This window comes from Streptomyces sp. NPDC041970 (assembly GCF_055588985.1).
The window spans coordinates 1-55,145 of the sequence record NZ_JBVJCD010000020.1 but is presented as its reverse complement, the minus strand read 5'-3'; the positions used below and the strand labels follow the sequence as shown (position 1 = coordinate 55,145).

Genomic DNA, 55,145 nt, shown 5'->3' with positions numbered 1-55,145 from the left:
AGCACGTCGGCCCCCGCCGCCCGGGCCCCCGCCGCGATGCGGTCGGGGAGCCGGCCGGGCGCGATGACGTACGGGGCCACCGCCACCCGCCGCACCCCCTCGGCCCGCAGGGCCCGTACCGCGTCCTCGGCGGAGGGGAAGCCGCCGGCATGAGCGGCGGAGGCGAACGCGGGCCGCACGGCGCACCAACCGGTGTGCCGCAGCTTCCGCGCGATGCCGGCGATCACCGCGATCGCCTCCGGGTCGGACGATCCCGCCGAGGCCAGCACGAGTCCGGTCCGGGCGAGGTCGCCGGAGCGGACCCCGGCCTCCCGCAGCCGCCGCCCCACGGCGGCGTCGAGCAGCGGGGACGGACCGAGCACACCGGCCTGCCGGACGCGCAGTCCCGGCAGCCGCGCGCGGGCCTCGCGCAGGACCGCGGGGATGTCGGTCTTGGCGTGGAAGGCCCGCGTGAGCAGCAGCGGCAGGGCGACGACCCCGTCCGCGCCCTCCGCGGCCAGGCGCTCCAACACGCGGACCACGGAGGGGGCGTTGAACTCCAAGAACGCCGTCACCACCCGCACGCCGGGCCGTTGGGACCGGACCCGCTCGGTGAGCGCGTGCACCGTCGCGGCGTGCCGCGGGTCGCGGCTGCCGTGGGCGATGACGAGGAGGACGGGGTGCGCCATGGAGGGGAACTCAGTTCTTGACGAGGAGACCGCGGCTGCGCAGGACCCACCGCTCCAGCGGACTGAAGATGAGCAGGTCGATCGCGATGCCGACGAACAGGATGAGCAGGATGGAGAGGAAGATGCCGGGCATGTCGAAGTTGCTGCGGCCGTTCTCCAGCAACTGGCCCAGCCCCAGGCCCAGTTCGGGCGACGAGGCGATGATCTCGGCGGCCATCAGCGACCGCCAGGAGAACGCCCAGCCCTGCTTGAGCCCCGACAGGTAGCCGGGCAGCGCCGCCGGGAGCACGATGTGCCACGTTCCGCGCAGCCCGGTCGCGCCGAGGGTGCGGCCCGCGCGCAGGAACAGCGGCGGCACCTGGTCCACGCCGGAGACCAGGCCGTTGGCGATGGAGGGCACCGCGCCCAGCAGGATCACCGCGAACATCATCCGGTCGTTCAGCCCGAGCCAGATCACCGCCGGGGCCACCCACGCCACCGAGGGCAGCGACTGGAGGCCGGACAGGATGGGCCCGATCGCGGCCCGGACCAGCTTGACCCGTGCGACCAGCAGGCCCAGCGGCGTGCCCAGGGCCACCGCCATCAGGAAGCCGAGCAGACCGCGCGAGACGCTGGTCCAGACGACCTCCAGCAGCGTGCCCTGCAGCCACATCCGCCGGGCGCTGTCCCACACCGCGGAGGGCGGCGGCAGCTTGTAGGACTCGGTGACCTCCGCGCGGACCAGCAGCTCCCACGCCACCAGGACCAGGGCGACCGCCACGACCGGGGGCAGCGCCTTGCGCAGCAGGACCTCGCGCACCGGCGTGCGGCGGATCTGCACCGCGTCCAGGGCGTCGAGCCCGGCCTCCAGGCCCGCCAGGTCGTCGCCCCCGGCGCCGGGGGCGGCCGGGGCGTCCGGCCGCTTCGGGTCGGAGGTGATGTCAGTGCTGGCCATGTCGGCGGATCTCCCCACGCAGTTGTTCCGTGATCTCGACGGACAGCTCCGCCACCGCCTTGTCCTCGATGCGGCGCGGCTGCTCGATGTCGACCGTCCACTCGCGGGCGATCCGGCCAGGCCGGGACGACAGCAGCACGACGCGCTGGGCGAGCCGCACGGCCTCGCGCACGTTGTGCGTGACGAAGAGGACCGAGGCGTTCGTCTCGCGCCAGATCCGGGTCAGCTCGTCGTGCAGCACATCGCGGGTGATGGCGTCGAGTGCCGCGAACGGCTCGTCCATCAGCAGCAGTTGGCTGTCCTGGGCGAGCGCGCGGGCCATCGCCACCCGCTGCCGCATACCGCCGGAGAGTTCGTGCACCCGCTTGCCGTACGCGCCGCCGAGGCGGACGAGCTCGAGCAGCCGCTCCGCCTCGGCGCGCCGCTCGGTCTTGGCCACCCCGCGCAGCCGCAGGGCCAGTTCGATGTTCTTGCCCGCGGTCAGCCACGGGAAGAGGGCGTGCTCCTGGAACATCAGGGCCGGCCGGCCGCCGGGGGTCTCGATGGACCCCCTGGTGGGCCGGTCGAGGCCGGCCACCAGGTTGAGCAGCGTCGACTTGCCGCACCCGGAGGCTCCCAGGAGGGTGACGAACTCGCCCGGAGCGACATCGAGGGTGATGTCGTCCAGGACGAGCTGCCGCCCGGCGGGTCCGGCGAAGGACTTCGAGACGTGCGCGAGACGGGCGGCGTGCTCGACCGCCGTGCGGTCCTCGGCCTTGGTGAGGGTGGTGGTCGCCATGGTCGTCACCTCCTGGGAATCCTTGCGGAGTCCGATGGGTCCGGTACGGAAGGGCGGGCTACTTGACGCCGAGACCGGCGTCGGCGACCTCGGGCAGGCCCTCGGCCTTGAGGACCTTGTTGAGCGGGCCCAGGTCGTAGATGCCCCGGAGGTTCGGCTCGTCGAGCAGGCCGGCCTTCACCGCGTGCTCCGCCTGCGCGTCGAGCGTGCTGGCCAGCGGGTCGTTGGTGATCTCGATCGACTCCCACGCCGGGTCCAGGATCTCCCGCGGCAGCGGCTTGCCGTTCAGGGTCTCCAGGGCCTTGTTGGCGGACTCCTTGGCTTTCTCCGGGTTCTCGTTGATCCACTTGTTGGTGCGGACCGAACCGCTCAGCACGGCCTCGACGACGTCCGGGTGCCCGTCGAGGAACTTCTGCGACACGATGATGTTCGTGATGACGAACTTCTCGTCCGGCCACAGGGACGTCTCGTCCAACAGGACCTTCGCGCCCTGGGAGACCAGCTTGGAGGCGGTCGGCTCGGGCACCCAGGCGCCGTCCAGGTCGCCGGCCCGGTAGGCGTCGGGCGTCACCTTGTTGTCCGAGCGGACCACGGAGACGTCGCCCTTGCCGCTCTGCGCGTCGACCTTCCAGCCCTGCTCGGAGATCCAGTTGAGGAAGGCCACGTCCTGGGTGTTGCCGAGCTGCGGGGTGGCGATCCTCTTGCCCTTGACGTCGTCCACCGTCTTGATCCGGTCCGGGTTGACGACCAGCTTCACCCCGCCGGAGGCCGAACCGGAGACGATCCGCAGTCCCTTGCCCTGCGACTTGGTGTAGCCGTTGATGGAGGGGGAGGGGCCGATGAAGCCGATGTCGATCGAGCCCGCGTTCAGCGCCTCGATCTCGGAGGGACCCGCGTTGAAGGTGGTGGAGCGCACCTGGGTGCCGCCCAACTCCTTCTGGATGATGCCTTCCTGGATGCCGACCAGGGCGGTGGCGTGCGTGAGGTTCGGGAAGTAGCCGATCTTCACGGTGTCCGCGGAGAGCTTCTCGCCTTCGGCGGCGGCGTTCGCCCGGCCGCTGTCGTCGCTGCTCTGGGATCCGTAACCGCAGGCGGTGGCGGCCAGGGCGAGCAGAGGCAGGGCCGCGAGCGCGGTCAGGGAGCGGCGGACGGTGGAACGGGGGGCAGGCACGGGAGGCTTTCCTCTCGTCGGCCCGGCGCTCGCGCCCCGCTGTCGGTCAGGGGGGCGCGGCCGGGAGGTCGGCAGGTCGGGGGTGGTGCGGATGGTGCGAGTGGGCGCGCGAGCGGTGCGCGTACGTCATCGCCCACATCGCCCGACCCCGCCCTGACCGCTGCCGAGGGCGCCGCTGCCCACACGGCCGCCCTCCTTCGCGAAGGAGGAGTAGAAGTCGGCGCCCATCAGAAGTCCCATGCGGCGTCGTCGGCTCCGGTCTCGGCGGCCGCCTCGGCGACCTGGGCGAAGGAGGCGCCCGCCATGCCGGCGCTCAGCGTCGTGCCGTCCGCCGGGTCGATCAGCAGGAACGAGCCGGTGCGCCGGGAGTCGGCGTACGCGTCGAGCGCGAGGGGCTCGGCGGTGCGGACGACGACCCGGCCGATGTCGTTGGCGACGAGCCGGCCGGGCGCCGGGTGCTGGGAGAGGTCGTCCAGGGTGAGCCGGGACGGGATGTCCTTGACGATCGCCTTGACCGTGCGGGTGGTGTGCTTGAGCAGGACCCGCTGGCCCACCGTGAGCGGCTGGTCGGCCACGTGGCAGACGGTCGCCTCGACGTCCCGCGTGGTCGCCGGGGCGTCGTCGACGGGCGCGATCAGGTCCCCGCGCGAGATGTCGATGTCGTCGGCCAGCCGGAGCGTCACCGACTGCGGGGCCCAGGCGATGTCGGTGCTCTCGCCGAGCGCGTCGATGCCCGTGATGGTGGAGGTGCGGCCCGAGGGGAGCACGGAGACGGCGTCGCCGACCCGGAAGACCCCGGCGGCGATCTGGCCGGCGTACCCCCGGTAGTCGCGGTGCTCGGCGGTCTGCGGGCGGATCACGTACTGCACGGGGAAGCGGGCGTGGCAGGCGGTGAGGTCGTGGCTGACCGGCACCGTCTCCAGGTGCTCCAGCACCGTGGGGCCGCCGTACCAGTCCATGTGGGCGGACGGCTCCACCACGTTGTCCCCGGCCAGCGCGGAGATCGGGATCGCGGTGATCTCCGGGACGCCGAGGGACGCGGCGTACGCGGTGAACTCCTCGGCTATGGCGGCGAACACGGGCTCCGCGTACTCGACGAGGTCCATCTTGTTGACGGCCAGCACCACGTGCGGGACGCGCAGCAGGGCGGCCACGGCGGCGTGCCGGCGGGTCTGCTCGACGACCCCGTTGCGGGCGTCGACCAGGACGACGGCCAGCTCGGCGGTGGAGGCGCCGGTCACCATGTTGCGGGTGTACTGCACATGGCCGGGGGTGTCGGCGAGGATGAACCGCCGCCGGGGGGTGGCGAAGTAGCGGTAGGCGACGTCGATGGTGATGCCCTGCTCCCGCTCGGCCCGCAGGCCGTCGGTGAGCAGCGCGAGGTCGGGGGCGTCCTGGCCCCGGCTCAGCGACACCTGCTCGACGGCCTCCAACTGGTCGGTGAGGACCGACTTGGAGTCGTGCAGCAGGCGTCCGACCAGGGTGGACTTGCCGTCGTCGACCGATCCGGCCGTGGCGAACCGCAGCAGGGTCGTGGTCGAGGACCGCTCGGCCGCCCGGAGGTGCGTGGTCATCTTAGAAGTACCCCTCGCGCTTGCGGTCTTCCATCGCGGCCTCGGACATCTTGTCGTCGGCGCGGGTCGCTCCCCGCTCGGTGAGCCGGGAGGCGGCGATCTCGGTGATCACGGCGGCCAGCGTGGCGGCGTCGGAGTCGACGGCCCCGGTGCAGGACATGTCGCCGACCGTGCGGTAGCGCACCAGGCGGGTCTCGGTGGGCTCGTGCTCCCTGGGCCCGCCCCAGTCGCCGGCGGTCAGCCACATCCCGCCGCGGTTGAAGACCTCGCGCTCGTGGGCGAAGTAGATCTCGGGCAGCTCGATGGACTCGCGCTCGATGTACTGCCAGACGTCCAGCTCGGTCCAGTTGGAGATGGGGAAGACGCGGACGTGCTCGCCGGGGGCGTGCCGGCCGTTGTAGAGCTGCCACAGCTCGGGGCGCTGGCGGCGCGGGTCCCACTGCGAGAACTCGTCGCGCAGGCTGAACACCCGCTCCTTGGCCCGCGCCTTCTCCTCGTCGCGCCGCCCGCCGCCGAACACCGCGTCGAAGCGGTGCCGCTGGATCGCCTCGGTGAGGGGGAGCGTCTGGAGCGGGTTGCGGGTGCCGTCGGGGCGCTCGCGGAGCTTCCCGGCGTCGATGTACTCCTGCACCGAGGCGACGTGCAGCCGCAGCCCGTGCTCGGCCACCGTGCGGTCGCGGTACGCCAGGACCTCGGGGAAGTTGTGCCCGGTGTCCACGTGGAGCAGCGCGAACGGCACCGGCGCGGGCGCGAACGCCTTGAGCGCCAGGTGCAGCATCACGATGGAGTCCTTGCCGCCGGAGAACAGGATCACCGGCCGCTCGAACTCGCCCGCCACCTCACGGAAGATGTGCACCGCCTCCGACTCCAGCGAGTCCAGGTGGCTGAGCGCGTACGGGTTGACGGTGCCCTCCGGCACGGTGGTGACGGCGCTCACGCCAGACCCCTCTCGGTGAGCAGCGCGTGGAGCGCCGCCGCTGACTCCTGCACGGTCTGCTGGTGCGACTCGATCCGCAGATCGGGCGACTCGGGCGCCTCGTAGGGGTCGTCGACCCCGGTGAGCCCGCTGATCTCACCGGCCGCCTGCTTGGCGTACAGCCCCTTCACATCGCGTACGGAGCACACCTCGACGGGCGTCGCCACGTGCACCTCCAGGTAGGTGGTGGACTCCGCCGCGTGCCGCTCGCGCACGGCCTCGCGGCTGTCGGCGAACGGGGCGATGACCGGGACCAGCACCTTCACGCCGTTGGCGGCGAGCAGTTCGGCGACGAAGCCGATGCGGGCCACGTTGGTGTGCCGGTCCTCGCGGGAGAAGCCGAGGCCCGCGGAGAGGAACTCCCGGATCTCGTCGCCGTCCAGGACCTCCACCTTGTGGCCCTCGGTCCGCAGCCGGCCCGCCAGCTCGTAGGCGATGGTGGTCTTGCCCGCGCTCGGCAGACCGGTCAGCCAGATGGTGGCCCCCGCCTCCGTCACGCTCATCGAACTCTCCTGATCAGTCGTCATCAGCCGTGCAGCCCGCACTCGGTCTTGCCCCGGCCGGCCCATCGGCCGGCCCGCGCGTCCTCGCCCTCCCGCACCCGGCGGGTGCAGGGCGCGCAGCCGACGGAGGCGTAGCCGTCCATCAGCAGCGGGTTGGTGAGCACCCCGTGCTCGGCGACGTAGGCGTCCACGTCGTCCTGGGTCCAGCGGGCGATGGGGGAGACCTTCACCTTGCGGCGCTTGGCGTCCCAGCCGACGACCGGGGTGTTCGCGCGGGTCGGGGACTCGTCGCGGCGCAGCCCCGTCGCCCAGGCGGCGTACGGGGTCAGGCCGTCCTCCAGCGGCGCGACCTTGCGCAGCGCGCAGCACAGGTCGGGGTCGCGGTCGTGCAGCCTCGGGCCGTGCTCGGCGTCCTGCTCGGCGACGCTGCGGCGCGGGGTGATCGTGATGACGTTGACGTCCATCACCGCGTCCACCGCGTCACGGGTCCCGATGGTCTCGGGGAAGTGGTAGCCGGTGTCCAGGAAGACCACGTCCACGCCGGGCATCACCCGCGACGCCAGGTGGGCGACGACCGCGTCCTCCATCGAGGAGGTGACGCAGAAGCGCGGGCCGAAGGCGTCGGCGGCCCACCGCAGGATCTCGGACGCCGAGGCGTCCTCCAGCTCCCGGCCGGCCTGCTCGGCCAGCTCCCTCAGCTCCTGGTCGGTCAGCTCTCCGGTCAGTGCGGTGCCCGTCATATCCGGTCTCCTTCACCGTCGTTGCGCTGGACGCCCCGAGCCAGCAGGCCCAGGAACGTGAGCTGGAACGCACGGTTGCAGGCAGCGCATTCCCAGGCGCCACGACCGCTCTCGTGGGGGCGCAGGTCCTCGTCGCCGCAGTACGGGCAGTGGAAGGGGGCGGCGCGCTCGCTCATGACAGCGACTCCGCACCGGCGCGCGCCGCCCAGGTGGCGAAGCGCTCGCCGTCCTCGCGCTCCTCCTGGAAGCGGCCGAGCAACCGCTCGATGTAGTCGGGCAGTTCGGCGGCGGTGACCTTCAGCCCGCGCACCTTGCGGCCGAAGCCGGCCTCCAGGCCGAGCGCGCCGCCGAGGTGGACCTGGTAGCCCTCGACCTGGTTGCCGTCCGCGTCCAGCATCAACTGGCCCTTGAGTCCGATGTCGGCGACCTGGATGCGCGCGCAGGCGTTGGGGCAGCCGTTGATGTTGATGGTGATCGGGTGGTCGAACTCCGGGATGCGGCGCTCCAGTTCGTCGATGAGCGAGGCGCCGCGCGCCTTCGTCTCGACGATCGCCAGCTTGCAGAACTCGATGCCGGTGCAGGCCATCGTGCCGCGCCGGAAGGGGGAGGGGGTGACCCGCAGGTCGAGCGCCTCCAGGCCGGAGACCAGGGACTCCACCTGCTCCTCGGCGACGTCGAGCACGATCATCTTCTGCTCGGCGGTGGTGCGGACCCGTCCGGAGCCGTGGGCCTCGGCCAGTTCCGCGATCTTGGTGAGGGTGGCGCCGTCGACCCGGCCGACGCGCGGGGCGAAGCCCACGTAGAAGCGGCCGTCCCGCTGCCGGTGCACCCCGAGGTGGTCCCGCCAGGTCTGCGAGGGCTGCTCGGGCGCGGGGCCGTCGGTCAGCGCGCGGTGCAGGTACTCGTCCTCCAGCACCTGGCGGAACCTCTCCGGCCCCCAGTCCGCCACCAGGAACTTCAGCCGGGCGCGGGTGCGCAGCCGCCGGTAGCCGTAGTCGCGGAAGATGCCGATGACCCCGGCGAACACGTCGGGCACGTCGTCCAGCGGCACCCAGGCGCCGAGCCGGACCCCGAGCTTGGGGTTGGTGGACAGCCCGCCGCCCACCCAGAGGTCGAAGCCGGGGCCGTGCTCGGGGTGGCGGACGCCGACGAACGCGACGTCGTTGATCTCGTGCGCCACGTCCAGGTGCGGGGAGCCGGAGATCGCCGTCTTGAACTTGCGGGGCAGGTTGGAGAAGTCGGGGTTGCCGATGAACCGGCGCTGGATCTCGTCGATGGCGGGCGTGCCGTCGATGATCTCGTTCTCCGCGACGCCCGCGACGGGGGAGCCGAGGATCACGCGGGGGGTGTCGCCGCAGGCCTCGGTGGTGGACAGCCCCACCTCCTCCAGCCGCCGCCAGATCTCCGGCACGTCCTCGATGCGGATCCAGTGGTACTGCACGTTCTGCCGGTCGGTGAGGTCGGCGGTGCCGCGGGCGAACTCCTGGGAGATCTCCCCGATCACCCGCAGCTGCCGCGTGGTCAGCCGCCCGCCGTCGATGCGGACGCGCAGCATGAAGTAGGAGTCGTCCAGCTCCTCCGGCTCCAGCACGGCGGTCTTGCCGCCGTCGATTCCGGGCTTGCGCTGCGTGTACAGCCCCCACCAGCGCATCCGGCCGCGCAGGTCGTTCGGGTCGATGGAGTCGAAGCCGCGCCGGGAGTAGATCGTCTCAATGCGTGTCCGCACGTTGAGACCGTCGTCGTCCTTCTTGAACTGCTCGTTCCCGTTGAGGGGGGTGTGGTGGCCCACGGCCCACTGGCCCTCGCCACGGTGGCGTCCGGCCTTGCGGCGGGGCGTGGCGGGCGCAGGCTGATCCGGGGTGGCGGCCATGGCGATACGTCCTTCGGGACTGCGGGAGGGCGGCTCTGAACGGCACACTCGCGCTGAGGCGCGGCGGTGCGCAGGGGCGTCGCAGAGGTCAGAGGGGCGGGGCGGGTGCTGGGGCTCTCAGCTCGCCCGACAGATGGCGCTGGACATGCGGCCGAGATCGACGTGGCGTCGACTCACCAAGGCAATTCCAGTTCCAGGCATGGCGGAAGCGTGTCATGCGCATCTCGGGACAGTCCACCACTATCCGCCATGTGGACGAGATCGTCCCACTTCATGAGACGCCGTGGTTTGGGTCACATGGCGCGGGGGTGGCATTCGACCGCAAATCACCCAGCCAGGGGCTCGGGGACGGGCCACTGCCGGACGCGCTCCCCGGCGGGCGGGGCCTCAGGAGCCGTACGCTCCGGGCCACGGCCCCGGCGGCGCGACCACCGGCTCCACCACGGTCTTCGTGTCGAAGAGCCGGAAGCCCCGCCGCAGGTAGTTGTCCATCGCGTGCGGGCCGTCCTGGGAGCAGGTGTGCAGCCACACCCGCTCCGTCCGCGCCAGACCGGGCCGGCGCTCGGCCATGTCCCAGGCGCGCGCCGTCGCGTACGCCAGGAGGTGACCGCCGATCCGCCGCCCCCGGAAGGCCGGGACCAGCCCGAAGTAGACGATCTCGACCACGCCGCCCTCCCGCGCCTCCAACTCGGCGTACCCGGCGGGCGTCCCGTCCGCGTACGCCACCCAGGTCTCCGCGCCGGGCCGCTCCAGGACCTCCTGCCACTGGGCGTACGTCATGCCCAACCGGTCCGTCCAGCGGACGTCGCCGCCCACGGCCGTGTACAGGAAGCGGCTGAACTCCGGCAGCGGGACCTCGGAGCGGACGATGCGCACATCGCCCTCCGGCACGGCGGCCGGACGCAGGTCGTCGGGCGAGGTCTGCTCCAGCGACCAGACGGTCACGTCGACGGTCGGCGCTGCGGGCTGGGGGATGTCGCTCATGACGGCCAGAAAACCATGCCGCCCCCGCCGCCCGGACGGCGGGCCCGGCCCGCGGGCGCGGGCGGCGCTCAGCCGGACCGGGCCCTTCGCCGCGCCTCCACCACCACCGGGGCCGCCGAGTGCGGCAGCAGGTCGGCCGGGTGCTCCGGGCGCACCACCTCCACCTCCACCCCGTCCGCGAAGCGGTACGGGCGGTGGGCCAGCACCTCCGCCAGGCGCCGCCGCAGCCGGGAGACCTCCGCCCGGACCGTCACCGTCCGGGTCGCGTCCCCGAAGAGGTCGAGCGCCAGCTCGGAGGCGGTCCGCCCCTGCCGGTGCACCGCCAGCGCGTACAGCAGCTCCGCGTGGCGCGGGGAGAGCCGCTGCGCGCAGTCGCCCAGCGGCCCGACCACGTGCACGGCGAGCGACCGGGACCGGCTCAGGTCCAGCACCACCCGGCGCGGCGGCCCCTGCGCCCCGCACTCGCTCACCCGCACCAGCCAGCCGCCCGGCAGCGGCTCGATCTGGCACATCCCCAGCGAGGGCAGCCACACCGGACCCGGCCGCAGCGACTTCGGCAGCGGCAGCCGGTCCACCGGGGGCATCCCCGTCACCGCCGCCAGCCGCCCGTGCGCGTCCACCGCCAGCGCCCGCCCGCCCACCCGGCACAGGATCGGCGCGGCCACCGCGCGCAGCCGTTCGATCTCCACCAGATGGCGGGAGCGGATCTCGGCCTCCGCGAGCCGGGCCACCGAGCCGACCAGCGCCAGCGTCGTCGGATGGAACGTGGACGCCGGACCGCTGATGTCCACGATCCCGATCAGCCGCCCGTCCCGCGGGTCGCGGACCGGAGCCGCCGCGCAGGTCCAGCCGTGCAGCGCCCGGATGAAGTGCTCGGCCGAGTGGACCTGGACGGGGGCGCGCGCCGCCAGCGCCGTGCCGATCGCGTTCGTCCCGGTCGCCGCCTCGTCCCAGGCCGCGCCCTCCTGGAGGCAGATGGAGCGGGCCCGGCGGAGCACCCCGGCGTCGCCCTGGCGCCACAGCACCCGCCCCTCGGCGTCGGTGACCACCATGATCTGCCGCGCCGCGTCCGCGATCGAGGCCAGCTCGGCCCGCAGCAGCGGCGTCAGCTCCCCGAGCGCCGTGCTGCGGCGCCGGTGCTCGATCTCCTCCGCCTCCAGCAGCTCGCTCTCCGGCGACTGCTCGGGGACGACGCCGCTGCGCACCGCCCGGTCCCACGAGGCGCCGATCTCGGCGCGGGGCGCGCCACCGCCGCGCCCGCCCGCCGACCGCGCCCGGTGGAGCAGCCGCGTCGCCCGGACGTCCGCCCCCTGGCCGGTCGCCGCCCGCGCCACTCCGACAGAACCCGTCTCCGTCATGGTTCCCCCCGAACACTCCCCGCCCGCGGCCCCGGACCGGCGCCCGGCCCGAGCCCGCGGCCCCATCCTGCCGCCCGCCGGGGCCGGCCCGGTGAGCAGTCCACACAATGTTTGCAACCCTTTGCAACTCTGGCGGCGGGCTCCCAGCCGTACAACAGTGGCAGAACACCGTACGCCGGACCTGAGCCGGCTGTGCGGTGGTCGCAAGCGTGGAGGGTGGTGCCGTGTCGGCGCAGCACCACCCTCCGTCGCTCCCCCCGCCGCTCAGGCCCCCGAGGCGTCGACCGGCCGGGCCCGCTCCACGATCGACGCCAGGTCCAGGGTGTGCGGCAGCGTCCCGAACGCCGCGCCCCCGTCCCCGCCGAGCCGCGAGGCGCAGAACGCGTCCGCGACCTCCGGCGGCGCCCACCGCACCAGCAGCGAGCCCTGGAGCACCAGGGCGATGCGCTCCACCAGCCGCCGGGCCCGCGCCTCGACGCCCTCCAGGTCCGCCAGTTCGGTCAGCAGGTCGGTGATCGCCGCGTCCAGCCGGTGGTCCGCCCCGCGCGCCGCGCCGACCTCGCGCAGGTACGCGTCCAGCGCCCCCGGCTCCCTGCGCAGCGCGCGCAGCACGTCCAGCGCCTGGACGTTGCCGGAGCCCTCCCAGATCGAGTTCAGCGGGGCCTCGCGCAGCAGCCGGGGCATCCCCGACTCCTCCACGTACCCGTTGCCCCCCAGGCACTCCAGGGCCTCGCCCACCAGCGGGGTGCACCGCTTGGTGACCCAGTACTTCGCGGCCGGCACCGCGAGCCGCAGGAAGGCGCGCTCCTCCTCGGTGTCCGTGTCGTACGCCGACGCCAGCCGCATCGCCAGGACCGTCGCCGCCTCCGACTCCAGCGCCAGGTCCGCCAGGACGTTGCGCATCAGCGGCTTGTCGATCAGCGGCCCGCCGAACGCGCTGCGGTGGCCGCTGTGGTGGACCGCCTGCGCCACCGCCTGCCGCATCAGCGCCGCCGAACCGACCACGCAGTCCAGCCGGGTGGCCGCCACCATCTCGATGATGGTGCGCACCCCGCGCCCCTCCTCGCCGACCCGGCGCGCCCACGTCCCGTCGAACTCGACCTCTGCGGACGCGTTGGACCGGTTGCCCAGCTTGTCCTTGAGCCGCTGGATCGCGAACGCGTTGCGCGTGCCGTCCGGCAGCACGCGCGGCACCAGGAAGCAGCTCAGCCCGCCCGGCGCCTGCGCCAGCACCAGGAAGCCGTCCGACATGGGCGCCGAGCAGAACCACTTGTGCCCGGTGAGCAGGTACGCGTCCTCGCCGTCCAGCGGCAGCGCCCGCGTCGTGTTGGACCGGACGTCGGTTCCGCCCTGCTTCTCCGTCATCCCCATCCCGAGGAGGGCCCCGCTCTTCCCCTCCGCCGGCCGCAGCTCCTCCTCGTACGTGTGCGAGGTCAGCAGCGGCTCCCACACGGCGGCCAGCGCCGGGTCGGTCCGCAGCGCGGGCACCGCCGCGTGCGTCATCGACAGCGGGCAGCCGTGCCCCGCCTCGGCCTGCGTCCACACCAGGAACCCGGCCGCGCGCCGGACATGGCCGGAGCGACGCCCCCAGGCGTCGGTCAGCCCGGCCGACACGGCGTGGCCGAGCAGCCGGTGGTAGGAGGGATGGAACTCCACTTCGTCGATGCGGTGCCCGTAGCGGTCGTGGGTGCGCAGGACGGGCGGGTACGCGTTCGCCTGCTCGCCCCAGGCCCGTGCCTGGGCCGAGCCCGCGGACCGCCCGAGCGTTTCGAGCTCCTCCCGCGCCTCGGGCAGGACGCCCGGATCGACGTGCCGCTCCACGGCCTCGGACAGGACCCGGTCGGCGGTGAAGACGTCATAGCCGACCAGCGGCGGAACCTGATTGGTCACTGTGTGGTTGGTGGCTGCCATGCCGATACGGTAAGGAGGTGCAGGCAGCGAACGAAACACCCGAGCGGCCGCCGGGCCGGCTCCACCGGGCCCGAGTCCTCTACCGCAACGTCTCCAAGCGGCGGATGGCGTGGCACTTGCTCAAGGACACCGTCAACTCGTGCATCGAGTACCGCATCCTGGGGCTCGCGGCGGAGGCCGCGTTCTTCACCCTGCTCTCCCTGCCGCCCCTGCTGCTCGGCATGATCGGACTGCTCGGCTACGTCGACGAGTGGACGAGCACCACCACGGTCGCCTCCATCGAGCGCAACATCCTCTCCGCCTCCCACACGGTGCTGTCCGAGCGCGGGGTCAAGGACTTCGCCGAACCGCTGCTCGCCGACGTCACGACGGGGGCCCGCCCCGACGTCATCTCCATCGGCTTCGCGATCGCCCTGTGGTCCGGCTCGCGCGCCGTGAACGTCTTCATCGACACCATCACCGTGATGTACGGACTCGACGGCCACCGCGGGATCGTCAAGACCCGGCTGCTCGCCTTCCTGCTCTACGTCGTCGCCCTGCTGCTGGGTGCGGTGGTGCTGCCGCTGCTGGTCGTCGGCCCGGACCGGGTCGTCGAGTTCGTGCCCTGGGGCACCGAGGTCATAGCCGTCCTGTACTGGCCGCTCGTCATCCTGCTGACCATCGCGTTCCTCACGACGCTCTACCACGTCTCGGTGCCGGTCCGCTCACCGTGGATCGAGGACGTGCCCGGCGCGCTCATGGCGCTCGGCATGTGGGTCCTCGGCAGCTTCCTGCTGCGGATCTACCTCACCAACACGGTCGAAGGCCCCACGATCTACGGCTCCTTGGCCGCGCCCATCGCCGTCCTGCTCTGGATCGGCATCTCCGCCTTCGCCGTCCTCGTCGGCGCCGCCGTCAACGCGGCCATCGACCGCGTGTGGCCCTCCCTCGCCACCGCCGCCGCCCGCGAGGCCACCGAACGCGCCCGCGCCGCCCAGGCCGCCGAGTTCGTCGCCCGGACCCGCGCGGCCGCCCGCGACGGCGCGGACGACGACGAGGACGACGACCCGGCCTACATGCCCTCCGAGTTCCCCGAGCGCTGGTCCCGCTTCCTGCCGCCCGACGACGTGAGGTCCCGGCTGCACGCGACTCGGGAGAAGGAGCCCAGGGACGCCAAGGAGGCCAAGGCGCCGAAGGAGGGCGGAGGCGGCGCGCGGCCCCCCGAGGACGCGGGCCCGCCGCCCCCCGGCGCCGCGCGCTGAGGTCCGTATGCCCGAGCAGCACCGCCGGTCCTACCGGGAGCGGCCGTCCCGGCTGGACGGCGCCGTCGTCTGGACCTGGGACGCCCCCGACGGCCCCGAGCGGCCCGCCCGTTCCGTGCTCCCCGACGGGTGCATGGACCTCATCTGGACCGGCGGACGCCTGATCCTCGCCGGACCCGACACCCGCGCCTTCCAGGTCGACCCGCGCGACCGGGGCTCCTGCGCCGCGATCCGCCTCGCCCCCGGCGTCGCGCCCGCGCTCCTGGGCGTACCGGCGCACGAGGTGCGCGACCGGCGGGTCGAGCTGGCCGACCTCCGCACCCGGCCCGCCGCCCGCCGCCTCGCCGGGCGGATCGAGCGCGCCCCCGACCCGGCCGCCGCCCTGGAGCGGGTGGCGCTGGGACTGGCCGCCGATGCCGGGCCGCCGGACCCGCTCACCGCGGCCGTCGCCGAACTCCTGCGCCGCGGCCGGTCCGTCGCGGCGGCGGCCGCCGAAGTCGGCCTCAGCGCCCGCCAACTGCACCGCCGCTCCCTGGCCGCCTTCGGCTACGGGCCCAAGACCCTGGGCCGGGTGCTCCGGCTGCAACGCGCCCTGGCCCTCGTCCGCGCCGGCCTCCCGTACGCCGAGGCCGCCCACGCGGCGGGCTGCGCGGACCAGGCCCACCTCGCGCGGGAGATGCGCGACCTCGCCGGGACCACGCTCGGCGCCCACCTGGCCGCCACCGGCTACGACGCGGCCGCCGCGAACAGCGACACCCCGCAGCCGTCCGGGTCCAGCACGACCGCGTAGCGCTGCCCCCACACCGCGTCCCACGGCGGCAGGCGCCCGGTGTACCCCGCCCCGGTCAGCTCCGCGTACAGGGCGTCCACCTCGTCGGGCCGCTCACAGGCGAACGCGAGCCCGAGCCGCTCCCCGCCCGCCGGGCGCCTCCAGCGCGGATCGAACGAGGCGATGACCTCCTCGGTGTCCCACAGCAGACGCTGCCCGCCGGGCAGCGTCACTTCGACGTGCGGAGCCGCTTCCGCCCCCTCGGGGATGTCGAGGCCGAGCCGGCGGTAGAAGGCGAGCGAGGCCGCCAGGTCCGCCGTGATGATGCCGAACGCGTCGAGTCGTGGAGTCATGCCCCGACCGTAGGCGCACGGCCTCCCGGCGGTCTTGGACGAATCGGCCGCCCGCCCCGGCCCCCGCACGGCGCGCTCAGCCCAGGCAGTCCGCGGGCGCGGTGCCCGGATCGGTCAGCGCGAGGCCCAGCGCGGCCCGTTCGGCGAGCCAGCGCGTCGGGCGGTGGCGCGGATCGCCGGTCGCCGCGTGCAGGGCCCGCTGGAGCGCCAGCATCCGTACGGCCCCGACGCGTTCGCCCCACGCCAGCGGCCCGGCCGGATAGCCGAGCCCCGCGGTCACCGCCCCGTCGACGTCGGCGGGCACGGCGAGCGAGCGCTCCGCGATCGAGCAGCCGACCGAGACGACGGAGGACAGCAGGCGCTGCGCCACCGTGCCCGCGGTGTCCCGCACCACCGACACCGCGTACGGCTCCCCGTCGGCACCCCGCGCCAGCACCGCCCGCGCGTCACGGGCCGCCGCCGGGTCGGCCGCGGGCGTCACCGCGAGCACCCGGCGGCGTCCGGCGGCGGGCAGCACCTCGACGCCGAACGTCCGCTCACGGGGCAGCCCTTCCGCCGCGACCGCCGACGACACCGGTGAGCCCCACACCGGAACCAGAACCACCGCCCCCGCCGACGGCCCCCCGCCCCGCTCCAGACGGCACCCCGCCGCCTCCAGCGCACCGGCCAGGGCCTGTTCGTACGCGGCGGTCTCCCGCCCCCGGCCCGCCGCCAGGAACACCGGGCGCCCGCCGTCGCCGGTGACCGCGCTCTCCGGCGCGGGGCCGGACGCCCCCTCGCCGTACGCGTACCAGCCCCGGCCCGTCTTGCGGCCGTGCAATCCGGCCGCCACCCGGTTCGGGGTGAGGAAGGAGGGGCGCAGCCGGTCCTCCCCGCGGAAGCCCTCCCAGACCGCGTCGATCACCGCGGCGGTCACGTCCAGCCCGGTCAGGTCCATCAGCTCGAACGGGCCCATCCGCAGCCCCAGCACGTCCCGCGCGATCCGGTCGATCCCCGCCGGGTCCGCCACCGACTCCTCCAGCAGCGCCAGCGCCTCGGTGACCAGCCCGCGCCCGGCGTGGTTGACCAGGAAGCCGGGGGTGTCCGCCACCACGACCGCCCGGTGGCCGCACCCCTCCACCAACCCGGTCAGCAGGGCGGGGATCTCGGGGCGGGTGGCCGCCCCCGGCACCACCTCGACGATCCTCATGAGCGGCACCGGGTTGAAGAAGTGCAGCCCGGCCAGGCGCGAGGGGTCCTGGAGCGCCGCGGCGATCCGCGTCACCGACAGCGAGGAGGTGTTGGTGGCGAACACGGCGGCCGGGGGCAGCGCCCGCTCCAGCCTGCCGAACACCTCGGCCTTGGTCTCCAGGTCCTCCCGTACCGCCTCGACGGCCAACTCCACCTCCGGGCCCGGCGCCCACGGGTCGGTGAGCGGCACCAGCCGCGCCACGGCCCCGTTCCGGTCGGCGGCGGACATCCGGCCCTTGGCGACCGCCCGGTCCAGCATCGCGGCGACGAAGTCCCGCGCCTGCGCCACCGCCTCGGGCCGCACGTCGCCCAGTTCGACGGTGTGTCCGCCGCAGGCCGCCCACTGGGCGATGCCGCGGCCCATGGCCCCGGCTCCGATGATCCTGATACGCATGGCGGTGGGCTCCTTCGACGCGGGTGGACACGGTTCGATCGGACATCCTCGCGCAGGAGCCGCGGCGGCGGGCGGGTCCGCCGGCACGACCGGTCCGCGGCCGTCCGACGCGGGACGCCCCGACGTGCCGGGCCCGTTGATCGTCGGCCCCCGCCGCAATAGGGTCGTACGCCGGACGACCCGCCCGACCGGATGCGACCGGCCGCGCGTGCGGCGCGTACCGGGCGCGTCCGGCGGTGCCGGGGGTCGCCCAGCCATCGGACGCGAAGGCCGTCCGGCCGACCGATGCCCGCCCGCCGCCCCGGAGGAAGGCCCCACCGTGTCGCTCGACGTCGTCATCTGCGAACCCCTGCGCACCCCCATCGGCCGGTTCGGCGGGGCGTTCGCCCAGCAGACCCCGGCCGCCCTCGCCGCCCGCGTCGTCGCGGAGGTCGTCGCCCGCACCGGCGTCGACCCCGACCGGATCGACGAGGTGATCCTCGGCCACTCCTACCCGACCAGCGAGGCCCCCGCCATCGGCCGGGTCGCCGCGCTGGACGCCGGGCTGCCCGCCACCGTCACCGGCTCCCAGGTCGACCGCCGCTGCGGCTCCGGGCTCCAGGCGGTCCTGGACGCGGCGATGCAGATCCGGGCCGGGTTCAGCGACGTCGTCATCGCGGGCGGCGTCGACGTGATGAGCGCGGCGCCCTACTACACGCACGACGGGCGCTGGGGCATCAAGGGCCCCGGACTCCAGCTCCACGACTCCCTGGCGCGGGGCCGCGTCACCGCGGGCGGGGTCAACCACCCGGTCCCCGGCGGCATGGTCGAGACGGCGGAGAACCTGCGCCGGGAGTACGGCATCAGCCGCGCCGACCAGGACGCCCTCGCCCTGCGCTCCCAGCGGCGGGCCGCCCGTGCGGCCGCCGAGGGCCGCTACGACGCGGAGATCGTCCCCGTCACCGTGCGCGGCCGTCGGGGCGAGACGGCCGTCACCGCCGACGAGCACCCCCGCCCCGACACCACCGCCGAACAACTCGCCGCGCTCCGGCCGGTGATGGCCGGGACCGACCCGGACGCCACCGTCACCGCGGGCAACGCCAGCGGCCAGAACGACGCGGCCGCGGCCTGCCTGGTGACCAGCGCCGAGACCGCCGAACACCTCGGCCTCACCCCGCTCGTCCGCCTCGTCTCCTTCGCCCGCGCCGGGGTCCCCGCCGCGACCATGGGCATCGCCCCCGTCGCCGCGACCCGCACGGCGCTCGACCGGGCCGGCCTCACCCTCGCCGACCTGGACCTGATCGAGCTGAACGAGGCGTTCGCCGCCCAGGTGCTCGCGTGCACGAGGGAGATGGGCCTCGGCGAGGCGGACCACGAGCAGCGGATCAACGTCAACGGCTCGGGCATCTCGCTGGGCCACCCGGTCGGCGCCACCGGCGCCCGCATCCTGGCCACGCTCACCCGCGAACTCCACCGCCGCGAGGCCCGCTACGGCCTGGAGACGATGTGCGTCGGCGGCGGCCAGGGCCTCGCCGCGGTCTTCGAACGCGTCGCGGACTGAGACCCGCCGAGCCGCGACCGCCCTACGGCCGGACGGTCCGCCACCCGGCCCCCTACGGCCGGCCGACCCGCTCGTCGTCCGCGTCCGGGCCGGCCGGCGCGGACGCCTCGCGGTCCTCCTCGTACAGCAGGTAGTGCCGGGTCCCGGCCAGCACCCCCCGGAACCAGGAGTCCACCTCCCGCTGGCCCATCGCCGCCCAGTCGGGAGTCTCCTCGACCTGCGCGCGCCCCAGTCGGCGGCCCAGCTCCACCACGCGCGCCCCCGCCGCCGTGCGCTCGTCCGCGTACCGCTCCAGCGCCGCGGCAACAGTCGGCCCCTCGCGCAGCACCCGTTCCAGACACAGGGCGTCCTGGAGGGCCTTGACCGCACCGCTGGCGGTGTGCGGCCTGCTCACCCCGGCCGCGTCCCCCGCGAGCAGCAGCGGCGCGCGGGCGGCCCGCGGGACCTGCACATCGGTGACCGGGTGGCAGACCTCGGCCCGGCGCTCGCCGCACCCGACCATGTCCGCCCACGCCGCCGGGAAGTGCTGCCGGGCCAGCTCGTGCACGTACGGCCCGGCCTCGGCCCCGGCGGGCGCCCGTCCGTAGACGGCGTACGCGAGCATCCGGCCGCCGTCCCGCGCGGCCCCCGGAATCAGATAGAAGATGCCGTGCCCGCCGGTGAAGCCCAGGGTCACCCACGCTTCGCGCAGCAGCGCCAGCTCCCGGGGGTGGTGGGCCAGGGCGCCGACCGGGATCGCACCGCGCCAGACCAGGTATCCGGCGGTCTCCGGCCGCAGGCCGGGGGCGAGCAGCGGCCGGGTGGCCGACGCGTGCCCGTCCGCCCCCACCACGAGGTCGTACGCCTCCTCGCCCCGCGCGGTGGCCGCCACCGCCCGCCCGGCGGCGTCCCGGCCGACCGAGGTCACCGGCCGCCCGCGCAGGTGCCGCGCCGCGTCGGCGGCGGTCCGCAACGACCGCCACAGCAGGCCCCAGTTGCAGGGGGTCACGGGGGACGGCTGCCGGGCCAGCTCCCGAGCGTCACGGCCGCCCGGCCGCCGGGTCAGCCAGACGCGCGTGGCCACCGGCGCCGTGGGCATCGCCGCGTCCAGGTACCCCGCCCCGACCAACTCCGCGTGCAGGGGCGGCGGGATGACGATGCCGAACCCCCGGTCCTGCAGCTCGGCGGCGCTCCGCTCGTACACGGTGACCCGCGCCCCCGCGCGCAGCCCCGCGACGGCTGCCGCGCACCCCGCGATGCTGCCGCCGATGACCCCGATGCGCAACGCGGTCGCCATCGTCCCGCCCCTTCCCGTCGTCGTGCGCCGACCCGCGCGGCTCGGCGCGGTACCGCATCGTCCCGCGCCGCGGGCCGCGGGGGACGCCGTACAGCACGAAAGGTCCGGCCGGACAGTCCTCACTGTCCGACCGGACCCTCATCGCGCACCGGCGCGTCGATCAGTCCCGCGCGTTACGGGCGCGGCGCATCATCACGGCCCCGCCGAGCAGCAGCGCGGCGCTCGCGCCGGCCGCCATGCCGAGGTCGGCGGCGCCGGTCTCGGCCAACTGCGGACCGTGGGCGCTGGCGACGGTCGTGTCGGAGCCGGGGGTGTCCGAGCCGGGGACGTCCGGGGTGCCGGGGGTTCCGGGAGTGCCGGGGGTCTCCGGGGTGCCGGTCGGCGGCTTGCTCACCGGCGGCTTGTCCACCGGCGGCTTGTCCACGGGGGGCTTGTCGACCGGCGGCTTGTCGACCGGGGGCTTGTCCACGGGCGGCTTGTCCACCGGGGGCTTGTCGACCGGCGGGTGGTCGTCCTTCGGGCCGTCGGTGTTCACGCACTTGTTGCCGAAAGCCGGGTTCAGCAGAGCGATCACGTTGACGGTGTTGCCGCACACGTTGACCGGGATGTGCACCGGCACCTGAACGGTGTTGCCCGAGGCCACCCCCGGCGAACCGACGGCAGCGCCCTCGGCCGACGCGTCGGCGTGCGCGGTGCCGCCGACCGCGGCCAGGAGGCCGGACGTGGCCGCCATGACGATGATGCTTCTGTTCAAGACCTGTCGCATTTACTTGCCCTTCCTTAGGACATTCGCGAGGACATCGCGTAGGTGCTTCGCGCGGAGTGCGGGGGAGCCATCGGGCGGAGCCGCTGCACAGCCGAATCCGGCGGGAAGCCAGGGTGGGACTCGTCAAACACATATGCGCGCTGGACGACTGCCATAACGACGCAGGGCCGCGCGGGAAACTCGGAGATGCGAAGAAAACGTGCGTTCACCCGAACGGGTGGCGCATATGCCACCCGCTCTCCCCGGCCCCCCGAGTGAGAAAAACGATTCAGCCTCAACTCGCACTTTTTCGTCGCACGTTGACGGTTCACCGTGCGGCTCTGCTGTCCGGGTGACCCGTCGGACCGGTCGATCCCCGTCCATCCGTTCGGCGCACCGGCCTGACGGCGTGTCCGCAATTTCTTCACGCGCGGGCGCGAGCGGGCGTGCGCAGGCGGCGGCACGCGCCTGCCCGCACGCCCGCCGTGCGCCGGTGTGATCCTGTGCGCCGCACCTCCACGCGAGCGCCGGAGAGCAGGGCGCCCGCACCGGCGTTGCGTCATTCGAGCGGTTCCGTCGAATCCTTTTCCTCGGCAGTTTCGATTCCGCTCGGGTTTCGTTACCCATGGCAACGTCGGAGTCACGAGCGATCACCATCCGGCTCGGGCGGCACGACAGTCGTGCCGCGTCGGACTCCGCCGAGGAAAGGGACGAAGAGTGAAGTACACCAAGATTGCCGCCGTCGCCGCCGGTACCCTCATGGCGGTGGGCACCGCCGCACCGGCCATGGCCGACTCGGGCGCCCAGGCTGTCGCCGCCCACTCGCCGGGCGTGCTCTCCGGGAACATCCTGCAGCTCCCGATCCACATCCCGCTCAACATCTGCGGCAACACCGTCAACGTGATCGGTGTGCTGAACCCGGCCTTCGGCAACACCTGCGTCAACAAGTGAGCATCTGACCGGCAGGGCACGCGCCCGGACCGGTCCGGCCCCGGACGGCGATCGCCGTCCGGGGCCTTTCACGTGTCACGCCGGACGGGCGGTGCGCGGGGGCGCGCCCGGCGCACCGCCCGCCCCCGCGTTGGGCCGGATGCCCCACAACCGGCTGACGATGCGGGCCCGCGGGGGTAAAGGCCCCGCATGAACCCGTACGACAGTCAGCCTCCGCAGGACGGGGAGCAGCCTCCATCGGGCGGCACCCCCATCTACGACCGGCTCGTCGCCGAGTGGCGGGCGGCGGCCGCCCGCGCCCCCCTGCCCGCCTCCCCCCGCCGCGCCGGCGGGCTCGTCCCGGCGGCCCGCACCTCCGCCGAGGCGGCCGGCGGCTGAGCGCCCGCACGGGCCCCCGGCCGTGAGCCCCCACACCATCGGGTGACGCGGCTCGGCCGGACGGGTGGCGCCGGCCGGCGGGCCGTGCCGCCGACGCGGCCGGTGCCCCAGGATCGACGCCGCCGCCTCCGGCGGCAGGTGCGTCGACCGCGTCGGTGCCGTGCGAACGGCACGACCACGGCTGTTCGAGGAGACCCCTCCCATGCGTTCACGCTTCATCGCCGTCCTGGCCGCCACGACCGCCGCCGCAGCGGCACTCGTCCAACCCGCCCACGCCGCCCCGATCGCCGACGGGGTCTACCGGTTCGCTTCCCTCCGCGACGGCCAGTGCCTGGTCTGGCCCACCCCGGCCGGAAGCGTCGGCGCGGTGTCGCTGGGCTCCTGCGCCGGCACCGCCTCCGCCTCCGCCGACTGGCAGGTGCGGCGGCGCGCCAACGGAACGATGGAGGTCTCCGCGACCGGCTCGAACCCGCGCGTCTGTCTGCGCCTGACCTCGCACCACCGCGTGATGGTCGGCGACGTCTGCGGCGACCGGTTCGCCGAGTGGACCGTCTCCTCCGGTTCCGCCGGGCCCGGCAGCACGGTGTGGGCCGACATCGAGCACACCCCCGGCGACCACTCCGGCTCCTGGGGGAGGCTGGTGGACAGCCCCGACGTCACCGGTCGGATCGTGGTGCGGCAGGCCCCCGCCGAGCCGCACTACTGGGCCTTGCACCAGGTCGGGCAGTCGGGGCCGTCGGGCACCGCCCCGGCCCCGAACGAGCCGCCCCGGTAAACCGGTTGACGCTCCCCTCGGGGGCCGGGCTAGGGTGACCCCGTTCCGCACGCCGCAGGGTGCGTGCGGACCGGAGTCCCGAGGAACCAGGAGGTGAGGACATTGATGACTGTCGTTGCGATGGGCACTGCCCCCAACCGGAAGAGCATCGTCCCCACCCCCGTGGCCACCGGCTGACCCACCTCACGACTGTCGCGCCGAACGCGCGTGCCGGGGCCACCCTGTGAAGGGTTTCCCTTGTCTTTCTCCCTCTCCTCCCTCCCGTCCTCCTCGCATCCCCTGGCCCCGTACGGCTGGGACGATGCTTGGGCGGCCTCCTTCTCCCCGTACGCCGAACAGGGACTCCTGCCGGGACGCGTGGTGCGGGTCGATCGCGGCCAGTGCGACGTGATCACCGCCGACGGCCCGGTCCGCGCCGACACCGCGTTCGTGGTGCCGCGCGACCCGATGCGCGTCGTGTGCACCGGCGACTGGGTGGCGCTCGACGCGGGCGGCGACCCCCGGTTCGTCCGTACGCTGCTGCCGCGCCGCACCGCCTTCGTCCGCTCGACCTCCTCCCAGCGGTCCGAGGGGCAGGTGCTCGCCACCAACGTCGACCACATCGCCGTCTGCGTCTCGCTCGCCGTCGAACTGGACCTCGGACGCCTCGAGCGCTTCCTCGCGCTCGCCCTGTCCAGCTCCAGCGGCGCCGCCCTGCTCGACGAGGGGAGCGGCCCCGAGCAGGCGCGTCGGCCCGAGCCGATCGTGCTGCTCACCAAGGCCGACCTGGTGCCCGACGCGGCCACCGTGTCCCACCTCGCCCAGGACGTCGAGGCCGTCGCCCCCGGCGTCCAGGTGCTGCCCGTCAGCTCCGCCACGGGCGAGGGGCTCGACGTGTTCGAGGCCGTCGCCTCCGGCGGCACGAGCGTGCTGCTCGGCGTCTCCGGCGCGGGCAAGTCCACCCTGGCCAACACGCTCCTCGGCCGGGACGTGATGGAGGTGGCGGCCGCACGGGAGGTCGACGGCAAGGGCCGGCACACCACCACCACCCGCAACCTCCTGCTCCTGCCGCACGGCGGCGTCCTCATCGACACCCCCGGACTGCGCGGAGTGGGCCTGTACGACGCCGGGGAGGGCGTCGGCGAGGTGTTCTCCGAGATCGAGGAGCTGGCCGAGCGGTGCCGGTTCCACGACTGCTCGCACGAGGCGGAGCCGGGATGCGCCGTGCTCGGCGCGCTGGCGGACGGTAGCCTCCCCGAGCGCCGCCTGGACAGCTACCGCAAGCTGCTCCGCGAGAACCAGCGGATCGTCGCCAAGACCGACGCCCGGATGCGCTCGGAGATCCTGCGCGACTGGAAGCGCAGGAGCGCCGAGGGGCGGGCGGCGATGCAGGCCAAGCGGGGCCGGGTGCGGTAGCCGCCGGCCCGCCCCGGCCTCGGCGTCCGAAAACCGCGAGTGCGGCAGTGGGAGCTGCCGCACACTGGACGGTGTGATGGACGAACGCACCAGGTACGAGGCGGTGAGCAGCCGCGACGCGCGCTTCGACGGAGAGTTCTTCTTCGCCGTCGTCACCACCGGCGTCTACTGCCGGCCGAGCTGCCCCGCCGTCACCCCCAAGCGCGCCAACGTGCGCTTCTACCCCACCGCTGCGGCCGCCCAGGCGAACGGCTTCCGGGCCTGCCGCCGCTGCCGCCCGGACGCCGTGCCCGGCTCCGCCGCCTGGAACGTCCGCGCCGACGTCGTCGGCCGCGCCATGCGGCTCATCGGCGACGGCGTGGTGGACCGCGAAGGCGTCCCCGGCCTCGCCGGGCGGCTCGGCTACAGCGCCCGGCAGCTCCAGCGCCAGCTCAACGCCGAGCTGGGCGCCGGGCCCGTCGCCCTGGCCCGCGCCCAGCGCTCCCACACCGCGCGGGTCCTCCTCCAGACCACCGGGCTGCCCGTCACCGAGATCGCCTTCGCCGCCGGGTTCGCCAGCGTGCGGCAGTTCAACGACACCGTCCGCCGGATCTACGCCCGCACCCCCAGCGCCCTGCGCGCCGAGGCCGCGACCGGGCTCGGCGGCGGGCATCGCGACAGCGCGCGGGCCGGCGTCCCGCTGCGCCTCGCCCACCGGGGACCGTACGCCGCGTCCGCCGTGTTCGACCTGCTGGCGGCGGAGGCGGTCCCCCGGATCGAGGAGGTGGTGGGAGCCCCCGGACGGCGCACCTACCGGCGCACCCTGCGACTGCCCTACGGGACCGGGCTGGTCGCGGTCGACGAGTCCTCGCCCGGCCCCTGGCTGGAGGCCCGTATCCACCTCGCCGACCTGCGCGACCTGACCACCGCCGTCCAGCGGCTGCGCCGCCTCCTCGACCTGGACGCCGACCCGTACGCGATCGACGAGACCCTGGCCGCCGACCCCCGGCTCGCCCCCCTGGTCGCCGCCCGCCCCGGCCTGCGCTCGCCGGGCGCGGCGGACCCCGAGGAGGCCGCCGTACGGACGCTGGTGGGGAGCGGGCGCGCCGGGGAGCTCGTGGAGCGTTACGGGAAGGCGCTCGACGCGCCGTGCGGCGGGCTCACCCACGTGTTCCCCGAGGCGGACGCGCTCGCCGCCTCGGCCGAGGACCCCGTCCTGCGCTCCCTGGCCGCCGCGCTCGCCGACGGGCGGCTGCGGCTGGACGCCGGGGCCGACCGGGACGAGGCGGAGCGCACGCTGCTGGCACTGGCCGGGATCGACCGGCGCACCGCCGCGCTGATCCGGATGCGGGCCCTCGGGGACCCGGACGTGGACCCCGACGGGACGCCGGGGGCGGAGCGGTGGCGGCCCTGGCGCTCGTACGCCGTACGCCACCGGGAGGCGGCCCGGCGCCGACCGGCCCGCGCGGGTCAGCCCCAGAGCACCGCGCCCAACCAGGCCCCCGCCACCAGCAGGCAGGCGAACAGCTCCGCCAGCACCGCGTAGCCCGTGGTCCGCAGCACCGAGCGCACCGACGCCCAGGCCGCGCCGCGGCTGCCCAGCCGCAGCCGCTCCGCGCCGAAGACCGCCCCCACGTATCCGAGGACAGCGCCCACCACGGGCACCAGGAAGAACCCGGCGATCGCCGCGAGCCCGCCGAGCACGAGGGTCCGGCGCGGCGCCCCCGCGTCGTTCGGGCGGCGCGGCGGCAGCAGCGGTCTGACGGCCTGGTTCAGCAGCAGCAGGGCCGTCGCGCCGATCAGGACGCCCCACGCCGTCGGGGTCATGTCCGTCAGCGCCCACCACAGCACCGCCGACCAGACGATCGCCTGGCCGGGGACGCCCGGCGCCAGCACGCCGACCAGGCCCAGCAGCATGACCAGGCCCACGCCGACGAGCTGCCACACACTCATCCAGCCAGCCTGCCGCAGAGCGCACCGCCGCGCCCGTCCGCGCGTTCCGGCCGCCGCCCCCGCGTGCTCAGGAGGACGCGGTGCGGGCCACCCAGCCCCGTTCGTAGGCGTGCCAGCCCAACTGCAGGCGGGTCGAGACGCCCGCCAGCTCCATCAGCCCCTTCACCCGGCGCTGCACGGTCCGCAACCCCAGATCCAGGTGCTTGGCCACCCGGGCGTCGGTCAGCCCGGCCAGCAGCAGCGACAGGATCTCCAGGTCGGTCGGGTCGGGCCCCGCCCCGTCCTCGCACACCCCGCCCTGCCCGCCCAGCCGCAGCGGCATCGCCTCCCGCCAGACGGCCTCGAACAGCCCCGCCAGCGTCTCCAGCAGTCCGCCGGCGTGCACCACCAGGGCGGCGGGCTCCGCCCCGCGCCCGGTCAGCGGGACCATCGCCAGGCTCCCGTCGGCGACGACCAGCCACGTCGGCACCCGGTCCACGACCCGGCACCGCGCCTGGCGGCCCAGCGCCGCCGACAGCTCCGCGATCCCCGACGGCCGCGCCAGCATCTCGCGCTCGACCACCACCCGGTGGGCCGCCCCGTGCGGGGCCGCCCGCTCCTCGGGCTGGTCCTCCCTCCCGGTCAGCGCGTCCGGCGCCCCGGTGACCAGGGCGCACACCTCCGACACCGCCGCCGACCGCACCTGGTGGAGGCGCCGGGCGACCGCGCCCGCCCCCGTCACCACCTCGACCAGGTCGTGCACCGCCGGCTCTCCCGCCTCCGCCCGGTACTCCTTGGCCAGCAGCGCGGACGCCGACTCCGCCTGCTCCAGCTCGCGCCGCTGCTGGACCAGCAGCGCGCCCAGCGCCACGTCCGGCGGGGCCGCCACCCAGCGGCCCGGCCGGGCCGACGACCGGGCGGCCAGGCCCCACTGCTCCAACCGGCGCAGCACCCGCTCGGCATCCGCCTCGGCGAGCGCCGAGCGGTGCGCGAGATCGGTGAGCTCCGCGGCACCCACCGCGACGAGCACGCGGTAGACGGCTTCCTGCCTCGCGTCGAGACCTATGGCCCCCAGCATTCTCCGACCCTCCCCAGGGGTGTGGCGACCGCCCGGCGCGGCGCCCCCGCCCGCGGGCCCCGCGCGGCGGAAATGGGCCACGGCGCGATCCCGCCGCCTCCATCATCCCCCGTGCCTCCGGCCGTTCCGCCTCGGCGGCCGTCGTCGCCGTCCCGCGCCCCCGTCGCCCGCACCGGGCGCAGGCCCCCCACGAGCCGACCCTCCCGGCCGCCCCGCCCTCCGGGGCGAGCCGCCCGGCGCACCATTTTTCCCGGCCGCTTTCGGGATGCCGCGCCCCCTCGGGGCCCTCGCCGTGGACAATATGGGCATGAGTCAGCAGGGGGAGAAGCCCGCCGCCCACGAGGACGACTGGTGGCGCGAGCTGTACGACGAGACCGCGCCGGACACCGGGCCCAGCAGCGCGGCCGACAGCCTCGACGACCGCTTCGACTCCGTGTCGGACGCGGTCAGTCGCCCGGCGGGCGACCACCCGGACCCGCACGGGGCCGCGCGGGACGCGGAGGCGGCGGCCGCCGCGGACCCGGAGGCCGACGCGGCCCCCGCGGTGCCGGACCCGCGCACGGCGCGGGGCCCGTACGTCCGGCCCGAGCCCGGTCCCGAGCCCGAGCCCGAGCCCGGCCGGGCCGAGCCGCCCGGCGCCCCCGTGCCCGAACCCCGGACCGCGCAGCCGCCCCCCGCCCCGCCCCGCACCACCGTCTTCCCGGCCCCCTGGGAGCAGCCCGCCGGGCGGTCCGGACCGCGCACGTTCGCCGCACCCCGGCCCCCCGCGCCCGCCCCGGCCGCCGTCGACGGTCCGGAGGCGCGACCGGTCGTCGGACGCGTCGGAGAGCCCGGCCGCGCCGTCGAGCCCGCCGCCCTGCCCGCCGCCACACCGCAGACCGTGGACGGGCTGGTCCCCGACACCGTCCTGGACGGCGCGCGCTACGGGACGTACACCCTGCGCGCCGCCTCCGTACGGGGCGACTCCGCCCGCCTCCGCGGCGAGACCCGGCGCGACGCGCTGCTCACCGCCCGCTTCGGGGCCGACGAGCACGCCCTCGTCCTCGTCGCCGTCGCGGGCGGCGCGCGGGCGAGCGAGGCCGCCCACCTCGCCGCGGCCGACGCGTGCCGGTGGATCGGCGCGGCCGTCGCCCGCAGCCACGCCCGGCTCTCCGAGGACATAAGGGCGGGCCGCCGGGGCGACCTCAAGTCGGGGCTGCACCGGCTCACCGACCGCACCTACGGCAGGCTGCGCGCCCGCGCCGCCGAACTGGGCGTGAAACCCGCCGAGTACACCGCGAGCCTGCGCTGCCTGCTGCTCCCCGCCGACCCCGCCTGCCGCACCCGGATCTTCTTCGGCGTGGGAAGCGGCGGCCTCTTCCGGCTCCGCGACGGCCTCTGGCAGGACCTGGAGCCCCTCACCCCCGAGAGCGGGGCCGCGTGGGCGGCGGGCGGCCGGCCGGAGGAGTCGGACGGGGGCCGGCCGACCCTGGACCTCCACATCACGACGCCGCCGTCCCCGCACATCGGCAGCCCCCCGCCCGCCGAGCGCTTCCGCTTCCGGGCCTCCGTGGCGCGCCCCGGCGACACGCTGCTCCTGTGCGGAGACGGGCTCGCCGAGCCGATGCGCGGCGCGTCCGGGTTCCCCGAGGAGCTGGCCCGGCGCTGGGGGAGCGCCGGGCCGCCGGGGCTGCCCGCCTTCCTCGCCGACGCCCAGCTCCGGACCGAGGGGTACGCCGGCGACCGCACCTGCGCCGCGGTCTGGGAGGCGTAACCGCGCCCGCCGTGGGTTGATGGACTTCGGGGCCCGCCCTACGGGGTTTCGGGCTCCGAAGTCCGGACAGCCGACGTGCACGGAGCACGGGCAGCGAAGGGTGCGCATCCATGGCCAAGCAGAACGTGGCGGAGCAGTTCGTCGACATCCTCGTCAGGGCCGGCGTCAAACGCCTGTACGGAGTCGTCGGCGACAGCCTGAACCCCGTCGTGGACGCCATCCGGCGCAACTCCGCCATCGACTGGATCCACGTCCGCCACGAGGAGACCGCCGCCTTCGCGGCCGGGGCGGAGGCCCAGGTCACCGGCTCGTTGGCGGCCTGCGCCGGCTCCTGCGGCCCCGGTAACCTCCACCTGATCAACGGCCTGTACGACGCCCACCGCTCCATGGCGCCGGTGCTGGCGCTCGCCTCGCACATCCCCTCGGGCGAGATCGGCCTCGGCTACTTCCAGGAGACCCATCCGGAGCTGCTGTTCCAGGAGTGCAGCCACTACAACGAGATGATCTCCAACCCCCAGCAGATGCCGAGGCTGCTCCAGACGGCCATCCAGCACGCGATCGGGCGCGGCGGGGTCAGCGTCGTCACGATGCCCGGCGACATCGCGTCCGAACCGGCCCCCGAGAAGAGCATCGAGCACGCGCTCGTCACCACGCGGCCCACCGTGCGCCCCGGTGACGAGGAGATCGACAAGCTCTGCCGGATGGTGGACAAGGCCAAACGGGTGACCCTGTTCTGCGGCAGCGGCACCGCCGGGGCGCACGCCGAGGTGATGGCGTTCGCCGAGAAGGTCAAGGCACCGGTCGGGCACGCCCTGCGCGGCAAGGAGTGGATCCAGTACGACAACCCGTACGACGTCGGGATGAGCGGACTGCTCGGCTACGGCGCCGCGTACGAGGCGACCCACGAGTGCGACCTGCTGATCCTCCTGGGCACCGACTTCCCGTACAACGCCTTCCTCCCCGACGACGTGAAGATCGTGCAGGTCGACGTGCGCCCCGAGCGCCTGGGCCGCCGCTCCAAGCTCGACCTCGCCGTCTGGGGCGACGTGCGCGAGACGCTGCGCTGCCTGACGCCCCGCGTGCAGCCCAAGACCGACCGCAAGTTCCTCGACCGGATGCTGAAGAAGCACGCGAACGCCCTGGAGGGCGTGGTCAAGGCGTACACCCGCAAGGTCGACAAGCACGTGCCGATCCATCCCGAGTACGTCGCCTCGGTGCTGGACGAGACCGCGGACGAGGACGCGGTCTTCACCGTCGACACCGGGATGAACAACGTGTGGGCCGCCCGCTATCTCACCCCGAACGGCAGGCGGCGGGTGATCGGCTCGTTCAGCCACGGCTCGATGGCCAACGCCCTGCCGCAGGCCATCGGCGCCCAGTTCACCGACCGGAACCGGCAGGTCGTCGCGATGTCCGGGGACGGCGGATTCTCCATGCTGATGGGCGACTTCCTCACCCTGGTGCAGTACGACCTGCCGGTGAAGGTGGTGCTGTTCAACAACTCCTCGCTCGGCATGGTGGAGTTGGAGATGCTGGTCGCCGGGCTCCCCTCGTACGGGACCACCAACAAGAACCCCGACTTCGCCGCCATCGCCCGCGCGGCCGGGGCCTACGGCGTACGGGTGGAGAAGCCCAAGCAGTTGCAGAGCGCGCTCAAGGACGCGTTCCGGCACAGGGGGCCCGCCCTGGTCGACGTCGTCACGGACCCCAACGCGCTCTCCATCCCCCCGAAGATCAGCGCCGACATGGTCACCGGCTTCGCCCTCTCCGCCAGCAAGATCGTGCTGGACGGCGGGGTGGGCCGCATGGTCCAGATGGCCCGCTCCAACCTGCGCAACGTGCCCCGTCCTTGAGGGCGCGCGGGCGTGCGCTGGGCCGGGCGGGGGCTGCGCCGTGCGGTGACGGCGTGCGCGGGTGGGGGTGATCCGTGCGCCCCTCGCCGCTCCCGACCGCTCACCTCGTGACGAGACGGCAAGCGTGCCGGGGCGCGTGCAGGGGCATCCATCCCGTGAGGCTGTTCGACGGGCGGCCGGAACAGAGGAGGTCGGTGCACTGTGCGGGCGGGGGAAATGACGAAAAGCCAGAAGAAGGCCGGGCTCGCCGAGGGGCGCGGCCCGCGGGCCAGGAGACCGGGGCAGGCGCAGCCGGCCCGGATGCGCCGCAGAGTGGGCCATACGGAGCGGTCGGCGGTGGGCGAGGTCCGCCGCGAGCTGCGGGAGTTCCTCCGGCACCGCACCGGACCGGAGCGGACGGACGCGGCGGAGCTGCTGGTGAGCGAGTTGGTGACCAACGCGCTGATCCACACCCGGCACGGGGCCGTGGTGACCGCCACGGCGACGCCCGCCACCCTCCGGGTGGAGGTTCAGGACTTCGAGGCGGACCTGCCCGCGCCGTACGTACCGAACGCCGACGACGGTACGCACGGCAGGGGCCTGATCCTGGTCCGGAGCCTGGCGGATGCCTGGGGAGTGGAGGCGCAGGCGCTGGGCAAGGTGGTCTGGTTCGAACTGCACGGCGAGCGGCGCTGAACGGCGCCCCGCGCCGGGGAGCGTGCGGGTCGGCGACCCGCACGCTCAGTTGAACTGCTGCTCCAGGTCCGTGAGTTTGCGTTCCAGGGAGTCGAGCCGGGGCAGCGCCTGGGTGTCGTCCTCGGCGGTGAGGTCGACGGTGTACGGATCACCCTCCCGGCCCGCACTCCTCGCGGTCGAGCCGTCCGCCGACCGCGTCGGGCCGACGGCTTGGAGGGACGGCCGGGAGCGCAGGGGCACGTGACCCGGCTCGGCTATGGCAGGCTCCACGGCGGGCGGCGCCTGCCCGCCCCCGGACGGTGCGAGCGCGGGCACGTCCACCTGGCCGCCCCGGCCGAGCCGCCCCCAGACCCGGTGCTGCCGGTTCAGGGCCTTGATGCGGGCCCGGTCCAGCTTCGCCTGGTCCCTTCTGCGCAGCCGCTCCAGCTCCCGCCTCCGGCGGTCCTCGCGCACCTCGTCCACCGCCTCGTCCAGCGTGCGCACGCCCTCCAGGAGCATCAGCGACCAGGCGCCGAAGGTCTCGCGGGGGGCCCGCAGCCACCTGACGATCCGGATCTGCGGCAACGGGCGGGGCACCAGGCCCTGTTCGCGGAGTGCGGCGCGGCGGGTCTGCTTCAGCGCGCGGTCGAAGAGCACCGCGGCCGAGAGGGACATGCCGGCGAAGAAGTGCGGAGCGCCCGCGTGGTCCATGCCCCGAGGGGCGTGCACCCAGTTGAACCAGGCGGCGGCCCCGGCGAACGTCCACACCAGCAGCCGCGAGCCGAGCGCCGCGTCGCCGTGGCTCGCCTCCCGTACGGCCAGCACGGAGCAGAACATCGCGGCGCCGTCGAGCCCGAACGGGACCAGGTACTCCCAGCCCCCGCTCAGGCTCAGGTTCTGCCGCCCGAAGCCGACGAGCCCGTGGAAGGAGAGCGCGGCGGCGACCGCCGCGCAGCAGAACAGCAGGAGGTACGAGGCGGTGGCGTACAGCGCCTCCTTGCGCCTGCGGCGCTCCTCGCCGCGTTCCCAGGAGTCGTCGGCCGCCGCCTTCGCGGCGGCACGCCTGCCGCGTGCGACCACCGCCACCGCCGCGATGACCCCCATGAGCAGCACGGCGGCCGGGAGCGGCCAGTCGAGTGGTATGTCGGTCAGTCTCATGCGTGGTCCCTTGCGTCACGGCGGGCGTTTCGTGCGCCATCGTGACGGAAGCGCCGTGACGCTCCGGGGGTTTCGGGACAAGAGCACGCCATGGGGGAGGCGGAGCCAACCGATGGGGGGAATCCGCGCGAACACCCGCCCGAGCCGGTCGAAATGTGTTCGACCGACTGTCCTCCGGACGGGCGGTGTGGATCAGGAGGCGGCCACGAGCCTGCGCACCCGGTCCGCGTCGCAGGTGCGCGGACAGGTCACACAGGTCGCGTCGGGGCGCAGCGTGTAGAAGAGGCAGCAACTGGCGCGGTCGCGCGTCGGCAGCGACTGGCCCTCGGGCCCGGTCAGCTCGCGGAACGCCGCCGCGCCGACGTACGGCTTCGTCGTGCCGGGGAGCAGCAGTTCCAGCTCGGCCATCGCGCGCCGCTCCTCGCCCATCAGGTGCGCGACGTACCACAGGCTCTCGACGATCTCGTCCGTCGCCATGCCCCACAGGGCCCGCTTGCCGCGCCGCATACGCGGCGCGAAGCCGTCCAGGACGGGGCCCAGGTGCTCGGCGAGCGAGGCCAGGACCTCGGCCCGCAGCGCCGCCTCGTCCGGGACCACGCGGGCGCCGGGGTGCGCGGCCGCCGGGTCGTCGGGCAGGCAGGCGAACTCCCGCACCCGCACCGCCAGACGCCCCGACGCCCGCTGGAAGGCGACGTCCTCGACGGGGACGCGGACCACCCGGCGCTGGAGGAACCAGGGCAGCGTCACCAGGAGGCAGGCGGGCCAGGCGTACCGGTGCAGCCCGAAGCCGGCCACCACGTCCGGGCGGGCCCTGCGGCCGTAGTCGCGCAGCACCTGGGCGTCGTCGGTGGCGAGGAAGGCGTCCACCGCGTCGCCGCCGGCCGCCAGCTCGGCCGCGCCGACCCAGCCCGCACCGGACGGGGCGACGGCGTCGCCGTCGAGCACGTCGGCGCGCAGGCCGGGGAAGACCTGGGTCAGCCGGTCGTACGCGGCGGTCACGGGAGGCGCCGGGGCGTCGGTGAACGACGGGGAGAGGGTCATGCAGGACCACCGAATCGGGATCGTTTGCAGGTAAGGCTAACCTTACCCGACGCCATCGATGTGTGAACTGCGCCCTTCTCCCTCTATCGTGCACAGCGGGGTCGGCGTACGCGAGTCGGCCCGCGGCAGGCGGAGGGGGCCCGGTGGAGCAGGACAGCGCGCGAGAAGGCGCACGTCCGGCGTACGCCCCCGGCGGCTCCCCGCGCGTCCCGGCGCAGGACCGAACGGCCCAGCGGCCGCGCGGCGGCCGCGCGGCCGGCGAGGCGACCGTCCGGGGCGAGCACACCCACGGCGAGCCGTCCCGCACCGTGCGCCGCCACTCCGTCCGGGGCCAAATCCTGGACGCCCTGCGCGCCGCCCTCGTCGACGGCGAGCTGCTGCCGGGCGAGGTCTACTCCGCCCCGGTGCTCGGCGCCCGCTTCGGCGTCTCCGCCACCCCGGTGCGCGAGGCGATGCAGCAGTTGGCCCTGGAGGGCGCCGTCGAGGTCGTGCCGAACCGCGGCTTCCGGGTCAGCGAGCGCGGCCCCGGCGAACTGGCCGAACTGGCCGAGGTGCGCGCCCTGATCGAGGTCCCGGTGATGCTGCGGCTGGCCCGTACGGTCCCGGCGGCCGACTGGAACGGCCTGCGCCCGCTCGCGGACGCCACCGTCGCGGCGGCGGCCCTGGGCGACCGGGCCCGGTACGCCGAGTCCGACCGGGCCTTCCACCGCGCGGTCCTCGCGCTCTCGGGCAACGGGCAACTGGTGGCCGTCGCCGACGAGCTGCACCGGCGCTCCCAGTGGCCGCTGGTCTCCCACCCCGCCGCCGGCCGGGCCGGCCTGCTGGCCGACGCGGCCGAGCACACCGCCCTGCTCGACGCCCTCGTCGCCCAGGACCTCGCCGTCGTCCGGTCCCTCGTCCGCGAGCACTTCGCCGGCGCGGACGGCTGACCCGACGGCCCCCGACCGGGGCCGGGCGGCGTGCTCAGCCCGCCTCGGCGGTGCGCTGGGCCGGCGGGCCGAACCGGGGGGCCAGCCAGGTGGGCACCCCGTCGAGGAGGCGGAACAGCCGCCCCGCCTCCGCGTGCAGCCGGGCCGCCTCCGGCTCCGGCTCCGTCTCCGCGAGGGAGACCAGCGCCGGCGCCGTGCCGACCAGGAAGCCCAGCTCCACCCGGAGCCGCAGCGACTCCGCGAAGCCGTGCCGGGCCTCGGCCCGTTCGCCCTCGCGCAGGGCGAGGGCGGCCAGGTGGCGCCAGGTGGACGACAGCAGCAGCTCGTCGCCCTGGGCGAGCGCCCCGGCGTGCGCCCGGAGGAAGGCGGCGCGCGCGGACTGCGGCGCGTCCGCGATGTTCTGGGCGATCAGTCCGCGCCGGAAGTCCAGCAGCGGCCGCGCCGGCGAGGCGGGGGCCAGCAGCGCGGCCGCCCGGCTCAGCGCCACGCTCGCCTCGTCGGCCCGGTCCCGAGCCGCCAGGAGCGTCGAGGCGTACGCGAGGTGGCCCCGCTCGCACGCGGCCGAGCCCCGCTCGTCGTCGGTGCGGGCCACGGCCTCCGCCGTGCGCAGCGCGTCCTCGGCGTCGGTCCAGCCCCGGCCGGTGTACAGGCACCGCTCGGTCAGTAGGGCGGTGCGCTGGAGGGCCGCGGCCGGGTCGGCCGCCGCGTGCGGCTCCAGGAGGGCGGCGGCGTCCACCCAGCAGGCGCGTGAGCGCAGCCGCCATACCGCTGTCTGGAGCGGCGGATCGTCATCTGCTGTCGTTCCGGAACCAGACATGGCGGTATGCGCCACGTTGCCCTCCCCGAGCGCGCCATTGTGCTGTCGAGTACGCCGCATCTCAGCACGGATGGGCACGCCGGGCCAAGAGGTCCGGACGATGTCAGGTGAAATATTTCACAATCGGCGCCGCCGCCACCGGCGTCCGGGCGGCCCCGGCGCGGGCCCGGAGGTCAGCTCATGCGCAGGGCGAGAAAGAAGTCGAGCTTGTCCTCCAGGCGCGCCAGATCCCGCCCCGTCAACTGCTCGATACGGCCGACGCGGTAGCGCAGCGTGTTGACGTGCAGGTGCAGCCGCGCCGCGCAGCGCGTCCAGGAGCCGTCGCAGTCCAGGAAGGCCTCCAGCGTCTCGATCAGCTCGGCCCGGTGGCGCCGGTCGTAGTCGCGCAGCGGGTCCAGCAGCCGCGCGGTGAAGGCGCGGCGGACGTCGTCCGGGACGAACGGCAGGAGCAGCACGTGCGAGGCCAGCTCGTGGTGGCCGGCCGCGCAGACCCGCCCCGGTCGCGCCGCCGCCACCCGGCGGGCGTGCCGGGCCTCCTCCAGCGCCCCGCGCAGCCCTTCGGCCGAGTGCACGGCCGCGCTGACGCCCAGCGTCAGCCGGCCGTCGTCGGCCAGACCCTGTTCGAGCGGCTCGCGCACGGCCGCCAGCAGCGCGTCGGCGTGCAGCGCGGCCTCCCCGTCGCCCGCCGGGTCCTCGGCCGCGCCCTCCGGCGGCGCGGACAGCGGCACCAGGGCGACGGCCTCCTCCTCCGTGTGGGCGACGGCGATCCGGTCGGTGGAGTCGGGGCCGCCGACCGCCGGGTCGGCGAGGATCTCCTCCAGCAGCGCCTGGGCGACCGGGCCGCCCGCGGCGTCGACGGCGGCCGGGCCGCCCGGCGCGCTCCACTCGACGCGGGCCACCACGACCTGCCACCGCGGGGCCGCCCCGAGGCCCGGCAGCAGGACCGGGGCGGCGACCCGGAGCCGGGCCCCGATCTCGGCCGGGGCGGCGCCCGCCTGGACCAGCTCCAGGACCTCCTGGGCGAGCCTGCGGCGTACGGTACGGGCCGCGTCGCGGCGGTCCCGTTCGACCGCGATCAACTGCGTGACGCCCTGGAGCAGGTCGAGCCGGGCGGCGGGCCAGTCCGAGGCGTCCGCCTCGACGGCCAGCAGCCAGTCGGAGAGCGCCGACTCCCGCACGTCGCCGCCGGCCGGGAGAGTGCCCCGGCCGGTGGAGCGGATGGGGAAGAGGGCGTACGCCGTGCCGGCGACGACCGCCCGGTGCGGGCCCCGCCGGCCCGAACGGGTCGCCGCCAGATGGCGCCCGGCCAGCGCCGCGCCCAGCTCGCCCGACAGCTCGCCCGCCCCGGCGATCCGGCGGCCGGTGGGGGAGAGCACCCAGGCCCGCAGGTCCAGGTCCGAGGTGAGCAGGTCCAGGACGACCTCGGGGCCGCCGCCCGCCGGGCCCGAGGTCATCAACCGGCGGTGCCGCTCCACCACGGCCGCCAGGTCGCCCGCCCGCTCGCCGGAGACCTGTCGCACCACGTGCTCGGTGATCGTCGCGAACGCCACGGTCTCGTGGACGGCGAAGAGGGGGAGGCGGTGGCGGCGGCACGCCTCGACCAGGTCGGCCGGGACGTCGCCCAGCTCCGCCTCGCCCGCCGCGAGACCGGCCACCCCCGCGCCCGCCAGGATGCGGACGAACGGCTCGGAGTCCGCCGCGTCCCGGTGCCACGCCAGGCCCGTCAGCACCAGCTCGCCGCCGGAGAGATAGCGGCTGGGATCGCGCAGGTCCGTCGTCATGACGCCCCGGACCGTCCGGTCCAGCTCGTCCTCGCCGCCGAGCAGCCGCAGGCCCAGCGCGTCGGTCTCCAGCAGTGCGCGCAGCCGCATGTCGTCGCCGTTCTTTCCGTGGGTGAGGGGCAGATGTCCGCGGGCGGGGAAGCGGCCGCACGGGTGAGCAGGTGGATGAAGGAGCACGGGTCGGGGGAGGGGGCATGGGGCCGCGGGTACCGGTGGGAGGGGTGGGACCACCGGTCTCCGCCATTCGTTCGAATCTACAAGACGTGAGCGGAGGCCAGCCAACCGCTTCGGCGTTTCGGTGACTGCACCGGCGGGGGCGCGGCTTGTGTACTGGGTCACACACCGCGTGAACACGACGTGAACGACCCGTACGAGCCGTCGAGGGCCGGCCGTCCCCAGCCCGGCGAACGACCCGATCCGATCGAGAAGAGAGCCGCTCATGGACTTCCTTCGCCCCTCCGGCTGGGAGGAGGCGCTCGCCGCGAAGGCCGAGCACCCCACGGCCGTGCCCATCGCGGGCGGCACCGACGTGATGGTCGAGATCAACTTCGACCACCGGCGGCCCGACTGCCTCCTGGACCTGAACCGCGTCGGCGAGCTGTCCCGGTGGGAGGTGGGCCGGGACAGCGTGCGGCTCGGCGCCTCCGTCCCGTACAGCGCGATCATGGAGCACCTGCGGGCCGAACTGCCCGGCCTGGCGATCGCCTCGCACACCGTCGCCTCCCCGCAGATCCGCAACCGCGGCGGCGTCGGGGGCAACCTCGGCACCGCCTCGCCCGCCGGGGACGCGCACCCGGCGCTGCTCGCCGCGGGCGCCGAGGTCGAGGTCGCGTCGGTGCGCGGCACCCGGCTCATCCCCATCGACGCGTTCTACACCGGCGTCAAGCGCAACGCCCTGGAGCCGGACGAGCTGATCCGCGCCGTCCACGTCCGCAGGGCGGACGGCCCCCAGCAGTACTCCAAGGTCGGCACCCGCAACGCGATGGTCATCGCGGTGTGCGCCTTCGGCCTCGCGCTGCACCCGCGCACCCGCACCGTGCGCACCGGGATCGGCTCGGCCGCCCCGACGCCCGTGCGGGCCGAGGTGGCCGAGGAGTTCCTGAACGCCGCGCTCGACGAGGGCGGGTTCTGGGAGAACGGCAGGATCATCACCCCCTCGATCGCCCGGCAGTTCGCCACCCTCGCCGCGGGCGCCTGCACCCCCATCGACGACGTACGGGGCACCGCGGCGTACCGCCGGCACGCGGTCGGCGTCATGGCCCGCCGGACGCTCGGCTGGGCCTGGGAGCAGTACCGCGGAGCGGGCCGGACACGGGAAGGAGCCGCGTGACCATGCGAGTCGTCTTCACGGTCAACGGACGGCGGCAGGAGGCCGACGACGTGTGGGAGGGCGAGTCCCTCCTGTACGTCCTGCGCGAGCGCATGGGCCTGCCCGGCTCCAAGAACGCCTGCGAACAGGGCGAGTGCGGGTCCTGCACGGTCCGCCTGGACGGCGTCCCGGTCTGCTCGTGCCTGGTCGCCGCCGGCCAGGTCGAGGGCCGCGAGGTCGTCACCGTCGAAGGGCTGGCCGACTACGCCAGGCACCGCGAGGACGCCCGTCCCGGCGGTGGCCGCGCCCCCGGCGCGTGCGGCACCGCGCCGGAGGCCGCCCGCCACTGGCAGGCCAGGCCCGCCGACGGGAGCGCCCCGCTCTCCCCGGTCCAGCAGGCGTTCCTCGACGCGGGAGCCGTCCAGTGCGGCTTCTGCACCCCCGGACTGCTGGTCGCCGCGGACGAACTCCTGGAGAGGAACCCCTCCCCGTCCGACCAGGACGTCCGCGAGGCCCTCTCCGGCAACCTGTGCCGCTGCACCGGCTACGAGAAGATCCTCGACGCGGTCCGCCTCGCCGCCGCCCGCCAGGAGGAGGCCCGGTCATGACGACGTCCCCCGAGGCCACGACCGCACCGGCCGGAACCCCCACCCGGCTCACCCAGGCCTCGCCCGCCGCGGGCGGCATCGGCGAGTCCACGCCGCGCCCGGACGGCGCCCTCAAGGTCACCGGCGAGTTCGCGTACTCCTCCGACATGTGGCACGAGGACATGCTGTGGGGGCAGACGCTGCGCTCCACCGTCGCGCACGCCGAGATCGTGTCCATCGACACCTCCGAGGCCCTGGCCATGGCCGGCGTCCACGCCGTCCTGACCTACGACGACCTGCCCGCCGCGACCAAGAACTACGGCCTGGAGATCCCGGACACCCCGGTCCTCGCCCACGGCAAGGTCCGCCACCACGGCGAGCCGGTCGCCCTCGTCGCCGCCGACCACCCGGAGACCGCGCGCCGCGCCGCCGCCCGCATCAGGGTCGAGTACCGGGAGCTCCCCCTGATCGTCGACGAGGCCACGGCGACCGCCCCGGACGCCGTGCTCGTCCACGAGGACCGCGACGACCACCACCTGGCCCACGTCCCGCACCCCAACATCCTGCACCGCCAGCCGATCGTCCGGGGCGACGCCGACGGGGCCGCGAAGCGCGCCGACGTCGTCGTCCGGGGCGAGTACGTCTTCGGAATGCAGGACCAGGCGTTCCTCGGCCCCGAGTCCGGCCTCGCCGTGCCCTGCGAGGACGGCGGCGTCGAGCTGTACGTCGCCACCCAGTGGCTGCACTCCGACCTCCGGCAGATCGCCCCGGTCCTCGGCCTGCCCGAGGACCGGGTCCGCATGACGCTCTCCGGCGTCGGCGGGGCCTTCGGCGGTCGCGAGGACCTCTCCATGCAGATCCACGCCTGCCTGCTGGCACTCCGCACCGGCAGGCCCGTCAAGATCGTCTACAACCGGTTCGAGTCCTTCTTCGGGCACGTCCACCGCCACCCCGCCAAGCTCTCCTACGAGCACGGCGCGACCAGGGACGGCAGGCTCACCCACGTGAAGTGCCGCATCGTCCTGGACGGCGGCGCGTACGCCTCCGCCTCCCCGGCGGTCGTCGGCAACGCCTCCTCGCTCTCCGTCGGCCCGTACGCCGTCGAGGACGTCGACATCGAGGCCATCGCCCTCTACACCAACAACCCGCCCTGCGGCGCGATGCGCGGCTTCGGCGCGGTCCAGGCGTGCTTCGCCTACGAGGCGCAGATGGACAAGCTCGCCGCCGCGCTCGGCCTAGACCCGGTGGAGTTCCGGCAGCTCAACGCCATGGAGCAGGGCACTTTGCTGCCGACCGGCCAGCCCTGCGACTCGCCGGCCCCGGTCGCCGAGCTGCTGCGCCGGGTCAAGGCCCGGCCGATGCCGCCCGAGCGGCAGTGGTTGGCGCCCGGCGGCGTGGACGTCAGGGCGCTGCCCGGCGGACTCTCCAACACCACCCACGGCGAAGGCGTCGTGCGCGGCGTCGGCTACGCCGTCGGGCTCAAGAACGTCGGCTTCTCCGAGGGCTTCGACGACTACTCCACCGCCCGCGTCCGGCTGGAGGCCGTGGGCGGCGAACCGGTCGTCACCGTGCACACCGCGATGGCCGAGGTCGGCCAGGGCGGCGTCACCGTCCACGCCCAGATCGCCCGCACCGAACTCGGCGTCGGCCAGGTCGCCATCCACCCGGCCGACACGCGGGTCGGCTCCGCCGGATCGACCTCCGCCTCCCGCCAGACGTACGTCACCGGCGGCGCGGTCAAGAACTCCTGCGAAGCCGTACGGGAGAAGGTCCTGGAGATGGGCCGCGCCAAGCTCGGGGCCCGCCACCCGGCCTGGGCCACCGCCGAACTCCGCCTGGAGGGCGGCAAGGTCGTCACCGACGGCGGCGAGGTGCTCGCCGACCTCGCGGAGGTCCTCGGGGACGAGGCGGTCGACGTCGAACTGGAGTGGCGGCACCGGCCCACCGAGGCGTTCGACCCGCACACCGGCCAGGGCAACGGCCACGTCCAGTACTCCTTCGCCGCGCACCGCGCCGTCGTCGAGGTCGACACCGAACTCGGGCTGGTCAAGGTGGTGGAGCTGGCCTGCGCCCAGGACGTCGGCAAGGCCCTCAACCCGCTCTCCGTGGTCGGCCAGATCCAGGGCGGCACCACCCAGGGCCTCGGCATCGCGGTGATGGAGGAGATCATCGTCGACCCGAGGACCGCGAAGGTGCGCAACCCCTCCTTCACGGACTACCTGATCCCCACCATCCTCGACACCCCGGCCATCCCGGTCGACGTGCTCGAACTCGCCGACGTCCACGCCCCGTACGGGCTGCGCGGCGTCGGCGAGGCGCCCACCCTGTCGTCGACCCCGGCCGTCCTCGCGGCGATCCGGGACGCGACCGGGCTGGAGCTCGCCAGGACGCCGGTGCGTCCCGAACACCTCACCGGCGGCTGAGCGCCTCGGGGCGGCGGGCCGAGCCGGGAGCGCACCGCTCCCGCGCCCGCCCCGCCGCCCGCGGACGCCGAGCACCGCACCGCTCGCGGTCCTCCACCCCGCACGGCGCCGCCGCCCGGGCCCCGCGCCCGCGCACCTGCTGCTCCACCCCGTCCCGGCCGTCTCCGGGGCGTACGGCCGACGCGGCCGTCCCAGAACCCGCGGTCAGCAGTCCCCCCGCGGGCGCCCCTGCGAACCTCGGGAGTCAGCCACCATGACCCAGCAGCCGGCCAAACCGGAGAGCGGCGCGCGGAAGGCGGGCCCCGGCTCGCGCCTCCCCGCCAAGAGACCGTGGCTCGACCGGTACTTCCACCTCACCGACCGGGGGACCACCGTGGCCCGCGAGGTGCGCGGCGGCACCACGACCTTCATGGCCATGGCCTACATCCTCCTGCTCAACCCGCTGATCCTCGGCGGCGAGGACGTCGCCGGCGACGTCCTCGCCCGCAGCGGGCTGATCACCGCGACCGCCCTCGCGGCGGCCGCGACCACCCTGCTCATGGGCTTCGTCGGCAAGGCGCCCCTGGCGCTCGCCGCCGGGCTCAGCGTCTCCGGGGTGCTCGCCTCGCAGGTCGCGCCGAACATGACGTGGCCGCAGACCATGGGCATGTGCGTGGTCTACGGAGCGGTGATCTGCCTCCTGGTGGTCACCGGGCTCCGCGAAATGATCATGAACGCGATGCCGCTCGCCCTCAAGCACGGCATCACCATGGGCATCGGACTCTTCATCGCGCTCATCGGCCTCTACAAGGCCGGATTCGTCCAGCAGGGCCGGGCGACCCCGGTCTCCCTCGGCCCGGCCGGCGAACTCACCGGCTGGCCCGTCCTGGTCTTCTGCGTGACGCTCCTGCTCATCTTCATGCTCCAGGCGCGCGGCGTCCCCGGCGCGATCCTGCTCGGCATCGTCGCCGGCACCCTGCTGGCCCTCGCGGTCAACACGATCGCCGACGTGGACGCCGAGGCGTGGAGCAGCGGCCCGCCCGAGCTGCGGGGCGGCGCCGTCTCCGCCCCCGACTTCTCGCTCTTCGGCGACGTCGAGTTCGGCGGCTGGGGCGACATCGGCGTGATGACCGTCGGCGTCATCGTCTTCACCCTGGTGCTGGCCGGCTTCTTCGACGCGATGGCCACCATCATCGGCGTCGGCTCCGAAGCCGGGCTCGCCGACGAGCGGGGCCGGATGCCGGGGCTGTCCAAGGCGCTGTTCATCGACGGGGCCGGCGGCGTCATCGGCGGCGTCGCCTCCGGGTCCGGCCAGACGGTCTTCGTCGAGTCGGCCACCGGGGTCGGCGAGGGGGCCCGCACCGGCCTCGCCTCCGTCGTCACCGGGCTGTTCTTCGCCGCCTGCCTCTTCTTCACCCCGCTCACCGCGATCGTGCCGACCGAGGTGGCCTCCGCCGCCCTCGTCGTCATCGGAGCGATGATGATGCAGAACGCCCGCCACGTGGACTGGGGCGACCGCTCCGTGGCCGTCCCGGTCTTCCTGACCGTGGTCCTGATGCCCTTCACCTACACCATCACCGCCGGTGTCGCCGCGGGCGTCATCTCGTACACGGCCATCAAACTGGCCCAGGGCCGGGCCCGCGAGGTGGGCGCCTTCATGTGGGGGCTGACGGCCGTCTTCGTGGTCTTCTTCGCCCTCAACCCGATCGAGGGCTGGCTGGGCGTCCACTGACGCCCCCGGCCCCTGCACCAGAGGAGGCACGCCATGCTGGACATCGCCGAGGAGCTGCACCGGTGGGTGGCGCGGGGGCGCGACTTCGCCGTCGCCACCGTGGTGGCGGTCGGCGGCAGCGCGCCCCGTCAGCCGGGGGCCGCGCTCGCCGTCGACCGCGACGGCGCGGTCATCGGCTCGGTCTCCGGGGGGTGCGTGGAGGGGGCGGTCTACGAACTGTGCCGCCAGGCCCTCCAGGACGGCAGGTCCGTCCTGGAGAGCTTCGGCTACAGCGACGAGGACGCCTTCGCGGTCGGCCTGACCTGCGGCGGCGTCATCGACATCCTGGTCACGCCGGTACGGGCGGACGACCCCGCCCGCCCGGTGTTCGCCGCCGCGCTCGCGGCCGCCGCCGAGGGGGCGCCGATCGCCCTGGCGCGGGTCACGGACGGGCCGGACGAGCTGCTCGGCTCCCCGCTCCTCGTCCGTCCGGACGGCAGCCGCGAGGGCGGGCTCGGCGGCCATCCGGCGCTCGACGCGGCCGTCGCCGCCGAGGCCCGCGCGCTGCTGGACGCCGGCCGCACCGGGCCGCTCGCCATCGGCGCGGAGGGCTCCCGCTGCGGCCGGCCCCTCACGCTCCTCGTCGAGTCCGGCGTGGAACCGCCCCGCATGATCGTGTTCGGCGCCATCGACTTCGCCGCCGCCCTGGTGCGGGCGGGGAAGTTCCTCGGCTACCGGGTCACCGTCTGCGACGCCCGACCGGTCTTCGCCACCGCGGCGCGCTTCCCGGAGGCCGACGAGGTCGTCGTCGCCTGGCCCCACCGCTACCTGGCCCGCACCGCCACCGACGCGCGCACCGTGCTCTGCGTCCTCACCCACGACGTCAAGTTCGACGTGCCGCTGCTGGAGGCCGCCCTGCGCCTCCCGGTCGCCTACGTCGGCGCGATGGGGTCGCGCCGCACCCACCTGGAGCGCCACGAGCGCCTGCGCGAGGCCGGCGTCTCCGAAGGCGAACTGGCCCGGCTGCGCTCGCCGATCGGCCTCGACCTCGGAGCCCGTACGCCCGAGGAGACGGCCCTGTCCATCGCGGCCGAGATCGTCGCAGTCCGGCGCGGCGGCAGCGGCGTGCCGCTCACCGGGGCGCACACCCCCATCCACCACGACGGCGGCCCCCGGCCGGTCGCCTCGCCGGCCTGAGCTTCTGGCCGGTGCGGTTGGATGGGCCCATGAGCGTTCACGACGTGGCCCGCGGGCTGCCGGGCATATCCGCCCTCGCCGACCTCTGCCGTTCCCTGGCGATGCTCGACGCCGTCCTCTGCCCGGAGTGGGACCACCGCTGGCACGGCTTCGACGCCCGCTGGTCGCCGACCGAGTCGCTGGCCTCGATGCGCGACGGGGCGGGCGGGGAGTACTCCGTGGTCTTCTCCGCCGCCGGGGCGTACGCCCGCGGCTTCGACCACGAGTCCCCGATGAGCCCGTACGGGGACGACGCCCCCTGGCCCGGCGTGCTCGACGAGGTGCCCGCCGTCTTCCGCCGGTACGTGGACGAGCCCGCGTTCACCGACGACGCCGGCCTGCCCGCGGTCACCGCCTGCCTCTGGCGCGAGAGCGGCGACGACCGCTGGCGGGCGGGCGCCGTCGCGTTCCCGGAGGAGGGGGAGGACTGCGACGGCGCCGACTGGCTCTTCCAGCTCCTCGTCGCCAACACCCCCGAGTCCTACCGGGAGTGGGCCGAGGACTGCTTCGAGCTCCCCGTCGACCTCGACGCCGTGCGCCACGTCTACGCGCTGCGCCCGCTCACCCGCGAGGTGGTCGCCGCGCTCGCCCCCCAGCGGGAACTCGCCGACCTGGCGCAGGACGCCGAGGAGATCGGCTACCCGGTCGGCGCGGTGGAGTGAGGGGCGCGCCCCGGCGCGCACCCCCGCCGCACCCCGCCGCGCCCCCGACTCAGCGGCCGGTCTGCAGCGCCGCCCAGGTGGCCGGGCCCACCGCGCCGTCGACCGTGAGCCCGCGGCTGCCCTGGTAGTCGCGCACCGCCGTCTGCGTGGCCGGGCCGAAGCTGCCGTCCACGTCCACGGCGGCGCCCAGCGCCGCGGTCAGGGCCCGCTGGAGCCGCTTCACCGCGTCGCCCGTGCCGCCGCGCGCCAGGGCCGGGGTCGTGCCGGCGGACAGCAGCGCCGTCCAGGTCCTGCGGCCGACCGTGCCGTCCGGGTCGAGCGCGCGGGCCCGCTGGAAGGACAGCACGGCGCTCTGCGTGGCGGGCCCGAAGCTGCCGTCCTCCGCCCCCGCCGCGTACCCCTGGTCGTTGAGCAGCCGTTGGACCGCCCGCACCTGCGGGCCCGAGGAGCCGGAGCGCTGGGTGGTGTACACGGGGAAGGTCAGCCCGTCGCCCCCGCCGGCCGTCCCGCCGACCAGCTCCATGTAGCGGTTCCAGTCCCAGTTCGGGCCCGGATCGGTGTGGTCGTTGCCGGGGACCTCGCTGTGGCCGACGATGTGCGCCCGGTCCTTGGGGATGCCGTACTTCGCGCAGAGGTGGGCGGTCAGCGCGGCGGAGGAGCGGTACATCGCGTCGGTGAACCAGGCCGGGTTGTCGACGAACCCCTCGTGCTCGATCCCGAACGACGAGGCGTTGGCGCTGCGGGCGTGGTAGGCGGTGTCCTTCTCCCGTACCGACTGGGTGATCTCGCCGTCCGACGAGCGGAGCGTGTAGTGCGCGCTGACCTGGGACGCCGGGTTCTGGAACCAACTGATGGAACCGGCGTACGAGCCCTGCGTGACATGGACGACCACCTTGTCGACGGCCGCCGTGCGGCCGGCGGCGAAGTTCCCGGCGGCGGCCGGCATCCAGCGCGCCGTGGGGTGGTCGGGGCTCTGGACGGCCGAGGCCGCCGACGCGCCCCTGTCCGGGTCGACCGGGCGGGAGGGCACGCGCACCTCCTCGCCGCCGGGCGCCCGCGCGGCGACGCCCTCGGCGAGGAACGTGTACACCGCGTCCGCGTAGAGCGCCGCGACCGGCCCCTTCGCCGCGCTGTAGCGGGCCACCGCCGGGTACCAGGCGTCCACGTCGCGGCGCTCGGGGCCGTCCAGGCCCAGGGCGTCGGCGTGGTCGCGCAGGACGGCCGCGCCGCCGAGGATGTTGGCCGCCGTGTCCCGGCGCAGCCGTGCCGTGCTCGCGCCGGTCAGCTCGGCGGCCTTCTCCAGGGAGTGGTTGGCGGGGTTGCTCGCCAGGTGCATCACGCCGTAGCCGTTGGCCTGGCTCGGGGTGCCCTCGTGGCCGTCCAGGCGGCTCTCGCCGTAGCCGACGGCGGCCAGCAGGTCGCGCGGCACGCCGTAGGCGCGGGCCGCTTCGGCGAAGGCGCGGTTCACCGGGCCGGCCGCGACCGGCTCCGGGGCGGCGACGGCGGGGGACCCGGTCGCGAGGAGGGCCGAGGCGGTGAGGACGGCGAGGGCCGATGCGCGGGCCCTGGCGCGGGCCGCGGGGCGGTGGGGCATGGGTGCTCCTGCTCTGCGGCGGACCGCCGACATCCGCGGGAGCGGGCGCAGGGGGTGTCCGCGGGGGCCGCGAGGAAGGGGTGGGGCCTTCGGGCCCGGACGGGCCGAAGGGGGGTCGAACGCGCCGTCAGGCTATCGATATGGTTTGTGCATGACAACGCGATGACGAGCCTTGGGCGGTGGCAACGGCCGGTTGCCGACGCTGAGTTGCGCGATACGTTGGTCCTGTCGGGTGAGGGCGGGCGTCACCCGACAGGGGCCGGTGCTCCGGTTGACGCGGCCGCTACCAGCGGTCGCGGTGGACGACCTCCGCCACCGGCCTGCGCCGGACCGGCCCGAAGTTGCCCTGCGGCCACCCCACCGGGATCGCCGCGAACGTGGCCATCTCCTCGGGGATGCCCAGCTCCCGCTTCCACTCCGGCTCCAGCATCAGGTGCCAGATGGTGATGTTCGCCGCGAGCCCGAGACCCCGTGCCGCGAGCAGGAGGTTCTGGACCCCCGGATAGACGCAGGAGCCCTCCGCCAGCGCCTGGAAGCGCGTCTGCGTCCGCGCCATGTGCCGCGTGCCCGCCGGACCGAGCGCCCGCGCGAAGGCGGCCGGCCCCTCCTCGTCCGGCCGGGGCTCGGGGAAGCGGTAGCACGGCAGGATCAGCACCGGCGTGTCGGCGAAGTGGTCGCGCTGGTACGTGATCGCCGCGACCATCCGGCCGTACGCCGCCTCGTCCATGCCCTTCGGCGGGTACTTCCCGGTCGTCGCCAGATACGCGTCCACGCACCGTCTCCACAGCGGGGCGAGCCGCGCCATCACCTCGCGGTCCGTCACCACGACGTACTCGTAGGCCTGCATGTTGCCGCCGCTGGGGCCCCAGACGGCGGCCTGGACCAACCGCTCGACCATCTCCTCGGGCACCGGGTCCGGCTTGAGCCGGCGCATGGCGCGCATCGTGGACATGGTGGCGAACAGGGCGGGGTCGCCGGGGGACGCGGGAGTCTTCGTGTTCATGAGCGCGGATCCTACGGTCGGGACCGGCGCGCCAGAAGGGCCGCGGCGGGCCGGTCCGGTGCGGGCCCGCCCCCGCTTCCGGCACCGGGGATTCGTACACCTGCGCAGCCCTCCCGCCGCACGGGGGAACGGAAGCCGGGAGCCCGCCCGCGAAGGCGTATAAAGGGTTGCTCCGGAGCAGCCGGCGTCCCCCGATGGCCCCCCGATCTCCCGCACGCGGCAGGCGTCACCGCGTCACCGAGCCCAGGAGCGCCAATGAGCACGTCGGAAGAGATCAGCGCCCTGCTGGTAGCGAAGTTCGGAACCGACCCCGAGGCCCTGCGGCCCGACGTTCCGCTCCACCGGCTGCGGTTGGACTCCCTCGCGTTGGAGGAGCTGCGGCTGCTCATCGAGGACCGGCTGGACGTGGACCTGGAGGACATCGCGCTCACCTCGCGCGACACCCTCGGCCGCCTGGTCGAGGCCGTGCACGCCAAGGCCGCCGCGTGAGCGCCCCCGCCCGGCCCTACCGCCGCCCGGTGCTCGCCCCCTTCACCGCGGCCGTCACCGGGCTGGGGCTGGTCACCTCCGCCGGCACGGGCACGGACGCCACCTGGCGCGACGTCACCGAGGGGCTCGTCCCCTCCGTTGGCCCCCGGCCCGAACTGGCCGACCTGCCCTGCGACTTCTTCTACTCCGTCACCGACTGCGACCCGCAGGCCCTCCTCGGCGTGGCCGCCCAGCGGCTGATGGACCGCTTCGCCCAACTCGCCGTCATCGCCGCCCGCGAGGCCGTCGCGGACGCCGGGCTCGACCCGTCCGTCTGGGACAGCGGCCGGGTCGGCGTCGTCATCGGCTCCGCCCACGGCGGACTGCCCTTCTACGACGAGCAGTCCGCCGCCCTCGCGGGACGCGGCCCGCGCCGGGTCTCCCCGAAGCTCGCCCCGCTCAGCGTCGTCAACGGCGCGGCCAGCAGCGTCAGTCTGGACCTCGGCGTCCACGGCCCCAGCCAGGCCGTCTCCACCGCCTGCTCCTCCGGCACCGTCGCCATCGGCACCGCGCACCAGATGCTGCGCTCCGGGGCCTGCGACATCGTCATCGCGGGCGGCGCCGAATCCACCTGCACCCGCCTCCTGATCGCCAGCGCCTGCCGCCTCAAGGCCGTCTCCACCCGCCGCGAGGACCCCGAGGCGGCCTGCCGCCCCTTCGACACCCACCGCGACGGCTTCGTCGTCGGCGAGGGCGCGGGTCTGCTGGTCCTGGAGCACCCGGAGCACGCCCGCGCCCGCGGCGCCGCCGTCCGCGCCCACGTCAGCGGGTACGGGGCCTCCAGCGACGCCCTCTCCGCCGTCGCGCCGGACCCCGACGGCCTCGGGATCGAGCGCGCCCTGCGCACCGCCCTCGCCGACGCCGGCCTCGCCCCGGCCGACGTCGGGCACGTCAACGCCCACGGCACCTCCACCCTCTCCAACGACCTGATCGAGGCGGCCATGCTCCACCGGGTCCTGGGCGAGGGGCCGCTGGTGACCTCCACCAAGGCGATGACCGGGCACACCCTCGGAGCGGCCGGCGGCATCGAGACCGCGCTCACCGTCCTCGCCCTGCAGCACCAGCGCGTCCCGCCCACCGTCAACCTGGACGCGCCCGATCCGCGCATCCCGATCGAGGTGGTGGCCAAGGAGGCCCGCGACGCCTCCTTCGACTGCGCCGTCAAGACGTCGCTCGGCTTCGGCGGCCACAACGCGGCGCTCGTCCTCACCAGGGCCTGACCGGAAGGGAACGCGAGAGCACATGTCCGAGGAGATCATCCGGACGCTGTCGGTGGACGGGGTGCGCTTCGGCTACCGCGTCCTGCCGCGCTCCGCGCCCGGCGGCGCCCCGGCCACCGAACCCGCCCTCGTCCTGGGAGGCGCGCTCCAGGGGATGTTCGGCTGGCCCCAGATGGACGACCACCTGGGGCCGCACGCCGACGTGGTCACCGCCGACCTGCCCGGCATGGGCAGCGCCGACCCGCTCCCGCCCGGCCCCGGCGCGGACCTCCTGCGCCGGGCCGTCCTGCGTATCGCGGACGACCTCGGCGCGCCGCGGCTGAACGTCTTCGGCTTCTCCTACGGCACCGCCATCGCCTTCGGGTTCGCCCGCCGCCACCCCGACCGGGTGGCGCGCCTGGCCCTGGGCGGCGTCCCGGTCCACATCGGCGCCGCGCAGGCCGCCGCCTGGGAGCGGGCCCGCGCGCTGCTGGCGGCCGGGGACCGCGAGGGGTTCGCCGCGCTCGCCACCGACGCGCTGATGTGCCTGGACCCCGAACGAGCGGTCTACCGGCGGGAGTTGGCGCGGCGGTACGTCCGGCGCTCCTTCCTGCACGCGCTCGCCCGCTCGCCGCACGCGGTCGACTCGCTGGAGCGGGCGCTCGCGGACCGGCCCGACTTCTCCGGCGGTCTGCGCGGCGTACCGGCGCTGGTCTTCGCCGGGGAACACGACACGGTCTCGTCGCCCGAGCGGCAGCGGGAGTTCGCCGCGACCATCGAGGGCAGCCGGTTCCTCACGCTCGGGGAGTCCGACCACTGGGTCGTGCTGGAGCGGGCCGACGACGTGGCGGCGCTGGTGGCCGGGTTCTTCACGGGGGCGGAGCCCGGCGCGGTCGTGCTGCCGCGCCAGGCATCCGCCCCCTCGGACGTCAGTGCCCGGGAGGGCCGTTGAGCTTCACGCGGACGAGCTGCGGGTCGTGGTCGCTCGCCTGGTCGGCGAACTCCGCGTTGATGTGCACCACGTCGTAGTCGATCCGCTGGATGCCGGGGCTCGTCAGGATGTGGTCCAGCGTCTGCGAGTTGCCGTCGAAGACGTAGCTGTACCGCTCGGAGGCGGGCAGCGTCTCGATCAGCGGGTTGAGGACGCCGCCGTCGGTCAGCGTCCGCATCGTCGGGGAGAACGCGAAGTCGTTGAGGTCGCCGAGGGTGATGACCCGAGCCGACTCGTCCGCCTTCAGCAGGGAGGTGACGAAGGTGTTGACCTCGGCCGCCTGCCGCACCCGCTGCTGCTCCGAGGAGCGCGCGGGCTCCTGGTACCGGCCGTGCAGCGACTGGTCGCCGCCCTTGGACGCGAAGTGGTTGCCGATGACGAAGACCGGCCGGCCGCGGAAGACGAACTCGCCCACCAGCGGCTTGCGGCTGTTGGCCCACGCCGGGCTCGCCGGATCGATCCGGGCGGGGGAGGCGGAGAGGCGCACGCCCTTCCAGGTCTCCACGGCCTTCACCGGCGTGGTGGCGTCGCCGCCCGAGCGGTCGGTGAAGGAGACCCGCTGCGGGTTGAAGAGGAAGACGTTGCGGATGTTGCCGCCGGGCTCGCCGCCGTCCTTGTTGTTCTCCGGCGCGACGTAGCGCCAGGCGTAGCGCGGGCCGCCCGCCGCCGCGATCGCGTCGGTGAACCGCTTCAGCGTCGCCTCCGAGCCCACCGTGCCGTCGTTCACCGCGCCGTTGTCGTCCTGGATCTCCTCCAGCGAGACGATGTCGGGCGAGGCCAGGTTGACCGCGACGCCCTCGGCCAGGGTGTCGAACTTGGCCTGCTCGTCGCGCGCGTCCAGGTTCTCCACGTTGTACGTGGCGACGGCCAACTCGTTCGGCTTCTGCCGGCGGGTGACCTCGCGCCGCAGCCCGTTGTCGGTGATCGTCCCCAGCTCGGTGGCCTGGAGGTTGTAGCCGCCGTACGAGGCGTAGTCGAGCACCCCGGTGGTGCTGCCCGCGAGCACGTCCCCGACGTTCGCCGCCGGCACCGGACGCGCCGGGTCCAGCGACATCACCTTGAGCCGACCGGTGTTCTGGTCCTCGTAGGAGGCGTAGAGCGTGCCGCCGCGCGGGGTCGGGTTCTCGCCGGGCTTGACCGTCACCCAGACCTCGTCGTACGCGGTCGTCGCCCCGGTCACGCGGGTGTCGGCGATCCGGACCCGCGAGCCCTCCAGCGCCTCGTACAGGTCCAGGGCGTAGACCGAGGGCTCCAGGGGCAGCGCCTCGATCGATCCGCCGCCCGCCGAGGGCACGTAGCCGGCCGGGACCGAGCGGGCGTCCAGGACGACCGGGGCGGGCAGCGCGTTGCCGGAGGAGAGCACCGTGGTGCGGGGCGCGCTGATCTGGGTGACCGACTGGGCGCCGGCGCTCGGGTAGTACTCGGCGACCTTCCCGCTCACCAGGACCGCGTCCCCGACCGCCACGGCCGGGGCGCTCGCGCCGGTGTGGACGAACAGGCCCTCGCCGGTGCGCGGGTCGCCGTCGGGCGCGGTGTCCTGGAACCAGAAGCCGCGCGAGCCGGCGGTGCGCACGCCGGTGACGACGCCGGGGACCCCGGTGACCGTCGTGCCGGCGAGCGGGGAGAGGCGGGTGGCGCCCTGGATGTCGTGGATCCGGACGGGGCCGGGCTCGGTCGGGCCGGGCTCCTCCGGCCCCTGGCCGCCCCCGGACGTCTCGCCGGCCGCGTTGACCGGGGTCGGGGCGGAGGCGGAGAGGTCGGCGGCGTTGTCGTCGGTGTCGGCGAGCGAGGCCGACCGGGAGACGGAGGCGGTGGCGGAGGCGCCGGGGACCGGTCCGCCGCCCTCGCGGACGACCGCGGAGCCGTAGCCGACCAGGTCGACGATCCGGGCGTCCGCGGCGCAGGCCGCCGCCGTCCGGCAGGTCAGGGGCGCCGTCCCGGTGACCAGGGCGACCGTCCCGCTGCCCGCCGCCATCGCGATCGTGCCGGTGGCGTCGGCGGTGGGCAGGGCCACGGTCCCGCCGGCGCCCGCGGCCTGGGCGACCAGGTAGCGGCCGCCGGGCGCGATCCTGCCGGACAGCGGGGAGACCTGCCAGAGCGAACCGGCCGACGGGGCGCCCGGCAGGTACTGGACGCTGAGGCCGCCCACGTCGTAGGACGCGGAGCCGGCGTTGGCCAGCTCGACGAAGTCGCGGCTCAACCGCGCGCCCGTGTTGCCGCCGCCGCCGTACACCTCGGAGATCACGGCGGTGGCGGACGGGGTCGCCTGGGCGGCCGGCAGTGCGGTCACGGCGAGGGTGACGGCGACGGCGCCGGTCAGCAGGACGGAACCGGATCTGAGTATCTGCACGGGTGGTGCCCCCAACTGAGTAGTGAGGGCAAAAACTATGCGCGTAGAACACGGCGTGACAAGCCATCATCGGTTAATTCCCGGCATCGTCCGGGTGGAGAGCGGGCGACCGCGCCCCGCGGAGGCGGAACGCCCCCGACCCGGAGGCCGGGAGCGTCCCGCCCGGCGCCGGCCGCCCGCAGGGGGCCGGCCGCCCGCCGACCGCGCTCACCGGTGCGTCACCGCACCGCCGTACCGCCCGTCCGGGCGGTGCGGGTCACTGGCGGATGCGGTCGCGGATCCAGACCCCGGCCTCCTTCAGGACGCCGGTGCCGGCCCAGTTGCTCCCGCTACAGGTGCCGGTCTTGAAGACGGCGCCGGAGCGGTGGTCGTCGGAGTAGTTCCAGTTCGTCCAGGAGATCTTCTTGCGCTTCATCAGGTCGAGGTAGCGCTGCGACATGGTGAAGTCGTTGGCGCCCTCGCCGGCGTAGTTCTGCGTCCCGAACTCGGTCACGAAGACGGGCAGCTTGTCGGAGGCCCGGTCGAGGGTGGCGAGGTACTCCTCGCGGTGCGAGGCCGCGTAGAAGTGGAAGGTGTACATGATGTTCGAGGCGCGCACCGGGTTGTTCACGACCTCCTTCTCGTCGGAGCCCTCCGAGACGCCGAAGGAGGACCAGGCGCGCGTGCCGACCAGCACGACCGCGTCGGAGTCCTGGGCCCGGATCACCGGGATGATCTTCTCGGCGTACGACTTGACCGCCGACCAGCTCACGCCCGAGGGCTCGTTGGCGATCTCGTAGAGGACGCCGGGGTGGTCCTTGTACTTCTTGGCCATCGCGGTGAAGAAGGTCTTCGCCCGCGACAGGTTGGCGTTCGGGTCGCCCGGGTCGAGCATGTGCCAGTCGATGACGGCGTACATGCCGCGGGCGTGCGCCGCGTCCACGAACTTCTGCGCGCGGGCCGTGAACCCGGCCGGGTCGGTCTCGTAGCCGCCCTCCTGGACGTAGGTGGAGACGCGCAGGACGTCGGCGCGCCAGTCCGTGGCCAGGGCGTCGAGCGAGCCGTTGGTGACGCACTGGGCGTACCACTGGGTGCCGTGCGTGCTCATCCCGTTGAGGGCGACCGCCTGGCCGGAGGAGTTGCAGAGCTGGCGGCCGCAGACGGAGAGCTGTCCGTTGGCGGCGAGCGGGGTGGCGGCAGCGGCGGTGGGAGCGCCGGGGGAGGCGGGGGCCGGAACGGCTCCCGCCCGGACGGGAGCCATGAGCGCGGTGGCGACACCGAGCGCGGACGCGGCGAGCAGGGCCTTGCGGGCGAGCCGGCGGCGACCGGTCGCGGAGGTGGGCTCGGCGGGGGGAGTGGTGCGCTGGTGCATGGTGGTGCTCCCTTCGGAGGGGTGGGGAAGCGCCATGTCGGCAGCACTGAAAGTAAAGGTTCCTTCCAATTGACGTCAACAGTGTTGGGAAACTTTCCTGTTTATCAACTCGCCCGGCGTAAGGGCCTGTTGGGGCACAGTCCCCTCCGCCGGGCGCGCACCGCCCCCCGGGGCGCCGATCCCCGGTTCAGCCCGCCGGAAGCGGGGCCACCGCCAGCGAGAAGGAGTGGCCCGCCGGGTCGGAGTACACCCGGACGTCCCGCGGGCCGCTGTTGCTCTCGCCGGTGTCCACGGGCCGGGCGCCGAGCGAGATCGCCTCCCGCTCGGCCTCGTCGATGTCGTCCCGTCCCACCAGGATGCGCAGATGGGCCTGTTGGGAGTCCTCCGGACGGGGCCAGCTCGGCGGCGCGTAGCCGTGGTCGCGGCGGATCGCCAGGTGCACGCCGGCGTTGCCGACGATCTCGACGAAATCGGGGTCGTCGCCTATCCGGGTCTCCCCGGCCAGCAGACCGGCGTAGAACTCGGCCAGCTCCAGCGGTTCGGCGCAGTCCAGAACGAGGACGCTCGTCTTCTCCACAGTCATGGGGGAACGGATACCCACCGCGGGGCCGGCCACGCGGGACCGGGCGCGGGGGGGGGGGGGGGGGGGGGGGGGGGGGGGGTGGGGGGAGGGGGAAGAGGGGGGGGGGGGGGGGGGGGGGGGGGGGAGAGGACGAGGGGGGGGGAAAGGAAA

General features: G+C 74.8%; 50 protein-coding genes (1 of these 50 running past the window's edge). 21 read left to right on the top strand and 29 right to left on the bottom strand.

The features are described 5' to 3' along the window. The 14 genes from ACZ6EJ_RS13125 to ACZ6EJ_RS13060 all read right to left on the bottom strand — a co-directional run. On the bottom strand, positions 1 to 668 hold the 5' portion of the coding sequence (locus ACZ6EJ_RS13125) for a sirohydrochlorin chelatase (protein ID WP_469266876.1). It extends 97 nt beyond the left edge of the window; 668 of the gene's 765 nt are visible here — the first part of the coding sequence; it begins with the start codon at positions 666 to 668; its stop codon lies beyond the left edge, outside the window. Between the two features lie 10 nt (positions 669 to 678). Beyond that, a complete protein-coding gene (locus ACZ6EJ_RS13120) occupies positions 679 to 1,602 on the bottom strand; it encodes an ABC transporter permease (protein ID WP_469266874.1) in 924 nt (307 codons plus the stop codon). Then, positions 1,589 to 2,380, bottom strand: coding sequence for an ABC transporter ATP-binding protein (locus tag ACZ6EJ_RS13115; protein WP_469266872.1), 792 nt, complete (start codon positions 2,378 to 2,380; stop codon positions 1,589 to 1,591). Before ACZ6EJ_RS13115 ends, ACZ6EJ_RS13120 begins: the two co-directional genes overlap by 14 nt. A 58-nt stretch (positions 2,381 to 2,438) precedes the next feature. After that, the gene (locus ACZ6EJ_RS13110; RefSeq protein ID WP_469266870.1) at positions 2,439 to 3,551 is read right to left on the bottom strand and encodes an aliphatic sulfonate ABC transporter substrate-binding protein; all 1,113 of its coding nucleotides are present in this window, start codon (positions 3,549 to 3,551) and stop codon (positions 2,439 to 2,441) included. Between the two features lie 227 nt (positions 3,552 to 3,778). Further along, complete coding sequence (locus tag ACZ6EJ_RS13105) at positions 3,779 to 5,125, bottom strand: sulfate adenylyltransferase subunit 1 (RefSeq protein WP_469266868.1); 1,347 nt, start codon at positions 5,123 to 5,125, stop codon at positions 3,779 to 3,781. A 1-nt stretch (position 5,126) separates the two neighbouring features. Then, complete coding sequence (gene cysD, locus ACZ6EJ_RS13100; protein WP_469266866.1) at positions 5,127 to 6,062, bottom strand: sulfate adenylyltransferase subunit CysD; 936 nt, start codon at positions 6,060 to 6,062, stop codon at positions 5,127 to 5,129. Beyond that, complete coding sequence (gene cysC / locus ACZ6EJ_RS13095) at positions 6,059 to 6,604, bottom strand: adenylyl-sulfate kinase (RefSeq protein WP_469266865.1); 546 nt, start codon at positions 6,602 to 6,604, stop codon at positions 6,059 to 6,061. Before cysC ends, cysD begins: the two co-directional genes overlap by 4 nt. A 23-nt stretch (positions 6,605 to 6,627) precedes the next feature. Further along, positions 6,628 to 7,344, bottom strand: coding sequence for a phosphoadenylyl-sulfate reductase (locus ACZ6EJ_RS13090; protein WP_469266863.1), 717 nt, complete (start codon positions 7,342 to 7,344; stop codon positions 6,628 to 6,630). Next, positions 7,341 to 7,520 carry a hypothetical protein gene (locus tag ACZ6EJ_RS13085; protein WP_469266862.1) on the bottom strand — a complete coding sequence of 60 codons (180 nt, stop codon included), beginning with the start codon at positions 7,518 to 7,520 and terminating at the stop codon, positions 7,341 to 7,343. The genes ACZ6EJ_RS13090 and ACZ6EJ_RS13085 overlap by 4 nt, the downstream gene beginning before the upstream one ends. Further along, a complete protein-coding gene (locus ACZ6EJ_RS13080) occupies positions 7,517 to 9,214 on the bottom strand; it encodes a nitrite/sulfite reductase (protein ID WP_469266860.1) in 1,698 nt (565 codons plus the stop codon). The genes ACZ6EJ_RS13085 and ACZ6EJ_RS13080 overlap by 4 nt, the downstream gene beginning before the upstream one ends. 117 nt (positions 9,215 to 9,331) lie before the next feature. Beyond that, complete coding sequence (locus ACZ6EJ_RS13075) at positions 9,332 to 9,415, bottom strand: putative leader peptide (RefSeq protein WP_361361822.1); 84 nt, start codon at positions 9,413 to 9,415, stop codon at positions 9,332 to 9,334. 186 nt (positions 9,416 to 9,601) lie between these two features. After that, on the bottom strand, positions 9,602 to 10,198 hold the full coding sequence (locus tag ACZ6EJ_RS13070) for a GNAT family N-acetyltransferase (protein WP_469266859.1): 597 nt from the start codon (positions 10,196 to 10,198) through the stop codon (positions 9,602 to 9,604). Between the two features lie 68 nt (positions 10,199 to 10,266). Then, positions 10,267 to 11,556 carry a helix-turn-helix domain-containing protein gene (locus tag ACZ6EJ_RS13065; protein ID WP_469266857.1) on the bottom strand — a complete coding sequence of 430 codons (1,290 nt, stop codon included), beginning with the start codon at positions 11,554 to 11,556 and terminating at the stop codon, positions 10,267 to 10,269. Between the two features lie 264 nt (positions 11,557 to 11,820). After that, positions 11,821 to 13,467: an acyl-CoA dehydrogenase family protein gene (locus tag ACZ6EJ_RS13060; protein ID WP_469266855.1), complete on the bottom strand. Its 1,647-nt coding sequence runs from the start codon at positions 13,465 to 13,467 to the stop codon at positions 11,821 to 11,823. A gap of 17 nt (positions 13,468 to 13,484) precedes the next feature. Here ACZ6EJ_RS13060 and ACZ6EJ_RS13055 point away from each other — a divergent pair, with 17 nt between their 5' ends. Both ACZ6EJ_RS13055 and ACZ6EJ_RS13050 read left to right on the top strand, forming a co-directional pair. Then, entirely contained in the window at positions 13,485 to 14,708 is a 1,224-nt protein-coding gene (locus ACZ6EJ_RS13055; protein WP_469266854.1) for a YihY/virulence factor BrkB family protein, read from the top strand. Positions 14,709 to 14,715: 7 nt separating this feature from the next. Then, on the top strand, positions 14,716 to 15,498 hold the full coding sequence (locus ACZ6EJ_RS13050) for a DUF6597 domain-containing transcriptional factor (protein WP_469266852.1): 783 nt from the start codon (positions 14,716 to 14,718) through the stop codon (positions 15,496 to 15,498). On the opposite strand, the gene ACZ6EJ_RS13045 is transcribed toward ACZ6EJ_RS13050, so the two are convergent. Both ACZ6EJ_RS13045 and ACZ6EJ_RS13040 read right to left on the bottom strand, forming a co-directional pair. Then, positions 15,435 to 15,830 (bottom strand): VOC family protein, encoded by a 396-nt coding sequence (locus ACZ6EJ_RS13045; RefSeq protein WP_469266851.1) that lies wholly within the window; start codon positions 15,828 to 15,830, stop codon positions 15,435 to 15,437. The two genes, ACZ6EJ_RS13050 and ACZ6EJ_RS13045, sit on opposite strands and share 64 nt — an antisense overlap. A 76-nt stretch (positions 15,831 to 15,906) precedes the next feature. Beyond that, complete coding sequence (locus ACZ6EJ_RS13040) at positions 15,907 to 17,454, bottom strand: 3-hydroxyacyl-CoA dehydrogenase NAD-binding domain-containing protein (protein WP_469266849.1); 1,548 nt, start codon at positions 17,452 to 17,454, stop codon at positions 15,907 to 15,909. A 319-nt stretch (positions 17,455 to 17,773) separates the two neighbouring features. Between ACZ6EJ_RS13040 and ACZ6EJ_RS13035 the strand changes: the two genes are divergently transcribed. Next, positions 17,774 to 18,994 carry an acetyl-CoA C-acetyltransferase gene (locus ACZ6EJ_RS13035; RefSeq protein ID WP_469266848.1) on the top strand — a complete coding sequence of 407 codons (1,221 nt, stop codon included), beginning with the start codon at positions 17,774 to 17,776 and terminating at the stop codon, positions 18,992 to 18,994. A gap of 52 nt (positions 18,995 to 19,046) precedes the next feature. Here ACZ6EJ_RS13035 and ACZ6EJ_RS13030 read toward each other — a convergent pair whose 3' ends face one another. After that, positions 19,047 to 20,270: an FAD-dependent monooxygenase gene (locus tag ACZ6EJ_RS13030; RefSeq protein ID WP_469266847.1), complete on the bottom strand. Its 1,224-nt coding sequence runs from the start codon at positions 20,268 to 20,270 to the stop codon at positions 19,047 to 19,049. Between the two features lie 160 nt (positions 20,271 to 20,430). Further along, a complete protein-coding gene (locus tag ACZ6EJ_RS13025) occupies positions 20,431 to 21,036 on the bottom strand; it encodes a chaplin (RefSeq protein WP_469266846.1) in 606 nt (201 codons plus the stop codon). A 696-nt stretch (positions 21,037 to 21,732) separates the two neighbouring features. Between ACZ6EJ_RS13025 and ACZ6EJ_RS13020 the strand changes: the two genes are divergently transcribed. From ACZ6EJ_RS13020 to ACZ6EJ_RS13000, 5 genes are all read left to right on the top strand, one after another. Then, entirely contained in the window at positions 21,733 to 21,966 is a 234-nt protein-coding gene (locus ACZ6EJ_RS13020; RefSeq protein WP_469266845.1) for a chaplin, read from the top strand. 189 nt (positions 21,967 to 22,155) lie between these two features. Continuing rightward, entirely contained in the window at positions 22,156 to 22,344 is a 189-nt protein-coding gene (locus tag ACZ6EJ_RS13015; RefSeq protein WP_469266843.1) for a hypothetical protein, read from the top strand. A gap of 202 nt (positions 22,345 to 22,546) precedes the next feature. Further along, positions 22,547 to 23,119 (top strand): hypothetical protein, encoded by a 573-nt coding sequence (locus ACZ6EJ_RS13010; RefSeq protein ID WP_469266842.1) that lies wholly within the window; start codon positions 22,547 to 22,549, stop codon positions 23,117 to 23,119. A 237-nt stretch (positions 23,120 to 23,356) separates the two neighbouring features. Further along, positions 23,357 to 24,514 (top strand): ribosome small subunit-dependent GTPase A, encoded by a 1,158-nt coding sequence (rsgA, locus tag ACZ6EJ_RS13005; RefSeq protein WP_469266840.1) that lies wholly within the window; start codon positions 23,357 to 23,359, stop codon positions 24,512 to 24,514. A 76-nt stretch (positions 24,515 to 24,590) separates the two neighbouring features. After that, a complete protein-coding gene (locus tag ACZ6EJ_RS13000) occupies positions 24,591 to 26,039 on the top strand; it encodes a DNA-3-methyladenine glycosylase 2 family protein (RefSeq protein ID WP_469266839.1) in 1,449 nt (482 codons plus the stop codon). Here the strand turns inward: ACZ6EJ_RS13000 and ACZ6EJ_RS12995 are convergent. Further along, positions 25,964 to 26,446 (bottom strand): DUF456 domain-containing protein, encoded by a 483-nt coding sequence (locus tag ACZ6EJ_RS12995; RefSeq protein WP_469266837.1) that lies wholly within the window; start codon positions 26,444 to 26,446, stop codon positions 25,964 to 25,966. The genes ACZ6EJ_RS13000 and ACZ6EJ_RS12995 overlap by 76 nt on opposite strands. A gap of 67 nt (positions 26,447 to 26,513) precedes the next feature. Beyond that, positions 26,514 to 27,503, bottom strand: a complete 990-nt coding sequence (locus ACZ6EJ_RS12990; RefSeq protein ID WP_469266835.1) for a helix-turn-helix domain-containing protein — start codon at positions 27,501 to 27,503, stop codon at positions 26,514 to 26,516. Between the two features lie 307 nt (positions 27,504 to 27,810). Between ACZ6EJ_RS12990 and ACZ6EJ_RS12985 the strand changes: the two genes are divergently transcribed. The 3 genes from ACZ6EJ_RS12985 (at position 27,811) to ACZ6EJ_RS12975 (ending at position 31,784) form a co-directional block, all read left to right on the top strand. Continuing rightward, positions 27,811 to 29,256 (top strand): protein phosphatase 2C domain-containing protein, encoded by a 1,446-nt coding sequence (locus ACZ6EJ_RS12985; RefSeq protein WP_469266834.1) that lies wholly within the window; start codon positions 27,811 to 27,813, stop codon positions 29,254 to 29,256. A 110-nt stretch (positions 29,257 to 29,366) separates the two neighbouring features. After that, on the top strand, positions 29,367 to 31,109 hold the full coding sequence (locus ACZ6EJ_RS12980; RefSeq protein WP_469266833.1) for a pyruvate dehydrogenase: 1,743 nt from the start codon (positions 29,367 to 29,369) through the stop codon (positions 31,107 to 31,109). Between the two features lie 312 nt (positions 31,110 to 31,421). Beyond that, complete coding sequence (locus ACZ6EJ_RS12975) at positions 31,422 to 31,784, top strand: ATP-binding protein (RefSeq protein ID WP_469266922.1); 363 nt, start codon at positions 31,422 to 31,424, stop codon at positions 31,782 to 31,784. Positions 31,785 to 31,829: 45 nt separating this feature from the next. Here ACZ6EJ_RS12975 and ACZ6EJ_RS12970 read toward each other — a convergent pair whose 3' ends face one another. Together ACZ6EJ_RS12970 and ACZ6EJ_RS12965 are read right to left on the bottom strand one after the other, a co-directional pair. After that, complete coding sequence (locus ACZ6EJ_RS12970) at positions 31,830 to 32,921, bottom strand: DUF2637 domain-containing protein (protein WP_469266832.1); 1,092 nt, start codon at positions 32,919 to 32,921, stop codon at positions 31,830 to 31,832. A 192-nt stretch (positions 32,922 to 33,113) separates the two neighbouring features. Next, on the bottom strand, positions 33,114 to 33,962 hold the full coding sequence (locus ACZ6EJ_RS12965; RefSeq protein ID WP_469266831.1) for a (2Fe-2S)-binding protein: 849 nt from the start codon (positions 33,960 to 33,962) through the stop codon (positions 33,114 to 33,116). Between the two features lie 143 nt (positions 33,963 to 34,105). Here ACZ6EJ_RS12965 and ACZ6EJ_RS12960 point away from each other — a divergent pair, with 143 nt between their 5' ends. Continuing rightward, positions 34,106 to 34,891 (top strand): GntR family transcriptional regulator, encoded by a 786-nt coding sequence (locus ACZ6EJ_RS12960; RefSeq protein ID WP_469266829.1) that lies wholly within the window; start codon positions 34,106 to 34,108, stop codon positions 34,889 to 34,891. A gap of 34 nt (positions 34,892 to 34,925) precedes the next feature. Here the strand turns inward: ACZ6EJ_RS12960 and ACZ6EJ_RS12955 are convergent, their stop codons facing one another. Continuing rightward, on the bottom strand, positions 34,926 to 35,708 hold the full coding sequence (locus ACZ6EJ_RS12955; RefSeq protein ID WP_469266827.1) for a hypothetical protein: 783 nt from the start codon (positions 35,706 to 35,708) through the stop codon (positions 34,926 to 34,928). 173 nt (positions 35,709 to 35,881) lie between these two features. Next, complete coding sequence (locus ACZ6EJ_RS12950) at positions 35,882 to 37,579, bottom strand: PucR family transcriptional regulator (RefSeq protein WP_469266826.1); 1,698 nt, start codon at positions 37,577 to 37,579, stop codon at positions 35,882 to 35,884. Positions 37,580 to 37,928: 349 nt separating this feature from the next. Between ACZ6EJ_RS12950 and ACZ6EJ_RS12945 the strand changes: the two genes are divergently transcribed. From ACZ6EJ_RS12945 to ACZ6EJ_RS12920, 6 genes are all read left to right on the top strand, one after another. After that, positions 37,929 to 38,819 carry an FAD binding domain-containing protein gene (locus ACZ6EJ_RS12945; RefSeq protein WP_469266824.1) on the top strand — a complete coding sequence of 297 codons (891 nt, stop codon included), beginning with the start codon at positions 37,929 to 37,931 and terminating at the stop codon, positions 38,817 to 38,819. A 2-nt stretch (positions 38,820 to 38,821) separates the two neighbouring features. Then, entirely contained in the window at positions 38,822 to 39,406 is a 585-nt protein-coding gene (locus tag ACZ6EJ_RS12940) for a (2Fe-2S)-binding protein (protein ID WP_469266921.1), read from the top strand. After that, positions 39,403 to 41,808, top strand: a complete 2,406-nt coding sequence (gene pucD / locus ACZ6EJ_RS12935; protein ID WP_469266822.1) for a xanthine dehydrogenase subunit D — start codon at positions 39,403 to 39,405, stop codon at positions 41,806 to 41,808. The genes ACZ6EJ_RS12940 and pucD overlap by 4 nt, the downstream gene beginning before the upstream one ends. 253 nt (positions 41,809 to 42,061) lie before the next feature. Then, positions 42,062 to 43,519, top strand: coding sequence for an NCS2 family permease (locus ACZ6EJ_RS12930; RefSeq protein ID WP_469266821.1), 1,458 nt, complete (start codon positions 42,062 to 42,064; stop codon positions 43,517 to 43,519). Positions 43,520 to 43,552: 33 nt separating this feature from the next. Then, positions 43,553 to 44,695, top strand: a complete 1,143-nt coding sequence (locus ACZ6EJ_RS12925; RefSeq protein ID WP_469266820.1) for an XdhC family protein — start codon at positions 43,553 to 43,555, stop codon at positions 44,693 to 44,695. Positions 44,696 to 44,724: 29 nt separating this feature from the next. Beyond that, the gene (locus ACZ6EJ_RS12920; RefSeq protein ID WP_469266818.1) at positions 44,725 to 45,396 is read left to right on the top strand and encodes a hypothetical protein; all 672 of its coding nucleotides are present in this window, start codon (positions 44,725 to 44,727) and stop codon (positions 45,394 to 45,396) included. Between the two features lie 49 nt (positions 45,397 to 45,445). On the opposite strand, the gene ACZ6EJ_RS12915 is transcribed toward ACZ6EJ_RS12920, so the two are convergent. Next, positions 45,446 to 46,990 (bottom strand): peptidoglycan-binding protein, encoded by a 1,545-nt coding sequence (locus ACZ6EJ_RS12915; RefSeq protein WP_469266816.1) that lies wholly within the window; start codon positions 46,988 to 46,990, stop codon positions 45,446 to 45,448. A 283-nt stretch (positions 46,991 to 47,273) separates the two neighbouring features. After that, positions 47,274 to 47,993, bottom strand: a complete 720-nt coding sequence (locus ACZ6EJ_RS12910; RefSeq protein WP_469266814.1) for a nitroreductase family protein — start codon at positions 47,991 to 47,993, stop codon at positions 47,274 to 47,276. 255 nt (positions 47,994 to 48,248) lie between these two features. On the opposite strand from ACZ6EJ_RS12910, the gene ACZ6EJ_RS12905 reads away from it, so the two are divergent. The 3 genes from ACZ6EJ_RS12905 to ACZ6EJ_RS12895 are packed head-to-tail and all read left to right on the top strand — an operon-like array spanning position 48,249 to position 50,672. Beyond that, positions 48,249 to 48,482 carry an acyl carrier protein gene (locus ACZ6EJ_RS12905; RefSeq protein ID WP_469266813.1) on the top strand — a complete coding sequence of 78 codons (234 nt, stop codon included), beginning with the start codon at positions 48,249 to 48,251 and terminating at the stop codon, positions 48,480 to 48,482. Further along, on the top strand, positions 48,479 to 49,741 hold the full coding sequence (locus ACZ6EJ_RS12900) for a beta-ketoacyl-[acyl-carrier-protein] synthase family protein (RefSeq protein WP_469266812.1): 1,263 nt from the start codon (positions 48,479 to 48,481) through the stop codon (positions 49,739 to 49,741). Before ACZ6EJ_RS12905 ends, ACZ6EJ_RS12900 begins: the two co-directional genes overlap by 4 nt. A gap of 22 nt (positions 49,742 to 49,763) precedes the next feature. Further along, positions 49,764 to 50,672 (top strand): alpha/beta fold hydrolase, encoded by a 909-nt coding sequence (locus tag ACZ6EJ_RS12895; RefSeq protein WP_469266810.1) that lies wholly within the window; start codon positions 49,764 to 49,766, stop codon positions 50,670 to 50,672. On the opposite strand, the gene ACZ6EJ_RS12890 is transcribed toward ACZ6EJ_RS12895, so the two are convergent. The 3 genes from ACZ6EJ_RS12890 to ACZ6EJ_RS12880 form a co-directional block, all read right to left on the bottom strand. Next, positions 50,650 to 53,061: an endonuclease/exonuclease/phosphatase family protein gene (locus tag ACZ6EJ_RS12890; protein ID WP_469266809.1), complete on the bottom strand. Its 2,412-nt coding sequence runs from the start codon at positions 53,059 to 53,061 to the stop codon at positions 50,650 to 50,652. The two genes, ACZ6EJ_RS12895 and ACZ6EJ_RS12890, sit on opposite strands and share 23 nt — an antisense overlap. A 256-nt stretch (positions 53,062 to 53,317) precedes the next feature. Beyond that, positions 53,318 to 54,412 carry a glycoside hydrolase family 5 protein gene (locus tag ACZ6EJ_RS12885; protein ID WP_469266808.1) on the bottom strand — a complete coding sequence of 365 codons (1,095 nt, stop codon included), beginning with the start codon at positions 54,410 to 54,412 and terminating at the stop codon, positions 53,318 to 53,320. A 187-nt stretch (positions 54,413 to 54,599) separates the two neighbouring features. After that, positions 54,600 to 54,995, bottom strand: a complete 396-nt coding sequence (locus ACZ6EJ_RS12880; RefSeq protein WP_469266806.1) for a VOC family protein — start codon at positions 54,993 to 54,995, stop codon at positions 54,600 to 54,602. Between the last annotated feature and the right edge of the window lie 150 nt (positions 54,996 to 55,145).

Bases quoted from the DNA above. Each gene is read 5' to 3' on its own strand.
- ACZ6EJ_RS13000 (WP_469266839.1), top strand. From the start codon at position 24,591: ATGGACGAACGCACCAGGTACGAGGCGGTGAGCAGCCGCGACGCGCGC.
- ACZ6EJ_RS13085 (WP_469266862.1), bottom strand. From the start codon at position 7,520: ATGAGCGAGCGCGCCGCCCCCTTCCACTGCCCGTACTGCGGCGACGAG.
- ACZ6EJ_RS13015 (WP_469266843.1), top strand. From the start codon at position 22,156: ATGAACCCGTACGACAGTCAGCCTCCGCAGGACGGGGAGCAGCCTCCA.
- ACZ6EJ_RS12920 (WP_469266818.1), top strand. From the start codon at position 44,725: ATGAGCGTTCACGACGTGGCCCGCGGGCTGCCGGGCATATCCGCCCTC.
- ACZ6EJ_RS13040 (WP_469266849.1), bottom strand. From the start codon at position 17,454: ATGCGTATCAGGATCATCGGAGCCGGGGCCATGGGCCGCGGCATCGCC.
- ACZ6EJ_RS13050 (WP_469266852.1), top strand. From the start codon at position 14,716: ATGCCCGAGCAGCACCGCCGGTCCTACCGGGAGCGGCCGTCCCGGCTG.
- ACZ6EJ_RS12970 (WP_469266832.1), bottom strand. From the start codon at position 32,921: ATGAGACTGACCGACATACCACTCGACTGGCCGCTCCCGGCCGCCGTG.
- ACZ6EJ_RS13120 (WP_469266874.1), bottom strand. From the start codon at position 1,602: ATGGCCAGCACTGACATCACCTCCGACCCGAAGCGGCCGGACGCCCCG.
- ACZ6EJ_RS12945 (WP_469266824.1), top strand. From the start codon at position 37,929: ATGGACTTCCTTCGCCCCTCCGGCTGGGAGGAGGCGCTCGCCGCGAAG.
- ACZ6EJ_RS13025 (WP_469266846.1), bottom strand. From the start codon at position 21,036: ATGCGACAGGTCTTGAACAGAAGCATCATCGTCATGGCGGCCACGTCC.
- ACZ6EJ_RS12940 (WP_469266921.1), top strand. From the start codon at position 38,822: ATGCGAGTCGTCTTCACGGTCAACGGACGGCGGCAGGAGGCCGACGAC.
- ACZ6EJ_RS12910 (WP_469266814.1), bottom strand. From the start codon at position 47,993: ATGAACACGAAGACTCCCGCGTCCCCCGGCGACCCCGCCCTGTTCGCC.
- ACZ6EJ_RS12965 (WP_469266831.1), bottom strand. From the start codon at position 33,962: ATGACCCTCTCCCCGTCGTTCACCGACGCCCCGGCGCCTCCCGTGACC.
- ACZ6EJ_RS13065 (WP_469266857.1), bottom strand. From the start codon at position 11,556: ATGACGGAGACGGGTTCTGTCGGAGTGGCGCGGGCGGCGACCGGCCAG.
- cysC (WP_469266865.1), bottom strand. From the start codon at position 6,604: ATGAGCGTGACGGAGGCGGGGGCCACCATCTGGCTGACCGGTCTGCCG.
- ACZ6EJ_RS13070 (WP_469266859.1), bottom strand. From the start codon at position 10,198: ATGAGCGACATCCCCCAGCCCGCAGCGCCGACCGTCGACGTGACCGTC.
- ACZ6EJ_RS12985 (WP_469266834.1), top strand. From the start codon at position 27,811: ATGAGTCAGCAGGGGGAGAAGCCCGCCGCCCACGAGGACGACTGGTGG.
- pucD (WP_469266822.1), top strand. From the start codon at position 39,403: ATGACGACGTCCCCCGAGGCCACGACCGCACCGGCCGGAACCCCCACC.
- ACZ6EJ_RS13105 (WP_469266868.1), bottom strand. From the start codon at position 5,125: ATGACCACGCACCTCCGGGCGGCCGAGCGGTCCTCGACCACGACCCTG.
- ACZ6EJ_RS12915 (WP_469266816.1), bottom strand. From the start codon at position 46,990: ATGCCCCACCGCCCCGCGGCCCGCGCCAGGGCCCGCGCATCGGCCCTC.
- ACZ6EJ_RS12895 (WP_469266810.1), top strand. From the start codon at position 49,764: ATGTCCGAGGAGATCATCCGGACGCTGTCGGTGGACGGGGTGCGCTTC.
- ACZ6EJ_RS12995 (WP_469266837.1), bottom strand. From the start codon at position 26,446: ATGAGTGTGTGGCAGCTCGTCGGCGTGGGCCTGGTCATGCTGCTGGGC.
- ACZ6EJ_RS12885 (WP_469266808.1), bottom strand. From the start codon at position 54,412: ATGCACCAGCGCACCACTCCCCCCGCCGAGCCCACCTCCGCGACCGGT.
- ACZ6EJ_RS12955 (WP_469266827.1), bottom strand. From the start codon at position 35,708: ATGTCTGGTTCCGGAACGACAGCAGATGACGATCCGCCGCTCCAGACA.
- ACZ6EJ_RS12880 (WP_469266806.1), bottom strand. From the start codon at position 54,995: ATGACTGTGGAGAAGACGAGCGTCCTCGTTCTGGACTGCGCCGAACCG.
- ACZ6EJ_RS12930 (WP_469266821.1), top strand. From the start codon at position 42,062: ATGACCCAGCAGCCGGCCAAACCGGAGAGCGGCGCGCGGAAGGCGGGC.
- ACZ6EJ_RS12925 (WP_469266820.1), top strand. From the start codon at position 43,553: ATGCTGGACATCGCCGAGGAGCTGCACCGGTGGGTGGCGCGGGGGCGC.
- ACZ6EJ_RS12905 (WP_469266813.1), top strand. From the start codon at position 48,249: ATGAGCACGTCGGAAGAGATCAGCGCCCTGCTGGTAGCGAAGTTCGGA.
- ACZ6EJ_RS12980 (WP_469266833.1), top strand. From the start codon at position 29,367: ATGGCCAAGCAGAACGTGGCGGAGCAGTTCGTCGACATCCTCGTCAGG.
- ACZ6EJ_RS13080 (WP_469266860.1), bottom strand. From the start codon at position 9,214: ATGGCCGCCACCCCGGATCAGCCTGCGCCCGCCACGCCCCGCCGCAAG.
- ACZ6EJ_RS13075 (WP_361361822.1), bottom strand. From the start codon at position 9,415: ATGCCTGGAACTGGAATTGCCTTGGTGAGTCGACGCCACGTCGATCTC.
- ACZ6EJ_RS12990 (WP_469266835.1), bottom strand. From the start codon at position 27,503: ATGCTGGGGGCCATAGGTCTCGACGCGAGGCAGGAAGCCGTCTACCGC.
- ACZ6EJ_RS13045 (WP_469266851.1), bottom strand. From the start codon at position 15,830: ATGACTCCACGACTCGACGCGTTCGGCATCATCACGGCGGACCTGGCG.
- ACZ6EJ_RS13090 (WP_469266863.1), bottom strand. From the start codon at position 7,344: ATGACGGGCACCGCACTGACCGGAGAGCTGACCGACCAGGAGCTGAGG.
- ACZ6EJ_RS13115 (WP_469266872.1), bottom strand. From the start codon at position 2,380: ATGGCGACCACCACCCTCACCAAGGCCGAGGACCGCACGGCGGTCGAG.
- ACZ6EJ_RS12950 (WP_469266826.1), bottom strand. From the start codon at position 37,579: ATGCGGCTGCGCGCACTGCTGGAGACCGACGCGCTGGGCCTGCGGCTG.
- ACZ6EJ_RS13060 (WP_469266855.1), bottom strand. From the start codon at position 13,467: ATGGCAGCCACCAACCACACAGTGACCAATCAGGTTCCGCCGCTGGTC.
- ACZ6EJ_RS13030 (WP_469266847.1), bottom strand. From the start codon at position 20,270: ATGGCGACCGCGTTGCGCATCGGGGTCATCGGCGGCAGCATCGCGGGG.
- ACZ6EJ_RS13010 (WP_469266842.1), top strand. From the start codon at position 22,547: ATGCGTTCACGCTTCATCGCCGTCCTGGCCGCCACGACCGCCGCCGCA.